This is a genomic window from Anaeromassilibacillus sp. An172 (genome assembly GCF_002160515.1).
GTDB classification, from domain to species: Bacteria; Bacillota; Clostridia; order Oscillospirales; family Acutalibacteraceae; genus Limousia; species Limousia pullorum.
Genome location: NZ_NFKS01000028.1, coordinates 1 through 42,155, shown reverse-complemented (window position 1 = coordinate 42,155; position 42,155 = coordinate 1). Strand labels below are relative to the sequence as shown.

General features: G+C 34.5%; 46 protein-coding genes and 1 pseudogene. 24 read left to right on the top strand and 23 right to left on the bottom strand.

Annotated features, from left to right (window positions below; translation table 11 throughout):
• Nucleotides 1–471: 471 nt before the first annotated feature.
• The 20 genes from B5F08_RS11495 to B5F08_RS13570 form a co-directional block, all read right to left on the bottom strand.
• Complete coding sequence (locus B5F08_RS11495) at nucleotides 472–1,656, bottom strand: nucleotide sugar dehydrogenase (RefSeq protein ID WP_087379563.1); 1,185 nt, start codon at nucleotides 1,654–1,656, stop codon at nucleotides 472–474.
• Nucleotides 1,657–1,793: 137 nt separating this feature from the next.
• Nucleotides 1,794–2,861, bottom strand: a complete 1,068-nt coding sequence (locus tag B5F08_RS11490; RefSeq protein WP_087379560.1) for an NAD-dependent epimerase/dehydratase family protein — start codon at nucleotides 2,859–2,861, stop codon at nucleotides 1,794–1,796.
• Between the two features lie 25 nt (nucleotides 2,862–2,886).
• On the bottom strand, nucleotides 2,887–4,056 hold the full coding sequence (gene wecB, locus B5F08_RS11485; protein WP_087379557.1) for a non-hydrolyzing UDP-N-acetylglucosamine 2-epimerase: 1,170 nt from the start codon (nucleotides 4,054–4,056) through the stop codon (nucleotides 2,887–2,889).
• Between the two features lie 13 nt (nucleotides 4,057–4,069).
• Nucleotides 4,070–4,579: a PglD-related sugar-binding protein gene (locus B5F08_RS11480; RefSeq protein WP_087379554.1), complete on the bottom strand. Its 510-nt coding sequence runs from the start codon at nucleotides 4,577–4,579 to the stop codon at nucleotides 4,070–4,072.
• Between the two features lie 3 nt (nucleotides 4,580–4,582).
• Complete coding sequence (locus B5F08_RS11475; protein WP_087379551.1) at nucleotides 4,583–5,776, bottom strand: capsular polysaccharide biosynthesis protein CapF; 1,194 nt, start codon at nucleotides 5,774–5,776, stop codon at nucleotides 4,583–4,585.
• A 1-nt stretch (nucleotide 5,777) separates the two neighbouring features.
• Complete coding sequence (locus B5F08_RS11470) at nucleotides 5,778–6,824, bottom strand: polysaccharide biosynthesis protein (RefSeq protein WP_087379549.1); 1,047 nt, start codon at nucleotides 6,822–6,824, stop codon at nucleotides 5,778–5,780.
• Nucleotides 6,825–7,011: 187 nt separating this feature from the next.
• Nucleotides 7,012–7,974 (bottom strand): hypothetical protein, encoded by a 963-nt coding sequence (locus B5F08_RS11465; RefSeq protein WP_087379546.1) that lies wholly within the window; start codon nucleotides 7,972–7,974, stop codon nucleotides 7,012–7,014.
• Between the two features lie 132 nt (nucleotides 7,975–8,106).
• The gene (locus B5F08_RS11460) at nucleotides 8,107–9,636 is read right to left on the bottom strand and encodes a lipopolysaccharide biosynthesis protein (RefSeq protein ID WP_087379543.1); all 1,530 of its coding nucleotides are present in this window, start codon (nucleotides 9,634–9,636) and stop codon (nucleotides 8,107–8,109) included.
• Nucleotides 9,637–9,648: 12 nt separating this feature from the next.
• Nucleotides 9,649–10,635: a glycosyltransferase gene (locus B5F08_RS11455; protein WP_087379539.1), complete on the bottom strand. Its 987-nt coding sequence runs from the start codon at nucleotides 10,633–10,635 to the stop codon at nucleotides 9,649–9,651.
• A complete protein-coding gene (locus B5F08_RS11450; protein ID WP_204245200.1) occupies nucleotides 10,628–11,611 on the bottom strand; it encodes a glycosyltransferase family 2 protein in 984 nt (327 codons plus the stop codon). Before B5F08_RS11450 ends, B5F08_RS11455 begins: the two co-directional genes overlap by 8 nt.
• Entirely contained in the window at nucleotides 11,611–12,534 is a 924-nt protein-coding gene (locus tag B5F08_RS11445) for a hypothetical protein (RefSeq protein WP_087379533.1), read from the bottom strand. Before B5F08_RS11445 ends, B5F08_RS11450 begins: the two co-directional genes overlap by 1 nt.
• Nucleotides 12,535–12,541: 7 nt before the next feature.
• Nucleotides 12,542–13,795 (bottom strand): glycosyltransferase family 4 protein, encoded by a 1,254-nt coding sequence (locus B5F08_RS11440; RefSeq protein WP_087379530.1) that lies wholly within the window; start codon nucleotides 13,793–13,795, stop codon nucleotides 12,542–12,544.
• The gene (locus B5F08_RS11435) at nucleotides 13,795–14,961 is read right to left on the bottom strand and encodes a glycosyltransferase (protein ID WP_087379527.1); all 1,167 of its coding nucleotides are present in this window, start codon (nucleotides 14,959–14,961) and stop codon (nucleotides 13,795–13,797) included. The genes B5F08_RS11440 and B5F08_RS11435 overlap by 1 nt, the downstream gene beginning before the upstream one ends.
• A gap of 13 nt (nucleotides 14,962–14,974) precedes the next feature.
• Nucleotides 14,975–16,186: an O-antigen ligase family protein gene (locus B5F08_RS11430; protein ID WP_087379524.1), complete on the bottom strand. Its 1,212-nt coding sequence runs from the start codon at nucleotides 16,184–16,186 to the stop codon at nucleotides 14,975–14,977.
• A gap of 21 nt (nucleotides 16,187–16,207) precedes the next feature.
• Complete coding sequence (locus tag B5F08_RS11425) at nucleotides 16,208–17,149, bottom strand: glycosyltransferase family 2 protein (RefSeq protein WP_087379521.1); 942 nt, start codon at nucleotides 17,147–17,149, stop codon at nucleotides 16,208–16,210.
• Nucleotides 17,150–17,247: 98 nt separating this feature from the next.
• The gene (locus B5F08_RS11420) at nucleotides 17,248–18,357 is read right to left on the bottom strand and encodes a glycosyltransferase family 4 protein (RefSeq protein WP_087379518.1); all 1,110 of its coding nucleotides are present in this window, start codon (nucleotides 18,355–18,357) and stop codon (nucleotides 17,248–17,250) included.
• Nucleotides 18,358–18,391: 34 nt separating this feature from the next.
• Nucleotides 18,392–19,561 carry a glycosyltransferase gene (locus B5F08_RS11415; RefSeq protein ID WP_087379515.1) on the bottom strand — a complete coding sequence of 390 codons (1,170 nt, stop codon included), beginning with the start codon at nucleotides 19,559–19,561 and terminating at the stop codon, nucleotides 18,392–18,394.
• Nucleotides 19,562–19,570: 9 nt separating this feature from the next.
• Nucleotides 19,571–20,752: a glycosyltransferase family 4 protein gene (locus tag B5F08_RS11410; protein WP_087379512.1), complete on the bottom strand. Its 1,182-nt coding sequence runs from the start codon at nucleotides 20,750–20,752 to the stop codon at nucleotides 19,571–19,573.
• Nucleotides 20,749–21,408: a sugar transferase gene (locus B5F08_RS11405; RefSeq protein ID WP_087379509.1), complete on the bottom strand. Its 660-nt coding sequence runs from the start codon at nucleotides 21,406–21,408 to the stop codon at nucleotides 20,749–20,751. The genes B5F08_RS11410 and B5F08_RS11405 overlap by 4 nt, the downstream gene beginning before the upstream one ends.
• The gene (locus tag B5F08_RS13570) at nucleotides 21,398–23,365 is read right to left on the bottom strand and encodes a nucleoside-diphosphate sugar epimerase/dehydratase (RefSeq protein WP_242968446.1); all 1,968 of its coding nucleotides are present in this window, start codon (nucleotides 23,363–23,365) and stop codon (nucleotides 21,398–21,400) included. Before B5F08_RS13570 ends, B5F08_RS11405 begins: the two co-directional genes overlap by 11 nt.
• Before the next feature lie 514 nt (nucleotides 23,366–23,879).
• Here B5F08_RS13570 and B5F08_RS11390 point away from each other — a divergent pair.
• The 12 genes from B5F08_RS11390 to B5F08_RS11330 all read left to right on the top strand — a co-directional run bounded on the left by B5F08_RS11390 (nucleotide 23,880) and on the right by B5F08_RS11330 (nucleotide 32,883).
• Complete coding sequence (locus tag B5F08_RS11390) at nucleotides 23,880–24,074, top strand: SHOCT domain-containing protein (RefSeq protein ID WP_087379503.1); 195 nt, start codon at nucleotides 23,880–23,882, stop codon at nucleotides 24,072–24,074.
• Nucleotides 24,047–25,315: a recombinase family protein gene (locus tag B5F08_RS11385; protein ID WP_087379500.1), complete on the top strand. Its 1,269-nt coding sequence runs from the start codon at nucleotides 24,047–24,049 to the stop codon at nucleotides 25,313–25,315. Before B5F08_RS11390 ends, B5F08_RS11385 begins: the two co-directional genes overlap by 28 nt.
• Nucleotides 25,316–25,953: 638 nt before the next feature.
• Nucleotides 25,954–26,340, top strand: coding sequence for a sigma factor-like helix-turn-helix DNA-binding protein (locus tag B5F08_RS11380; RefSeq protein WP_087379498.1), 387 nt, complete (start codon nucleotides 25,954–25,956; stop codon nucleotides 26,338–26,340).
• Nucleotides 26,341–26,602: 262 nt separating this feature from the next.
• Nucleotides 26,603–28,039, top strand: a complete 1,437-nt coding sequence (locus tag B5F08_RS11370; protein ID WP_087379491.1) for a DEAD/DEAH box helicase — start codon at nucleotides 26,603–26,605, stop codon at nucleotides 28,037–28,039.
• Nucleotides 28,040–28,063: 24 nt separating this feature from the next.
• The gene (locus B5F08_RS11365) at nucleotides 28,064–28,477 is read left to right on the top strand and encodes a gp33 family protein (protein WP_087379488.1); all 414 of its coding nucleotides are present in this window, start codon (nucleotides 28,064–28,066) and stop codon (nucleotides 28,475–28,477) included.
• A 17-nt stretch (nucleotides 28,478–28,494) separates the two neighbouring features.
• A complete protein-coding gene (locus B5F08_RS11360; RefSeq protein ID WP_087379485.1) occupies nucleotides 28,495–29,235 on the top strand; it encodes a hypothetical protein in 741 nt (246 codons plus the stop codon).
• Between the two features lie 84 nt (nucleotides 29,236–29,319).
• The gene (locus tag B5F08_RS11355; protein WP_087379482.1) at nucleotides 29,320–30,381 is read left to right on the top strand and encodes a DNA polymerase; all 1,062 of its coding nucleotides are present in this window, start codon (nucleotides 29,320–29,322) and stop codon (nucleotides 30,379–30,381) included.
• A complete protein-coding gene (locus B5F08_RS11350; RefSeq protein ID WP_087379479.1) occupies nucleotides 30,382–30,804 on the top strand; it encodes a DUF7768 domain-containing protein in 423 nt (140 codons plus the stop codon).
• Nucleotides 30,805–30,808: 4 nt separating this feature from the next.
• Nucleotides 30,809–31,411, top strand: a complete 603-nt coding sequence (locus B5F08_RS11345) for a DNA-primase RepB domain-containing protein (protein WP_143256403.1) — start codon at nucleotides 30,809–30,811, stop codon at nucleotides 31,409–31,411.
• A 282-nt stretch (nucleotides 31,412–31,693) separates the two neighbouring features.
• On the top strand, nucleotides 31,694–31,996 hold the full coding sequence (locus tag B5F08_RS11340) for a VRR-NUC domain-containing protein (protein ID WP_442856077.1): 303 nt from the start codon (nucleotides 31,694–31,696) through the stop codon (nucleotides 31,994–31,996).
• The gene (locus tag B5F08_RS11335) at nucleotides 31,986–32,414 is read left to right on the top strand and encodes a hypothetical protein (RefSeq protein ID WP_087379476.1); all 429 of its coding nucleotides are present in this window, start codon (nucleotides 31,986–31,988) and stop codon (nucleotides 32,412–32,414) included. The genes B5F08_RS11340 and B5F08_RS11335 overlap by 11 nt, the downstream gene beginning before the upstream one ends.
• 100 nt (nucleotides 32,415–32,514) lie before the next feature.
• Nucleotides 32,515–32,883, top strand: coding sequence for an HNH endonuclease (locus B5F08_RS11330; RefSeq protein WP_087379473.1), 369 nt, complete (start codon nucleotides 32,515–32,517; stop codon nucleotides 32,881–32,883).
• A 124-nt stretch (nucleotides 32,884–33,007) separates the two neighbouring features.
• Here B5F08_RS11330 and B5F08_RS11325 read toward each other — a convergent pair whose 3' ends face one another.
• Both B5F08_RS11325 and B5F08_RS11315 read right to left on the bottom strand, forming a co-directional pair.
• Nucleotides 33,008–33,436, bottom strand: coding sequence for an N-acetyltransferase (locus B5F08_RS11325; RefSeq protein ID WP_087379470.1), 429 nt, complete (start codon nucleotides 33,434–33,436; stop codon nucleotides 33,008–33,010).
• 246 nt (nucleotides 33,437–33,682) lie between these two features.
• Nucleotides 33,683–33,886, bottom strand: coding sequence for an Arc family DNA-binding protein (locus B5F08_RS11315; protein WP_087379467.1), 204 nt, complete (start codon nucleotides 33,884–33,886; stop codon nucleotides 33,683–33,685).
• 106 nt (nucleotides 33,887–33,992) lie between these two features.
• Between B5F08_RS11315 and B5F08_RS11310 the strand changes: the two genes are divergently transcribed.
• The 10 genes and pseudogenes from B5F08_RS11310 to B5F08_RS11270 all read left to right on the top strand — a co-directional run bounded on the left by B5F08_RS11310 (nucleotide 33,993) and on the right by B5F08_RS11270 (nucleotide 40,209).
• A complete protein-coding gene (locus B5F08_RS11310) occupies nucleotides 33,993–34,331 on the top strand; it encodes a DUF2493 domain-containing protein (RefSeq protein WP_087379464.1) in 339 nt (112 codons plus the stop codon).
• 83 nt (nucleotides 34,332–34,414) lie between these two features.
• Nucleotides 34,415–34,654: a hypothetical protein gene (locus B5F08_RS11305; RefSeq protein WP_087379461.1), complete on the top strand. Its 240-nt coding sequence runs from the start codon at nucleotides 34,415–34,417 to the stop codon at nucleotides 34,652–34,654.
• A gap of 158 nt (nucleotides 34,655–34,812) precedes the next feature.
• The gene (locus B5F08_RS11300; protein ID WP_087379458.1) at nucleotides 34,813–35,760 is read left to right on the top strand and encodes an amidoligase family protein; all 948 of its coding nucleotides are present in this window, start codon (nucleotides 34,813–34,815) and stop codon (nucleotides 35,758–35,760) included.
• 72 nt (nucleotides 35,761–35,832) lie between these two features.
• On the top strand, nucleotides 35,833–36,294 hold the full coding sequence (locus B5F08_RS11295; protein WP_087379566.1) for a gamma-glutamylcyclotransferase family protein: 462 nt from the start codon (nucleotides 35,833–35,835) through the stop codon (nucleotides 36,292–36,294).
• Nucleotides 36,291–36,449 carry a hypothetical protein gene (locus tag B5F08_RS13420; RefSeq protein ID WP_204245199.1) on the top strand — a complete coding sequence of 53 codons (159 nt, stop codon included), beginning with the start codon at nucleotides 36,291–36,293 and terminating at the stop codon, nucleotides 36,447–36,449. Before B5F08_RS11295 ends, B5F08_RS13420 begins: the two co-directional genes overlap by 4 nt.
• A gap of 98 nt (nucleotides 36,450–36,547) precedes the next feature.
• On the top strand, nucleotides 36,548–36,943 hold the full coding sequence (locus B5F08_RS11290) for a hypothetical protein (protein ID WP_087379456.1): 396 nt from the start codon (nucleotides 36,548–36,550) through the stop codon (nucleotides 36,941–36,943).
• A gap of 123 nt (nucleotides 36,944–37,066) precedes the next feature.
• On the top strand, nucleotides 37,067–37,267 hold the full coding sequence (locus B5F08_RS11285; protein WP_087379453.1) for a helix-turn-helix transcriptional regulator: 201 nt from the start codon (nucleotides 37,067–37,069) through the stop codon (nucleotides 37,265–37,267).
• 16 nt (nucleotides 37,268–37,283) lie between these two features.
• Nucleotides 37,284–37,721 (top strand): hypothetical protein, encoded by a 438-nt coding sequence (locus B5F08_RS11280; protein ID WP_087379450.1) that lies wholly within the window; start codon nucleotides 37,284–37,286, stop codon nucleotides 37,719–37,721.
• Nucleotides 37,722–37,741: 20 nt separating this feature from the next.
• Nucleotides 37,742–38,503 (top strand): CPBP family intramembrane glutamic endopeptidase, encoded by a 762-nt coding sequence (locus B5F08_RS11275; protein WP_087379447.1) that lies wholly within the window; start codon nucleotides 37,742–37,744, stop codon nucleotides 38,501–38,503.
• Nucleotides 38,504–38,606: 103 nt separating this feature from the next.
• Nucleotides 38,607–40,209 (top strand): annotated as a pseudogene (locus tag B5F08_RS11270) (terminase large subunit).
• Between the two features lie 40 nt (nucleotides 40,210–40,249).
• Here the strand turns inward: B5F08_RS11270 and B5F08_RS11265 are convergent.
• Entirely contained in the window at nucleotides 40,250–40,816 is a 567-nt protein-coding gene (locus B5F08_RS11265; RefSeq protein ID WP_087379444.1) for a flavin reductase family protein, read from the bottom strand.
• Between the two features lie 125 nt (nucleotides 40,817–40,941).
• Between B5F08_RS11265 and B5F08_RS11260 the strand changes: the two genes are divergently transcribed.
• Nucleotides 40,942–41,274 carry a winged helix-turn-helix transcriptional regulator gene (locus B5F08_RS11260; RefSeq protein ID WP_087379441.1) on the top strand — a complete coding sequence of 111 codons (333 nt, stop codon included), beginning with the start codon at nucleotides 40,942–40,944 and terminating at the stop codon, nucleotides 41,272–41,274.
• A 100-nt stretch (nucleotides 41,275–41,374) separates the two neighbouring features.
• Nucleotides 41,375–42,155, top strand: a 781-nt coding sequence (locus tag B5F08_RS11255; protein WP_087379438.1) for a phage portal protein, incomplete at its 3' end; no start/stop codon positions are given.

Genomic DNA, 42,155 nt, shown 5'->3' with positions numbered 1-42,155 from the left:
CCTTATCATTTGGCCATCTCCCTTCAAGTATTCGACACACTTAAAGGATAGCCGATTTTAAGGCGTGGGTCAATTTCTTCCCGACTAAATTATACTCCGGCGAGTACACAAGCAGTATTTTTCACCATATAAATTCATTATTTTACCACAATTTGCACCAAACACGCCGATTTACACCAGATTAGTATAAATCGTTACAGCGAGTATAAAACTTTTATTGGTATAACCATATTTTATGACTCTAATCAGAAAAACTTCATTATTTTGTCTAAATAAATCGTTACGCGTAAGTATCAATTTTTGGCTTTATTACTGGATTTTCGGACAACAAAAATGCACCCAATGCATAATACTGTCAGAATTATGCATTGGGTGCAGATTTGGCAAAGACTCCATATATTGATACTTTGCACCATTGATATTTAATTGTTAACTTGAGTATTGATTTGTTCCCTTTAATTTATCATTAAATTAATCTCTAAAATATAAATCTCTTGTATAGACTTTATCCAAAACATCTTTTATATCATCATTATATCTATTGGCAATTATTACATCTGATATATTTTTAAATTCATCAAGGTTTCGTATGACTTTGCTATTATAAAAAGAATCTTCTTTCATGGTTGGTTCATAAATTACAATTTCTATGCCCTTTGCCTTTATTCTTTTCATAACTCCTTGTATTGAACTTTGTCTAAAATTGTCTGATCCAGATTTCATTGTTAGTCTGTATACTCCTACAACTTTCGGATTTTTTGCAATAATTTGATCTGCGATAAAATCTTTTCTAGTAGAATTAGCTGCTACAATCGCTGAAATAATATTTTGAGGGACGTTGTTATAGTTTGCTAATAATTGCTTTGTATCTTTAGGCAAACAATAGCCACCATATCCAAACGACGGATTATTATAGTGATTACCTATTCTTGGATCGAGACCAACACCTTCTATAATTGATTTTGTATTAAGGCCTCTAACTGCAGCATAAGTATCTAACTCATTAAAAAAACTCACGCGCAAAGCAAGATAAGTATTAGCAAAAAGTTTTACTGCTTCAGCTTCAGTTGGATTCATAAATAGAACAGGTATTTCTTCTTTTATCGCTCCTTCCTCCAATAGATTAGCAAATATTTCAGCTTCTTTATGCAATCTCACATTTTTAACCGGAACACCAACAATTATTCTGCTGGGATATAAATTGTCATACAGTGCTCGTCCCTCTCTCAGAAATTCAGGACTAAATAAAATATTATCACAACTAAATTTTTCTCTAACACTCTCAGTATAACCCACTGGCACTGTAGATTTAATAATCATAATCGCATTCGGATTAACTGAAATTACTTGCTCAATTACGCTTTCAACACTAGAAGTATCAAAATAATTTTTTTTAGGATCATAATTTGTAGGTGTTGAAATTATTACAAAATCTGCATCACAATAAGCACTATCTCCATCTGTTGTTGCTAAAAGGTTTAATGTTTTCGATGAAAGATATTCTTCAATCTCTTTATCAACAATCGGAGATTTTTTATTGTTAATAAGTTCGACTTTTTCAGGATTAATATCTACAGCCGTCACAGAATTATTCTGTGACAATAATACTGCCATAGAAAGTCCTACATAACCAGTACCTGCTACTGCTATTTTCATATTATACATTCTCCTTTAATTTGTAAGATTAAATAATATATTCTTCCTTCCCTATCATCTATATTTCTTAATATAAGACTTTAATTATAGATGTGTTTGAACCATAGTAATATGAATCCAATCATATATAATTCTAATTAGATATTATAAAAATCTTTATACCACTCTGCAAAGTTTCGCAGTCCTTGGCGAAGACTTGTATTTGGTTTAAAACCAAAATCTCTCTCTAAAGCCGTAGTATCTGCATACGTAATCGCTACATCCCCTGGTTGCATTGGAACAAGTTTTTTATGAGACCCAAAATCATAATCAGTTGGTAGCACACCTGCTCTGACTAATTCTTCTTGCAATATAGTTACAAAGTCTAACAAGTTTTCAGGTTTATTATTTCCGATATTATACAAAGCATATGGGGGAATCGGCAATCCATCTTCACCATTTTCTTTTTTAGGTGGAGATTGGATAACCATCATAATTCCCTTTACAATATCGTCAATATAAGTAAAATCCCTTTTACAGTTGCCATAATTAAATATTTCAACCGTTTCACCTTTTATCAATTTATTTGTAAATCCAAAATAAGCCATATCTGGACGTCCTGCTGGTCCATAAACTGTAAAAAAGCGAAGACCTGTTGACGGAATATTATAAAGCTTACTATATGCATGAGCCATCAGTTCATTAGATTTTTTAGTAGCAGCATAAAGAGAAACTGGATTATCTACTTTATCTTCTGTAGAATAAGGTATCTTTTTGTTAGAACCATAAACCGATGAGGACGAAGCATATACTAAATGCGATATTGGATATTTACGACATGCTTCTAAAATATTGTAAAAACCAATTATATTTGATTCTATATAAGCATCTGGATTTGTAATTGAATAACGAACACCGGCTTGTGCCGCAAGGTTAACTACAATATCAAAATGATATTCACTAAATATCGCATCAATTTTATCCTTATTACATATACTTTCATTAATAAATTTCCAAGAAGATATTGGCTTAGTTTTTGCTAATTCTTCGATTTTTTCTAATCTGTAATTTTTAATCGAAACATCATAATAATCATTAACATTATCTATTCCTACAATATTTATAACTTCACATGTACGTAACAATTCTAAAGCTAAGTTTGCCCCAATAAAACCCGCAGAACCTGTAATCAAAACAGTTTTACCTGTTATATTATAATCCTTCATATCTATCCTCTTTTATAAATAGAAATCAAAATTTTCTCCAAACCATTTTATTAACTACACCTGTATATGACTGAATAATTTTAACTACCTTTGTAGATACATTTTCTTCAATATAATCGGGAACAGGGATTCCATAGTCACCACTTCTATTCAATTCAACTGCTGTATCAACAGCTTGCAGTAAACTGTCTCCGTCTATACCAGCAAGAACAAAGCAACCTTTATCCAATGCTTCTGGTCTTTCAGTAGATGTTCTTATACATACCGCAGGAAATGGATAGCCTACGCTTGTAAAGAAACTTGACTCTTCCGGCAATGTTCCTGAATCAGATACAACTGCAAACGCATTCATCTGCAAGCAATTATAATCATGGAAACCAAGAGGTTCATGCTGTATAACTCTCTTATCAAGTTTAAAACCTGTAGACTCTATTCTCTTCTTTGATCTTGGATGACAAGAATAGAGAATAGGCATATCATACTTTTCAGCCATCTTATTTATCGCATTAAAGAGTGAAAGGAAGTTCTTCTCTGTATCAATATTTTCCTCTCTATGAGCTGAAAGAAGAATATACTTTCCTTTTTTCAATCCCAACTTTTCATGAACATTTGAGGCTTTAATTTTTTCCAAATTATTGTGAAGTACCTCTGCCATAGGTGAACCTGTAACATATGTTCTTTCCTTAGGCAATCCACAATCAGCTAGATATCTTCTGGCGTGTTCAGAATATGCCAAATTAACATCAGAAATTATATCTACTATTCTTCTGTTCGTTTCTTCAGGCAAACACTCATCTTTACAACGATTTCCGGCTTCCATATGAAATATAGGAATATGAAGTCTCTTTGCACCAATGACAGAAAGACAACTGTTAGTATCACCTAAAACAAGAACGGCGTCAGGTTTTATTTCCACCATAAGTTCATAAGACTTAGCAATAATATTGCCCATTGTCTCACCTAAATCTTTTCCCACTGCATTCATATAATACTCGGGATCATCAAGCTCAAGGTCATGGAAAAATACACCGTTAAGATTATAATCATAATTTTGACCTGTATGCGCAAGTATAGTATCAAAATAAACTCTGCATTTCTTGATCACCGCAGCAAGTCTTATTATTTCAGGTCTTGTTCCAACAATAATAAGTAACTTTAATTTACCGTTATTTTTAAAACTAACCTTGTTCTCCATTCGTACTCCTCCATTAAAGCGGATATTCTCTAAGTTTTATAACTTCACCTGCATCAAGCTTCATACATTTAGGCACTCTATTTTCAGCCTTCACAATTGCTCCAGGTCCAATATGTACTCCTTTTTCCACAACACAACCATGATCTACAATCGCTCCACAGTTTATTATACAAGCTCTTTCAATTTTTGTATCTGTGTTAATTATTGCATTAGGAAAAACTACACAACCATCAGCAATTTCTGCTTTAGGGCTTATATATGCTGTAGGATGAATTATTTTAGCGAGTTTTACTTCGTTATTTAAAAATTCTTCTTCCCAATTAAGTCTTGCTTCATTATTTCCAAATGCAGGATACACAACTGTATTATCATCTATAAAAAGCTTATATTCTGAACATTTACCTGATGCAAGTTCTGAATTATCATCAAGAAATATAATTTCACTAAAAAGTCCAGTCTGTTCTGCCACATCTGCCACGGTTTGTCCGTGACCACCCGCTCCAAGAATTACAAGTCTTTTCAATCTTTACACCTTCTCAAAAAAAGTATCAGGACGATTCGGATCAAACTGCTCGTTTGCCCACATAACTGTTACAAGATTTTCAGTATCAGAAAGATTTATTATATTATGAGTATATCCAGGAAGCATATGAATAGCTTCAATTTTATCTCCGCTAACTTCAAACTCTATTATTTCATCTGAGCCAATTTTTCTTTCCTGAATAAGACCATGACCCGCAACTACAATAAAAAACTCCCATTTTGAATTATGCCAATGCTGTCCTTTTGTTATTCCGGGTTTTGAGATATTAACTGAAAACTGCCCACACTCAGTAGTTTTCAATAGCTCAGTGAAACTTCCTCTATCATCAATGTTCATCTTTAAAGGAAATGAAGTTTTTTCTTTAGGCAAATACGAAAGAAATGTTGAATAAAGCTTCTTGGCAAAAGAATTATCTGGTATCTTAGGCATTATCAATGTTTGTGGCTGACTTTTAAAGGATTCTAACAAGTCAACAATTTCGCCTAAAGTAACTTTGTGAGTTTTTGGAACAGCGCAATATCTTCCATCATCTTTAAGAACAGTTTCTATTCCATTAAATTCGCAATGATGTTCTTTTCCTTCAATTGCATCAAACATTTCTTCTATCAAGTCGTCTATATACAGCAACTCAAGTTGAATATTTCTGTCGTTTACTTGAATAGGCAAGTCGTTGGCTATATTATTGCAAAAAGTGGCAACAGCAGAATTATAGTTAGGTCTACACCACTTTCCGAAAAGGTTAGGAAAACGATAAACAAAAACTTTTGCACCTGTTTCCTTTGCATAATCAAAAAATAATTCTTCTCCTACTTTTTTGCTTCTGCCATAATCACTATCATATCTTCCAATAAGCGTTGCCTGAATAGAGCTGGAAAGTACAACAGGACAGGTATTATTATATTTTTTTAATATATCAATAAGTGTTGATGCAAAACCAAAGTTTCCCTTCATAAACTCTTCGTTGTTTTGTGGACGATTAACTCCTGCCAAATTAAATATAAAATCTGCATTTTGGCAATATTCATCCAAAAGGGAAATATCAGTGTCTACGTCAAATTCATATATATTATCAATAGAAAAACTTCTTGTCCTGTTTTTTCCGTTTTTTATATTGTATAAATTAGCTACAAGGTTCTTACCGACAAAACCTTTCGCACCTGTAATTAGAATATTCATCTTATCTACCCATCTTTTCCAGCTCGTCTCTTATATACTGTAAGGAGAGAAGCTTTTCTTTTACTTCTTCTACTGAGAGCAGTTCTGTATTATTAGAATTAAACTCAGTAAGTGTATTTCTTTCTGCATCACCATCGGTAAAGTACTTATCATAATTCAATCCTCTATTATCAGCCGGTACACGATAAAAATTGCCCATATCGATAGCTTTTGCACACTCTTCATTGGTAAGCAAGGTTTCATACATTTTCTCACCGTGTCTTATACCAATGATTTTAATATCCTCTTTGTTTCCGCCAAACAGTTCACACACAGCTTCAGCTTGTGTTTTGATAGTACAAGCAGGAGCTTTTTGAACCATAATATCTCCGCTTTCGCCATTCTCAAAAGCAAAAAGTACAAGTTCAACCGCTTCTTCAAGAGACATAATAAATCTTGTCATAGTTGGATCAGTAATAGTAATCGGGTTTCCGTTTTTAATCTGTTCAATCCACAAAGGAATAACAGAACCACGGCTACACATAACATTACCATAACGAGTGCAGCAAATCTTTGTTTTTTCAGGTGAAACTGTTCTTGATTTTGCAACAGCAACCCTTTCTTCAAGAGCCTTTGTTATACCCATAGCATTTACAGGATAAGCAGCCTTGTCTGTTGAAAGGCATATTACCGATTTAACACCAGCTTCTATAGCAGCAGTAAGAACATTTTCAGTTCCTATAACATTTGTCTTAACTGCTTCCATAGGAAAGAATTCGCAAGATGGAACCTGTTTAAGGGCAGCTGCATGAAAAATATAATCAACACCTACCATAGCATTTCTAACAGATTGAATATCGCGAACATCACCAATAAAAAATTTAATCTTATCAGCAACTTCAGGCATCTTAGCTTGATACTCGTGACGCATATCATCTTGTTTTTTTTCATCTCGAGAAAAAACTCTTATTTCTTTGATATCTGTATTCATAAAACGATTTAAAACAGCATTACCAAAAGATCCTGTTCCTCCAGTAATTAATAATATTTTATTTTTAAAAACACTCATTATATATCTTCCTCCAACTTTTTATAATAATGTAAGCAAAATGATATTATTTATATACAACTGCTTGTTTGTACAAAATCACATCAACTCGAACCACATTAAATTACAGATTATACACTGAATAAATTCCAATATATGAAAGAGCATATAATATGAAATAAATAATTTTTGACTATATTATATCAATTTAATATCGTTTATTATCAAACTTTTTTATTATTTTTTGCAATAGTCTATTAAATGAAAACGATTTTTTATATTTAGGAAACGAAAGAAGTTTAAAAATAATATTTTCATTGGGAAAAGTACCTTTTTTCATATAATAGTCATACAAATATAGTAATCCAAATTGCTTTTCATCAGGCAAATGTATTAAAGATACTGCATCAAATTTATAGTTAGTTGATACATAATAAAAACTTCCAGTCCAATATACATCAATATATGGACTTGCATCTCCTACTTTTTCTGGATATTTTGCATAATAAATTGATGAATACAATTCATCACCAATGTTTTTGTCTATGTTCTCTATATTACTTCTTAAAAAAGAATATATAACATCGCACTCATTAATAAATAATGATAATTGTTTTTTGTTTCCTGCAATAAAACCACCTCCTGTTTTTATAATTTTTTTATTATTATTTAAAGTTTCTCCATAAATTTGTCTGTAAATATCACTATACAAACATCTTGTGTTATGATTATAACGAAATTTACTAGCAAACATCAATATTTTGTCATCTAATTCCAACCACATATCACTAATTGAACTGATACAGATTTCATCACTGTCTAACTCTAAATACAAATCATAATTTAGTTCATTTAGTACATATTCTAATGCTTTAATCTTAAAGAAAGCTAGTGACCATTTAAAATCTGATGGCATTGTATAATTTTCAAAAGTTGTATTAAAAATCAAAATATTATTTTGTCTATAAATTTTTTTAAAGTTTTCTGGTATTTCAAAATTTGTAACGACTGCAGTTTGTACATCAGCATTGTATCTTTGAATTGATACTAATAATACTAGCGCATTTTTCAAATAAATTATTATGCCATTTTCATTATCAGTATTTATATTTGCAGACATAGAATACTTACTTTTATATGCTAATGGAACAAATACTAATTTTTTACTCATTTGCTATTCTTACCTTTCTCAGAAAAAGTGATCTCTTCTGTACTTTAAAAATCTCATATTTAATGATCATTAATTTTTTCTCAAAAATAAATACCTATAAAAAATTAATAAAATATTAATATAAAAATCCTTTTATCCTTTATGTTTTTTTGAAAATTTATTTAAAATTTGTTTTAACAGCGAAATTATGTACTGAAAAGCCTCTGATTTCCTATAAATAATACAATTAAATATATTTGGTACTACAAAGCATACTATCATTTTAATTATAAAGCTAAACAAATCATTTTCAATTAATATAATTCTTGTAATTCCATAAGATAATCCACACAAAAAAATTGTTTGCAATAAAAGACGAGTTGACAATAAATAATATTCTTTACATTTCGTACCAATAAAATAAATTAAAAATAGTCTAGTTTTTAAAATCCATTGAATTAATTGCGAAAATACAGTGCCCATAAAAATACCGCTTAAACCATAAAAATAAGCACAAATAACTGATATCAACAAATTAGATACTGCACCAATTATTGAAATATTTCTATCTTCCTTAAAATATCCAACTCCCCCCAATGAATACCAAATTGGAGTTTTAATTAATTGTATATAAAAGGAAGCAATACACCAACCAACAACGCTTATATCAAGTAAATAGGATTCTCCAATCCACAATTCAATAAAAGGATTAAGAAGATTAAATAGACAAACACTACAAAAAGAAACTGCAAAATAAAAAATAACTGTTAATCGCTTCATTACTGTATATGCATATTCTTTTGATTCTGAAGCAATCATATTTCCAATACTCGCTTGTGTTGCCGTGATAAATTGTGTAAGAAAAGCTTGTACATAACCAATTAACATAGCGTAATTAGAATATAAACCTACTACTTTCAAACTAATCATAGCTGAAATTAAAATATTATCTGTTGAACTCACAATTACTGTAGAAACTTTTCCAGCAAAAATATTTTTGACATCACTCATTATTTTTTTTCTGACTAAAGGTTCAATCTGCGTTTTCTCTTTTAAATAAGGATATTTTTTTGAAACTAAGCTTGCCTTTATAAATCCAGCAAACACATTTACTACTATACCTACTGTTACATAAATGATATAGTCACGAAATATAATTAATACAATTATATTAGCTATCGTATTAATAAACCTAAATATTGTATCGATATTTGTTAAAATATAATTTTTCTGGTCCGCAATAGCAAGTGTATATTTATAAGAAAAAAAATATGAAGAAACTGTATTAGCAATAGATAGAATATAAATAATTCTAATATATGACAATGTAAATTCAGATTCTTTTATAATGAAACCTAAAAATGGAAGAATACTTAATCCTAAAATCAATACAAAAATAGCAACAATTCGATAAGCAACTTTATAAAAATTCATAATACCTACTATTTTATAGGTATCTTTTTCTGCTATCGGCTTATAAAGATGAAATGCAATCGCTGATGAAAATCCTAATTCGCTTAAAGATAATAAGTTTAAAATATTACTAAACAAGCTAGATATACCTAAATAATCTGAACTCAAAAAATAAATGAAAATTGTTCGTCCTACAAATCCTAAAAAAATATTTGAAATCTGATACACTGTTCCCCAGATTCCATTTTTTAACACATTTTGAGATCTCAAATTAATCCTCCTTTAAGCAATTAAAATGAACGTATTTATATTCTTAATAAACAATTCAGCAAATTTTATGATATTCTGTGTTTTAATATAATTAATACATACTAAAAAAAAGTATTTTTTTAGTTTTCTTTTAAACGCTTTTCTATCTAAATAATTAGTTTTCTTATTATTTTTCACTAGCTTTTTAATCCATTTTGCAAATGCATCAAAGTCATTTACCATTGCTATCATATTTCCGTTACAAAGATTTTGGTGCATTTCTACTTCCTTTTCTGTTGGATTAACACCAAGACGACAAAGTTGATTTATTCGTATTTTTTTTTCTGCACAAATCTGTTTATCTCTGCTACTCTGTGATGCTTGCTTTGAATGCGTTCTATACTTTAATAAAACTTTATCTATGCAATATAAACGATCATAATAAGTACAATCAACCCAAAGACCATAATCTTGTGCTTTTTCATACCTTTCATCATAAGATAAATTATTCTTTTTTAAAAAATCTGTACGAAACATGACTGTGGGATGAGCTAAACCAACATTTTTAAAAAATAATTCTACTTGCTGTTCTTCACGTGTATCGGCCAAGACATAGTGCGAATACCTGGATTCATTACCAAAAACCTCTGTATCTGTACCCAAAACATTTATTTTGTCATCTTCGCACATTAAATTTACTTGCGTTTCAATACGAAGAGGCATGCAAATATCATCGTCATCCATTCGTGCAATAAACTCTCCATGACAATACTTCAATCCTTGATTTAGGCACTTTGTAAGACCTTTATTCTCAGTATTATTAACGAATACTATTCTATTATCATTAAAAGATTTGATAAAATCTTCCAATCCATCTATAGTTGAGCCATCGTTAACAAAAATTATCTCTAAAAACTTATAACTTTGATCTAAAACGCTTTGTATTGATTCTCTTAAAAAATTTAAATTAGGGTTATAAGAACACATCAGCACTGAAACCAAAGGTTTTCTGTTATTCAATTTTATATCTCCTTTTCATAATATCAAAAGCAAATTTTTTACCAAGAATTTTTGAAATAAAATAAATTGCTTTCATCTTCTTGTTTTTAACATATTTCATATAGTTCATTATCGTTATATCTCCAAAATCGACTCCACCATTATCTCGATACTGTTTTAGTCCACAAAAATATAACTGCATATAGTACAAAATTCCATTCGACTTTGCTATATTCGATAAACTACTTTTTTCAATTAAATTACAATTTATTTTTGCTGTATCCATATATCCTTTGCCTCGTTTCTTCAACCAATCCTTGCTTTTAATTGAAGTTAAGGAACCACTCCTTCTACGAACATCATATATATATATGGGCAAGAATAAAATTTCTCTACAATTATTCATTACCAATGGCAACCATCTATCATCTTCATTTGTAACATTTAAAGGCCATAAAATATTATTATTAACCAAAAAATCTCTTCTAAATATCTTATTCACACCACTTGTAAGTGCAAAAAAATATTTATTTTCTAAGATAAACTCAAAACTGTTACTGTTCTGTTTCTTTTTATGTTCTATTTTACCAAATTCCATTTTTTTATCAAAAATATCAGTATAATACACAGAACCTGCAACAACAACATCTATTTTTCGCTTATATAGTTCTTGATATAATCTTCCATATACATCCTTATCATGTATTCTATCATCCGGATCTACAAAATGAACATATTTTCCTAAGGCACAGTATAATCCTTTATTTCTCGCCGCTGATACACCTTGGTTCTCTTGATAAATAATCTTTATTCGTTGATCTATAAATGCATAAGAATCGCAAATCTCTTTCGATTTATCTGTAGAGCCATCAATCACACATATAATCTCAATATCATCGAATGTTTGAGAAATGAGTGAGTTTAAACACTCACCTACATATTGTTCAACATTATATACTGGTATAACTATTGAAAAAAAAGGGTTGTTATTTAACATCATTTCCTCCAACTTACCCAAAGATTACTAAGATATCTTTTTATTAAACCCACTCTATCATATTTAAAAAAATTAATGAAATTCAAACGAATTCTCTCATCTACTTCAACATTTTGTAAATTTATTTCTTTATACTGATTATTAAGGTCCACATAAAAATCATCTTCAGCAGTACAATTTGTTCTGCTATGCGTTCCACTACCATCATGTCCAATATTTTTAACAAGTGAGTATATAGGAACAATATTGTACATATTATTAGTAAACATTGCATAATCAAACCTAATCGCCCATGAATTAATTCGTTGGTTCATTTGATCATCTAACATTGAAGAACGGTCACTCCCCCAATAATTAAACTTTTTTCTCTGTATAAAGTCAAATCGAAATTTAGCATAATCTTTTACATTCCAATCGATTTTTTGCCAGCGATTTTTCCAAGTCCCCCATGCATAACTACTACATCGCTGTGTTTTTATTATTTCATATTTATATTCCATAGGAATCTTAATTGGCGGAGTATATCCACCTATTGACCAAATTGAATTATTTGATTTATAAAAATCTAAAGCTTCATTCATGTATTTTAAAAATAAAATATCTGGAATTGAATCATCTTCTAATACAATAACTTTATCACTTTTCTCAAAAATATTCGTCACTCCACTAATTACAGCTTTAGATAATCCACGGTTTTTATTCGAACAATAAATATTTACCTCATTAAAATATCCTATTTTAAATCTTTCCGCAACACCCAAAACTTCTTTTTGTTTTGTCAACGCATCCTCATTCTTTGGACCATCGATAAACACAAACAAATCGCTATGTATTGCTTCTGGATTTTTCGCAAGAGCTTCCAATACTTTTATTAAATGCTCAGGACGATTATATGCAAATACTATTATTGGTGCTAAATCCATATTTATTTCACTCTCCAATTTTTGTTATACTAACAATATCTTCATACATTCTTTTTATGGCGTCAAAATTTTGCATTCTATCAAATACTTTCATTCCTGACATTCTCGCATTACTTGCTAGTCTTATTGTTTCTTCATTATTTTCAAATATTTTTCTTATGTAATATGCAAGCATATAAGCTGCATTCGGCTGATACAAATATCCATTTTGTTTATGGACAATAAAATCTGTTATTCCGCCAACATATGAAGAAATTATAGGACATCCTAATAACATTGCTTCACCAACCGAGTTCGAAGAATTCTCAATCATAGACGGTGAAACAAAAACATTACATTTCAAATATCTATTACACATTTCTTCCGCAGATAATTGGCCACATCCAATAACTCTATTTTCTAAATTCATTTTACTAATCTTTTTCTTTAAATACACCGTATAGAGATCTATTTTCCAATTTGGTCCTTCTGGATTTAAACGAGTTCCTGTTGTATATATTTTTATATCTGGATAATCTTTGAGCAACAATCCGACTGCATCTAGAAGCACTCCAAATCCTTTGATTGTATAGTAACTCTGGGATACAAATAATGTATGCTTTTCACATTCATCATATTTCCATTGTTTTTGATAAAATATATCTCTAAGGAATTCGTTACATTTATAATATCTTCTTTTAGGGTTAATTAAATATGTACACGAACAGTCCCATTCTGTTCGCCCTGAAATGTTATTCACAAGACGCAACGCTTTAATTTCATTCATACCACGAATTTCCATCTTTTTCTTCTGCATATAAACATTATCAAAACGAATAAAATCACGTAATGTAAAACCATATCTTACCCACCAAGGAATGCAATCCATATAGTGTTCTGCAATTTTTGAACACAAACCTTGTATAATAACTACAATATGTTCAAGCATACCTTTATTTTTAGCGGCAGTTACTACTTCAAGAGAGTATGGATATTCCGTCCCACACAAATGTATTACTTCTGGCTTATATTGAGTCATAATAGACTCATATATCAACTGTGATTGTCTATCCACTCGATAAATTCCTCTTTTTCTAGGAACACCAATATATGTAACTCCTGATATTAATGTTTGTTCTATTGTTTTAGAGACACAACTATAACATACTAATATTTGATATGATTTAATACCCTGAATTTTATCAATTAACGCTTCTACCCAGCTAGCACATTGAAATAAATTTTTATTTACTTGTCCACTACATACTAACATAATTTTCATTATATAATTTCCTTTTCAATCCACTCAATAATTTTTTTCCCTTGAATAATATTTGTTTTATTTTTCATCACAAAATTTTGTGCCATTTTTCCTTTTTTTTCAAGTTCATCTACAGAGAGTCCCAAAACATTTTTTATACTATTCAGATAACTTACATATTGGTCATCTTCAATACAATAAGTGTAATTAAAATACTCTTCTGGAATTCCCGCTAATTTAGTAGTTAATAATGGTGTCCCAGACGCCATGCACTCTATTACTTTAGAAGGAAACGAATATTTTGCATATCCAACACTAGTAAATCTCGGATTAATCAAAACAGTTGCTTCCATTTGTAGTTTTACAATTTCTTCATTGGTGATTTGACCCCCAAAAAAAATATTTTTATATTTTGAAGTTATTTCAATAATATATTCCTTTAACTCACCATCTCCATAGATGCAAAGTAAAGCATCTGGAATATTTGCATCTATAAACGCTTTAATAAATAATTCCAGTCCAATAGATTTAGTCAATGAACCTGCAAACATACATATTTTTTTTTCAGATTTTCTCATTTGATAATATTGCTCTGCTATTCTGTAGTCACAAGAACCTTCAATTACTATAGACGGTTTTTTTTGATCATTGATAAGATCATCTATGTATTTTGTAAGAATAATATATCCATCATATTTTTCTAATAAATAATTTAATAATTTTTCTTTCTTTGTTCCTGGTATAAGAAATTGTGCCAAATCTGTCACTATACCAACACTTTTTACTCTCATGATTTTGGATACAATATATGTAAGCATAGAGCAAGAAATTGAGTACGAATCACAAATCAAAACAACTTTTTTCTTTTTGTATATCAATCTACTCAAATTAAAAAATAATCCAAGTGTATTGGAAATAGTTCTAATAAATTTAATATTAATTTGGGGAATAATATAATAATTAACTTTATTCTCAATAATATGCACCCCTCTATGAAACTTCTTTTTATTTTTTATACTAATAGGAGGAACACATACTGCAGTAGTTTTTTTATCATTCCCTAACCCCTGAATTAATAGATTATTAAATTTTTGTGCTTGCTGTCCACTACATATTTCTCCAGAAATAAACTTCTCGTTATAATATTTTTCAGGACAAGCTGAACTTACATAAAAAATTTCCACCATAAACCCCTTCTAACTAACTTTTTGCATCTTCAATGACACTCAACATTCCTATTGGAACTAAAAAAATTAAAGCTAATGCAGTATCAATAGGATTTACAATCTCTAGAACAATACAAACAATCATTGTAATAAAGATATATGAATTTATTTTTATGTATTTAAATCTTTTGTAAAATTTTTCGTAAATTGATTTAAAATATATAATAAGAGCCATAATTCCAACTAAACCATATCTTGCCATCATATCAAGAATAATAGAATGCCCGCTTATTTTTGCATCGTCCATTATAAAACCTCCTATGATAGGATGTCTCAAAAATGTTTCCCATGCTTTTGTATAATAATCTACTCTCAATTGCGCATCACTCGTATTTTCTACTCCTATAAGTGAATCAGCAAAATAAGTTAGTCTATTTTGAACAATTCCACCAAAACTATCGCCAACAGAATATAACATATCCGCTATAGGAAACCTTATAAACCATATCACTATAACCATGAGCAAAATCACCAAATACATTGTTTTTCGATTTTCTATTTTGCCAATAATAATACTCGCAATAAGTGCAATCGTGCCTATAATCAGAGCAGTAGTATATGCAGAAGATATTATATAAATATAAATTCCTATAAGCAAAAAAAGTGATAATAGTTTTGAACCCTTTCTATTTCTCAATTCGAAAACTAAAAACGGAATCAAGGCTACACATAAATATACTATTGAAAAACCTCCAAGATTTTTCATATTCATAGTTATAGCATAACTATCAGATGAGTCTCCTATAGTCGCCATAATTCTTGAAGCATAAGGATCAGTTTGTAGAACATTAATAGATGTAATTACCGTAATTAGAAGAAATATTTTTGCACAATTATACACTATTTTTCTATATGGTTTATTATCAGGCATAGTATAATATAATCCACCAAAAACAAGTAATGTCTTTCTTAATAGACGATATATAACTAAAATAATACTAGTTCCAGATAAAAGATCTTCAAATGTTGAAATTAAGGGAATCAATAATAGCGCATATGTGTACTTATTTTTTAATACATCTATATTATACCCAACAAACATAAAATTCAAAAACATAGTCAACAAAATAATCAAATACGTATTGAGTGTTTGGTCAACTATAGGTAGAAGAAGTGTTGACAAATACAGCAACATGGCCATATCTATTCCCCTTAATTTTAATGAATACCCACGTTGCATACTCATTAAATTTCCCCTTTCTTTTTATTAAATAGGATAATCAATAAATCCGTTCTGAAGTTTTTTTCGATTCTTTATAGCATATAAAATCGCTTGTAATAAATCCAGTGGTCTTTCACAAGATATTATTCTTATTATTAATTTACAAAAATCACACCAGAGCATCGAACATCTAGACAATACTCCCATATGATGTTTATAACTTAAATACCAACGATTAATAACATACATAAATGTACTTTTTCTATTTGGTATTCTATACTCTTGGCTAACTAAATGTTTCACGTGTATTTGAGGTGTCAAAATACATCTTTTGTTTTCATTAAGCGAACATTTATAATACATATATGTAAAATCCAAATCCTCCGCATAAGCATAACCAGAAAAATTTTCATCCCAAGTAAGCTTGTATTTGTTTATTATAGATTTTTTAACCACAAAGAAAAAACCCATAGCCCAAACAGTCTCAATCGGGTGATCAATTTTCCCATTTGGAAATCTACCAAGTACCGATAAGGTAATATGACCAATATTCCTATTTTTAATTGATTTAGTCCCAATGAAATAACCTATCCTTGAGGTACTTTCAGACATATTATCATCTATCCCTGCAATCATAGCTAATGAATCGTCTCTCATTAACTTATAAACATTGTTTATCGTATCACTATATATATCAACATCGTCATCAGAATAAATTATAATTTCTTCTGATGCTTTATGAAAGGCAGTATTTCTAGCTTTTGTTGATGATGCTTGTTCTTGATAAACATATATCATATCTGCAACATCTTTATAACCATTCATTATTGCTATATTTTCTTTGATTATTCTATTATCATTACTTTGATCCACAACTATTATCTGTTTTGGTATATACTTTCCACCCATATATCCTGCAATAGTTTTTTTTAGTGATTGCGGCCTATTCATTGTAGGTATTAATACAGATACCGGTAATGTTTTCATATTTATCTCCTATTATGATATTTAAAAAATATAATCAATCTTACATATAATTTAAACAATATACTGAAAACATAAATACAACCTTGGTGATTATGTTTTTATTTAATATTTAGAATTCTTAAATGTTCCTGTGTTACTTTTTCAATAGTATATGACTGTATTTTTTTTAGATTATTATTTGACATATAAATTAATAATTCTTTATCTAACAGAATTTCAAGAATTCTATTTTCTAATTCATCATCATCACCAACTGGCACGATGTAACCATTTTCTCCATTTTTTATCAATTCAAGCCCTGCAACACATTTATCTGTTGTAATAATTGGTAGCCCATTTGCCATGGCCTCATTAATCACAAGACCCCAAACGTCATATATTGTCATTAAAACAAATAAATCTGATGCCCTATAGTATAGTTTTAACTCATTCTTATTCTTGAAATCAATAAAATGGACATTTGTTGCTTTCAATTTTTCTCTCATATTAATAAATTCTTCAGTAGGGCTATCTCCAATTATATAGAAACCATATTCTTTTGGTAATCTAGATGCAACTTTCATAACCACATCATAACCTTTACCATAACCATTTAAGTATGAAAATCTACCTACTGAAAGAATAATTTTTTCTTCACTCATCCCCAATTTACGGCGAAGATCTGTTTTTTCACTCTCAGAAATATGTTCTGAAATAATATCTTTCTTTAATAGAGATGTAAAAGGATATCTATGCAATTGTTCCCTTCGTGCCCCATATGCTAAATAATAATTATCGTGCTCATTACCAGTACTAAAATAACCATTTGCGCCAGAAATAATGTGTTTTTTAAGTTTTTCTTTAAATCCTTTCCCATTTTTTGCAATACCGCCATCGCTTTCTAACCAATAAGCTATATGATGTCTCTTCATATATTCAATAGCCAGTATTCCTGTTGGAGAACTAAAGGTAGAGCATATAATATGGTCAAAAGATTTATCCTTAACATATTTTATTACACTTGGACAAAATGCTGAATCTACTGAAACTGACTTCCCTTTTAAAAAAATTCCTATAAAATTTTTAAATACATATTTTTCCCATGAATCGTTTCTTTCTTCAGACGCCTTTTTTTCAAATAATACAGTCAAATTACAATATTTGCCTAATTCATTAAAAAAACTCACTCTATATGGTGACGGAATATTTGTAATAAATAGTACTTTCAAACTTATCATCTCACATTGTTAACACAATAATTTTCTAATTTTTTTGCTTATAATATAATTCAATATATTTCCTTAACATATCATTTCTATCAGATATAGATGTATTTAAAGAAAGTTGTTTTTGTAATAAATTCACTACATCTAATATATCACCTTTATCAACTACATTTTGATTAGGAACAGATTCTATGCTACCGCCTGTTCTATACGTAATACAAGGTGTACCACATGCCTGAGCCTCTAGATTAGTTGTAGGATAATTATCTTCATACGTCATATTAACAAAATAATCAGAAGCCGAGTATATTTCAGCAAGCTCTTTAGTATCATTTGTCTTTGAAATTAATAGCACTCCATTTGGCGCATTCTTGATTTCATCTTTACTTATGCCAACTAAAACAATTACATAGTTTAAATCTAGTCTATTTCTTAGTTTAAAAAAATCATCGATTCCCTTTTTTTTACTCCAAGTACTCGCTACTCCCAAAACAACTTTTTTATCTTCAATGCTTTTATTTCTTTTAAAGTCACTTACTGTCGGCTTAAAAATATTCAAATCAATACCGTTATTTATAACTTTAATTGGATAGGATTTTAAAAAACTTTCTTCTACTAAACCTCTCAACCATTTTGATGGAACAACAACTGTTAAATTTTTTATATCTGAAAAAATTTTTTTCTTCTTTTCCCAGTTTTTATTTGAGGAATCCATAAAATAACTAGAAGGGTATTCTGTTTTTTGTTTACAATTTCCGCATCCATCTTTCCATCTATTGCAACCAATAAAGTCAAAATGAGCACAATGACCAGTGAATGGCCAACAATCATGAAGTGTCCAGACTATTTTTTTATTACTACTTTTTAAATATCTGAATAACATTTCTATATTAATATAATAACCATGTAAATTATGTAGGTGTATAACATCAGGATCATATTCTTGCATCCACTTAATAAATTTTCTCGTAGCACTTTTACTACAAAAACCAGAACAATCAAACATTCGCGCTTTTATGGCATGTAATCTAACATCTATTTCATTTCCTATTCTTACCGCATACTTTTTAAATTGCTCTGGAACATTTTCACGCCCATAAGCAATTTTAACAATATGACCCTGTTTCTCTAATTCAACGGCTAGATCAGTACATATTCTTCCCGTACTTCGAATACCACAAACAGAATTAATCATTAATATTTTCATTATTTTCTCCTAACAATTAATATACTGGGATAGATGTTCAAAAAACTTTTCTTTTGAAAAAGTATTCATATAGTATTCTCTATTTTTCGCCCCTATTTGACAAGCTAAATTCGATTTATATAGCTTTAAAATATTACTTGCCAACTCAGATGAATCTTCTGCTTTTCCACAAAATCCATTTTGAACTTTATTTAAAAGTAATGATGTTTCACCATTGATTGCTCCAACTATAGGTTTTCCTGCTGCCATATATGTCTGTACTTTTCCCGGTAATGTTAATGATAAAACATCATCATTTATTAATGTTACAATCATAGCATCAGACATATTATAATATTTTGTCATCTCTTCAATAGGTTTTCTGCCATAAAAAATCACATTATCTAGATTATTGTTCTCAGCTTTCTCTTTAATTCTATTCAATTCTATTCCATCACCTACTATATGAATAAATATATTATGATGATTTTTAAGAATTATAGCAGCATCAATAATAGTTTCAACACTTTGTGCAACACCAATATTTCCGGCAAAAAGCAAGTTAAATTCATTATCATTTTGCCTTTTAGGCTTTAAATTTAAAAACTGAGACTCAGAATATTGAGGTAAATATTTAATTTTACTTTTATCCATTCTAAAAGAATTATTCAAATGATCAATAAACATTTTTGATGAAACCAAAATCTCATCAGATGAATTATAAATTTTTGCTGAAACCACTTTAAAGAATTTATAAATTATAGATTTACTCGATATTCCTCCAACTCTGAGACTATCTGGCCATAAATCCAAACAATAAAGTATAAGCTTTTTATTAAACTTTTTTTTGTATAAAATCCCCGCCTCTGCCATCATAATAGGAGATAGCTGATTCACAAAAACAAGATCATATTCATCTTTAAGTGTTCTAATATATTCTTTGGAAGCTCTTGCATAACTAAAATAATTTCTTAAGCGATTGATACTTCCTGTTTTTCTTGGTGCACTCATACATCTATGTATTTTCACGCCATTAAGAGTTTCATCCATCTTCTTTCCATTTTCATAACCTCTATATACTTCACCCATAGGATAATTTGGAGTACCTGTCACCACTGTAACTTCATGTCCCATAGATACAAGCGTTTCACAAATATCTGTAATTCTAAATGGTTCAGGATAATAATATTGACAAATAACAAGTATTTTCATTTTTTAACTCTTTCCTTTTTCAGTTCTCCAGTTCCGCCTTCAACAACGCCGTCATGTTTAACTACTGAAATTATTGTACCGAAAAAGCACTTCACATCAAGTATAAAACTAATATTCTTTACGTACTCGCCGTCTATTCTTGCTTTTTCTTCTATTTCTAATTCGTCTCTTCCGTTAATCTGTGCCAAACCTGTAAGTCCTGGTCTTACATCATTAGCTCCATATTTATCTCTTTCTTCTATGAGGTCATACTGGTTCCAAAGCGCCGGTCTTGGCCCTATTACACTCATCTTACCAGTCAATATACAAAACATCTGCGGCAATTCATCAAGTGATGTTTTTCTTAAAAACTTTCCTATTTTTGTTATAAACTGATCAGGGTTTTTCAAAAGATGTGTAGGTGCATCTTTTGGTGTATCAGTTCTCATTGTTCTAAATTTTAGAATATTAAAATGTGTCTTATGTATTCCAACTCGTTTTTGTTTAAAAAGAACAGGTCCTTTTGAATCAAGTTTAATACACAACGCTATTATTAACATAGGGATTGCAAGAACAATAATTCCAAAAAAAGACATGATGATATCAATCAAACGCTTAATAAATTTTTTATACACTTCTACACTGCACACCCTTCCATTTAATTTTTTAATCAGCATTTACCGTCTTCATTTCCTCAGTTTCTGCAGCCTTGCGGTTTACCTCTTCTGGGGATTTGAATGTTGGGACTGCTTTTTTCATAGCTTGTTTTACTGTTTCGTCGTTATTGGTATGAACGGCAGTTCTGAGTATATCAAGCTTCTTTGAGATTTCTTCCATTGCAAGTGGTTTATCTCTTTCTATGAAGATCAGGCTATTTTCTGTTTTATCGAGATCTTCATTTTTTATCAAAAGCTCTTCATACAGCTTCTCACCAGGTCTCAAGCCTGTTTCTATGATATTTATATCCTTATATGGTTCAAAACCTGAAAGTCTTATCATATTCTCGGCAAGCTCCAATATTTTTACCGGCTTACCCATATCAAGTACGAAAAGCTCGCCGTTTTTTGCCATAGCTCCGGAAATAAGCACCAGCTGTGCAGCTTCCGGAATTGTCATAAAGTATCTTATGATTCTCTTATCGGTCAAAGTTACCGGACCGCCGTTTGCAATCTGTCTTTTAAACAACGGTATAACAGAACCGTTAGAACCCAAAACATTTCCAAATCTTGTAGCTGAGAAGTTTGTTTTACTCTTTCTGCTCTGCACAATCATTTCGCACATACGTTTTGTTGCACCCATTACGTTTGTTGGGTTAACAGCCTTATCTGTGGAAATCATTGTAAACTTTTCAACGCCATACTTCTCGGAAACTTCAACTATATTCAATGTTCCGAAAACGTTATTCTTAACTGATTCACAGCAGTTGTGCTCCATAAGCGGTACATGCTTATGAGCAGCAGCGTGAAGTACAATCTGTGGGCGATAAGTATCGAAAACTTTTTCAAGCTGTTCCCTATCGCAGATTGAAATGATTTCAACACACAGATCAAGAGAAGCACCATATGCCATTTTAAGTTCCTGCTGAATGTCATATGCTCCGTTTTCATAAACATCGAGAATTATGAGCTTCTTTGGTCCCATCTTTGCTATCTGACGTGACAACTCGCTACCTATTGAACCGCCGCCGCCGGAAATCAAGATAACCTTATCTTTATAATAATTTCTTGTCTGCTCGTTGATGAAATCAACCTGATTTCTGAACAAGAGTTCTTCTATTGAGAATTCTCTCATATGGCGTTTACCGCCTGTCTTGTTTACAGACTTAGCAGTTGGGTAGTCGTAAACCTTGAGCTTATATCCGCTTGACTTATATTTTTCGTAAAGCTCACGCTTCTTCTCAGAATCGATCTCAGGAACTGCAAATATTATTTCCTGAATCGGAAATTCTGAAAGAGAATTTATTGTTGCATCATCCTCTGACAAAACCGGAAGTCCGTTGATATTTCTACCGACCTTCATCTGGTCTATGTCTATAAAGCATTTAGGCTCGTATGCTGCGTTTGGATTATTCATAAGCTCATCTGCCAGCATAACACCTACACGTCCTGCACCTACAATGGCTATATTTATTCTTCTGCGCTTATGCAAGTCATCTTTTTCATCTTCACGCAATCCTGTTAATGATGATGTAGATTTTCTTACAAAGCTTCTCAAATTTGATTCGTCCGCAGAATGTTCGTAAAGAAGCTTATACACAAATCTAAAAGTGATTGAAGCAAGCAAGTTCATTGCTATAGCTGTCATAAACACTATGGCGCTGACTTTTTCAAATGGGAAAAACAACTGAATAAAAGCATAAGCTATCGCGCCTATAAAATCGCAAAATACAAGCATCAAATAGGATTTAGTACCTGCATATCGCCAAATCTGCTTATATGTTCCACCGATAAACCTTGAAACAAACACAGCTAAAATAGCCACGACCGCTTGAATTATTACATTCCACCAAGACAACGCAATCAACTTATATGATACAAAAAACAGAGAAACACACAAAACAAGTATCATCAAAATAAAGTCATATGCTACTAACTGCCATCTAATTCCGTTCTTCAAATCGTCTCTTTTTTTCAAAACCCTTTGCTCCTATCCCTTAATTTATTACAACAATTTTTAGATAGTTCCAAATCAATTGTAAAAAATCGTTTATTATCTTGTATAGCCATAAACATAGGAAAATACAGTATTATTTCCGGTTAAGACACAATACTACATTTATCTTTCTATGTTATTTTATTACTTATAAGTATTGTTGTCAATGGAAGAAAAAATTTTTATATATATGTTTTATATCATGCTATAAACCAAATAAAATTTAGCGAAAATCATCAAAAAAGAAGATTGTATGCGATGATTGTATTTTATTGTTGTAATTTATTTTCACATTATGTAAAATCAATTCAAATTCTATGTTAAAAATATGTAAAAATATAAAAATAAATATATATTTAAATCTTTTTTTCTTTTTACTGCCATGACTTTCCTTAATATACAAAAATTTGATAAAAAAACGTTCTGAAAATTCCATATTTTCTTGACTTTTCTCCTTTTTAGAGCAATAGATACAATGTGAAAAGGAGGCTCTAATATGGATGATAAATATTACGCTAACGAAACAGATTTTCGATTTGCAGAATGTGTATTTTACCACATGGCAGAAGACAAAATTATTACTTTCGATGAATACGAAAAGCTTCGTGACAGGCTTTTGGATATCTACACTTCTCCTGTCAGTGAGTTGGAAAGAGGTTTATCATGGAAAACAAGAAAATCACTAAAATAATCAAAGAACCATTATCAAATGAGATTGAAAAAAAATTGTTAAAAAACAAAAAAGCTGCGGCCTATGCCAGGGTATCCAGCAGTTCGGCCGAACAGAGGACAAGCCTTGACACACAGGTAAAATACTATAAAGCACTAATCAGCAAAAAAGAAAATTGGGATTTTATAGAAATTTACTATGATTACGGTATATCTGGATTATCCTGCAAAAAGCGCGACGGTTTTAACAGAATGGTTGACGATGCCCTTGCCGGAAAGATAGATTTGGTAATCACTAAATCCCTTTCCAGATTTGCAAGGAATACTGTTGACACACTTTTAGTTCTTAGAAAGCTTACAGCTGCCGGAGTTGCGGTATATTTTGAAAAGGAAAACATAAACACCCTTGATTCTGACGGTGAATTTATGATTACTCTTTTAAGCAGTCTTGCACAGGAGGAGAGCCGCTCTATGTCGCGCAATATCACTTGGGGACACAGAAAAAGGTTTTCAGACGGAAAATACTCCGTGGCCTACTCCCACTTTCTGGGATACGACAGAGGAAAAGACGGAACTCCTGTTGTAAATCCTGAGGAAGCCAAAATCGTGAGACTTATTTACAGGCTTTATTTTTTAGGTGCCAACTTTGGCGGAATATGCGATTATTTAAACAAATGCAATATATTAACCCCCTGCGGAAATGACAGTTGGGATATATCCACTGTAAAGCGTATTCTTACAAATGAAAAATACAAGGGCGACGCACTGTTACAGAAGACTTATAAAGCACATTTTCTGGATAAACGTGCAAAAAAGAATAACGGAGCAGTTCCACAACACTATGTAAGTAATGGACACGAAGCTATAATTCCTCCTGAAATATTCGACCTTTTACAGGAAGAGATTGAGATGAGAAAAAATCTTTTGCCTGGCTGTAAAAGCAAAATCACCCTTAATAACAAAGTGATTTGCGGTCTGTGCGGAAGCTCGTATATGAGAAGTAAAAACTTTTGGCGTTGCCGAAATCTATATGACAGACAAAAGCACTGCCCCAACATAAAAAACGATTATCTTGAAAAGTCCTGCGCCGCTGTTTTGAAAAAAGAGTTCAGTCAGCGTGTAAGTGTTATTGAAACCTGCGGCGCTCTATTGTCAGAAATAAGGCCGGAAATGGCCAAAAGAGAGTGTATAAACAAATTTTCGATTACGTTAAAAATACAGACTCACTTTATTATGACGATTGGCTATGGAGAACTGCAATAAAAAATATAACTGTGACAGAAAATAAGGATTTAATATTTACTTTTACAGATAGTCATAAAATTGTTCTAAATAATCAGATATATCGCTGAACATTTTTTCGATTTTTTTCAAAAAAGTATTTACAAATGCGAAAAAACATTCTATAATTATATTATAAACATTTGTTCGCGACATTCACGACAATAATATCAATTAGGAATTGCTTTGATTTTTAGAGCTTTTCTCCTGTTGATTTTATAATATATAAAGGAAAGAGGTTTTTTGCATGAAACAAAAAATGAAGTGTCCGCTCTGTAACAAGCGTGCCTTTGACATTTCTTCTTTGCCAAAGGAAGAATTGAAAATTGAACTGAAATGACTCACTGTCACAACCTTGTGGTTGTCCCATGCAATGCCCAGTCGGCGTTGCCGGAACGAAAGAACGAAATACGTTCAAAAGTCTCATAACAATTAAATCACATAAGAACATAAGAACATAAAAAAATAAAACATACCGAGCAACGGAGCCGAGTGTGAGCTACCAAATGGCCGGATGATTTACGAAACGCAAGTTTTGTAGTCATCCGGCTTTTTGTGTTTCGCAAACGACTCTGTTTTTATTTTTGGCGGTTCATCTTGGCTCCTGAAAGGAGCTAAGCATGAAGATAGAATACAAATTTATAGATGAAGTTGTAACCATTGATATTGAAGAATACTGGGGAGAAATTATTTTAGACCTGGACAGACTTGAATACAACGTAAACCACAAGGAAACTCGCAGACATACCTCTCTGGACAGCTACTTATACGAGGGAAAGGATTTTGCCTGTGAGGATAAGGAGCTTTACAAGCTTTTTGAAGAGGATCAGGAGAAAAAACTGCATATTGCTATCTCAAAACTGAAACCAAAGCAACAGGAACTTATCAAATCCGTGTTCTTTAAAAATATCAGCCTTACCGACTATGCAAAAAATGAGGGCGTCACTGTTTCCGCTGTTTCTCAGAGATTGAGCACTGCTTTAAAAAAATTAAAAAAAATTTTCTGAATCCTTAAAAAAGCCTTTTCCAGTGGCTATATAGTGAAGGACTTAAAAATCCCCTTCAGAAAGGATTGAATATATGAAACACAGCTTAAATATAAGCCTTTCAAAATCACAAAAAGGCAATAATGTTCTGCGATGCAAAAATGTCCTTATAAGAGAAAAGCTTTTAACTCTTATATTAGGCAGATTGCAAGGGGTAACAATTATCGTTCCCGGGAACACAGTCAACAAAATTGCCATATCAGAAAACAACGGTGGTGATTAAATGGATGAAAACTTTTCTTTGATTATGCCCATAAAGGTAAAACCCTATGAACATCAATTCAACGCTTTCAAGTTTGCCTGTGAAAAATTCGGATTGCTTCCCGGAAGCTCCCGAAGCAGAGGAGTTGCACTGCTTATGGAGATGGGAACCGGAAAAACTCTCACAAGCATAGGAATTGCGGGAGCATTGTATTTGTCCGGAAAGATAAAGAAAGTTCTGGTTGTATCGCCATTATCAATAGTGTGTGTTTGGGAACAGGAGTTTCAAAGGTTTGCAGACTTCCCCTACACCGTAACTGTTCTTAAAGGAACTAAAGAGGATAAGATAAAAGCTTTGAATGATATAGACAGCAATGCACTTCAGGTGGTTATCGTAAATTATGAAAGCGCATGGCGAATTGAAAAAGAGCTTTTAAGCTTTAATCCAGACCTTATTATTGCCGATGAGGGCCACAAGCTCAAGGAAGCGAGAACTTCCCAGTCAAAAGCCATGCATCATCTCGGTAACAAAGCCGGTTATAAGCTTCTGCTTACCGGCACTGTTATAACAAACCGTGAGCTTGATGTCTTTTCCCAATACAAATTTTTAGACCCTAACATATTCGGCGACAGCTTCTACGCTTTCAGGAACAAATATTTTGACATGGTGGGTTACGGCAATCATATACCGAGATTTAAAAATTCTATGACAAATGATTTTCTTATGAAAATGCACTCGGAAGCATTCAGAGTTACAAAGGATGAATGTCTCGACCTTCCGAAAATAACCGAGGAGGTTCGCTATGTGGAGCTTGAGCCTATTGCAATGAAATTATACAAAAATATCGAAAAGGACAGCTATACCCAGATTTCTCAGTCTGAAGTTTCCGCTGTGAATATTCTCACTAAGCTTTTAAGGCTCTCTCAGGTTACCGGAGGACATCTCACCGATGACGAAGGCAAAATATTTATGGTGAGTAAGGCAAAGCTCGACGCCCTTTCAGATATTATCGAAAGAGCAAAAAGCGAGGACAAAAAAATAATTGTTATGGCAAGGTTTGTCACCGAGCTTAATGACATAGAAAAACTGCTTCAAAGAAAAAACATAAAATATTCCGCTGTTCGTGGCGGTACAAAAAACCGCTGTGAGGAAATCAGGCGTTTTCAGGAAGATAAGGACTGTTCTGTATTTTTAGGTCAGATTGCCGCAGCAGGTCTTGGAATCACACTCACTGCCGCATCAACAATGGTTTTCTACTCTCTTGACTACAGCATGAGCAATTTTGAGCAGGCAAAGGCGAGAATCCACAGGGTATCTCAAAAGGAGAACTGTCACTATATTTACCTTATTGCCAAAAACACAGTGGATAAGAAAATCCTCTATTCCCTGCGCCACAAGGTTGACCTTGCCAAAACATTGGTTGACGACTACCGAAAGGGAATCAACCCATTTCAATAACTTTCAGTAAAGGAAACATTACATATGGAAAATAAAATGCTTACACTTGCAGACAATCTCAAATCACTTCGTGATGAAAAGAAACAGCTTGAGGACAAGCTTAAAAATATCAACTCACAAATAGATGAAACGGACTACAGACTTGCCATAGCTATGGCTGAATCTGAAACACAAAACTTCACCCACAGCGGAACTATGTTCTGTCTTACCACAAAAATGAGGGTTTCACCCCTTGTCGAACAAAAGAGCTATCTGTTTGAAGAGCTCAAAAATAAAGGATATGGCGATTTAATTTATGAAACCGTAAATTCAAACTCACTTTCTGCCTTTGTAAAGGAACAGATGGCGGAAAACAACGACACTCTCCCCAACTGGCTTATAGGCTTGGTGAGAGTATTTGAAAAAACTACAGTTACCGTAAGAAAAACATCAAAGTAAAGAAAGGAAAAAAGACTATGAATAACACGAATGAAATAAGCAAAACAAACAACAGCGGATTTCTTGCAGTAAAGGACTTTAATCTCAACAACATGGTTTCTCAGGAAATGGAAGGTCTTAATGTTTCCTTTGAAAGAATAAAAATCCCCTCCGGAGGAACAACAATGTTTGAAATTCCAGGCGACAACCCCGACGAACCAGAAAATGTTAAGGAGTTTTCCGCCGTTATTCTCTATCATCACCCCTTGTACTCCTATTATAAGGACAAATACACAGGCGGCAGCAATCCTCCCGATTGCAGCAGTACCGACGGTATGTTCGGTAACGGTGTTCCGGGAGGCAAATGCTCGGAATGTCCCTACAATCAGTTCGGCTCGGGAGAAAACGGCTCAAAAGCATGTAAAAACAGACGCAGACTTTATATTCTCCGTGAGGGAGAAATATTTCCTATGATTTTATCGCTTCCCACAAGCTCTCTTAATGATTTTAGCCGCTATCTTATGCGACAGCTTTCAAAGGGCAACAAGTCAAACATGATTGTAACACGTTTTTCCCTGAAAAAAGCCGTAAACAACAGCGGAATTTCCTATTCACAGGCACAATTCTCTCTTGAGCGCAAGCTTACCCCTGAGGAATATACATTTATATCAGCCATGAGCGAGCAGGTAAAGGAATTTAAAAACAATGTAAGCTATGAAGCAGAGGACAACCTATCAATCACAGTTGACCCGGAAACCGGCGAGGTTATTGGAACATAAACCTATAAAAATGTGCGGGGAGCTTTCTCTCCGCACAATACCGCTTTTTTATAAAATCTTTAATTTTAGGAGGTATTCGAACATATGCACTCAAACTATAAAAACGTCACTGACCTGTCTACAGTATATAAATACATTAAAAATTCCGAAATAGTCGCCTTTGACTATGAAACTGCACCCGATGAAGAGTACCGACAGGAGGAAAAAGCCGCTCTTGACCCTCACAAGGCGCATATTGTGGGCTGTTCTTTTTCCGTTTTACAGGGTACAGGAATATATGTTCCCATAGCCCACAAAACCGGACAAAACGCAGATAAAGATGAGTTTTTTGTGTTTTTAAGGGATTTTCTCACCGATGAAGGAATTATAAAGGTTGCGCACAATCTAAGTTTCGAATCTCAAATGTCATATGCCATGGGAATTGTTATAAAACCTCCGGTATATGACACAATGTCAGCCGCCCAGATGACTTTAAAAAATTCCTATGAGTTTAGAGGATTACGTGAGTGCGGCCTGAAAAAGCTGGCAAATGAAATATGTTCGGAACCTCTTCCCTCTTTTGACACTGTCACAAAGGAACGCAGAACCATAGCCAAAAATGTAAACTTCGGAACCTTTTACGGGCTTTTCCCTAAAGGACTGCAAAAGACTTTAAAATTTAAAGCCGGCATCGAAAAAACTGAACAGGAATGCAGAGATATTATAGAAAATTTAAAAAGCGGCTACAGAGGTCTTTCCACATGGCAGGCAAACACAATAGCGGAAGCCTACCGCACCACATACAGTGAAACATATCTGGGCAGGCGCAGATATCTTCCCGGCATAAGAAGCGATAATTTCAGCGTGAAGTCCTTTGCCCAGCGTTGTGCTTTAAACACACCGATACAGGGAACCGCCGCGGATATTTTGAAATTATCAGTAGGACGAATACTAATGGGACTTGATAAGCGACCGTGGCTAAAACCCATTTTACAGATACATGACGAACTTACCTTTATAGTTCCCGAGGACAAGCTCAAAGAAGCTGTGATATTTATAAAAGGATGTATGGAAGCAAAGCCATTTGAAGAATTTAATCTCCCCCTTATAGCCGAAGCCTCGGCAGGTAAAACTTTTGGAACTATGGAAGAATTGGAGGATATATAGATGTACAGAAATCAGGAAGGCTATGCAGACCCAACTGCAGGAAACGCCATAGAAAACGTATTAAAGGAACAAGAAAAAAATAAATTTATGGGGAAAAATCAGGAAATCCTGTCAAGACCCAAGATATACATAATTTCAAACCACAGCGGAAGCAAAACAGAAAATATTTCCATGGCAATTAAGTGCTGTCAATACGCTATAGCTAAAGGAAAAATTCCTGTTGCCCCTCACCTGCTCTACCCACGAATATTAAACGACGGAGATCCGGAGGAAAGAAAACTCGGTATCATATTCGGTGTTTCTCTTATGGATTTCTGCAATGAGGTGTGGTTTTTCGGGAATAATCTTTCCTCTTCCGCAAAGACACAGCTTCAGGAAGCCAAATTAAGAGGAAAACCAATAAGATATTTTGAATGGAGGTGATTTTATGGATGTAGCGCCACAGGATATTTTAATGTCTTTGTTTAATCCCGAGGACACTGTATGCTTTAGAATCTTTGACGACAAAAAGCGAGGTATCTTTAAAGGAGCAAAGCTTAAAATTCAGGCCGGAAAGTTTTCCTCCATAGAGAACACCTTAAAACAGCACAACAAGGAAAGCCGAGGTATTTTCTTTGTTGTGAACTTCGGCGGAGATTACGACGAAAACATAACAAGGATTAACGCCCAGTTCGTAGAGATGGACGATATGTCATTTGAAGAACAGCAAAAAGCCGTAGACAGCTTTCTCCTGCCTCCCTCATTGGTTATAAAGACACGAAAATCACTTCATGTAAACTGGTTTATGAAAAATGCAACTGTAGAGAAATTTCGTTCGATTCAGCAGCAGCTTATAAAGCACTTTCACGGCGACCCGGTCTGTGTAAATGAGAGCCGTGTAATGCGTTTGCCCGGATTTTATCACTGTAAACAGGAGCCTGTTATGGTTACCTGTATCTCATTTCATCCTGAAAGAAAATACACACAGGAGCAGTTGTCACAGGTTTTGCCCCCGGTTGAGGAAAAGCCTATTGCGAGGAATGTGGCTTAAAGCCCTATTCACATCGAATGTTTGTTCAGCAGCTTATAAACAGCAACGACCACATAGAACGCAATGTGGACAAGCTGGGAAAACGAAGAATTTTGACGGGTATTAAGCTTGACGACAGACCGCAATAACTGCCAAAACGCAAAAGACACTTTGACAGAAAAAATCCTATTTCTTTATATATTACTTTCTATATACACTTTTTAAATTTTAACTTTTGTTTTTGTAAAAATACATTTTTATCTGTAAAAGTGTAAATTAAAAGCTTTTATCAGGAGGTTTTTAATGATGAATGAATCTGACATAACAAAAAGCATTTTAAAATATCTTAAAACTCTCCCCCGCTGTTTTTTCTGGAAAGAACACGGCGGGATTTACGGAACTTCCGGTATTCCTGACATTATAGTCTGTATTGACGGCAGGTTTATCGCTTTGGAAGTTAAAACGCAAAAGGGTAAAACCACACCCTTACAGAATGTCGCAATAAGAAAAATCCGCAACAGCGGAGGTTTTGCCTTCGTGGTTCGTTCTGTGGAAGAGGCAAAAAACGCAATAGACAGCTCAACGGGAGGTAAAAATGACAGCTAAAGAATATTTATCACAAGCCAGATTTCTTGACAGTCAAATAAATTCCAAAATACAGCAGGTTTCCGCCCTCAACGACCTTGCAGTGAGCGCAACTTCCGTACTAACCGGTATGCCCCACAGTCCCAATAAAGCCACATCAAAAATGGCGGGTGCTGTTGAAAAAATAATAGATTTACAGGAGGAAATTAACCAGGACATAGACAAACTTGTAGATCTTAAAAAAGAGATTTCCGCAACCATTAAATCCGTACCAAGTGCCGAATTACAGACACTTTTAGAAAAGCGTTATCTATGCTTTCAGACCTGGGAAAAAATAGCAGTGGATATGGGATACAGTATTCAGCACATTTACAGGATGAACGATACCGCTTTGAAAGAAATCACACTGGTTCTGCAACATGAGAGTAAATGTGATTGAATGAGAGTACATACACATGCTATTATTATAATGGAAAAATGAAGAAAGCCTTGTAGGAGAAATCCTGCGAGGCTTTTTTGTATCCTAAGGAGGTGACACAGTGCCCAGAAAACCAAAACGTCCCTGCCGCATGAACGGCTGTCCCAATCTTGCCGAGGACGGCGAGCTTTACTGCCATATACACAAAGGAACAGACATGCATGAGTACAACCATTATCGCCGTGACCTGGAAGCAAATAAACGCTACGGCAGAGCATGGAAACGAATACGTGACAGATACATAAGTGAACATCCGCTGTGCGAGGATTGCCTGAGCCGTGGCATATACCGGCCGGCTGAGGAAGTTCATCACAAGTTACCCCTTGCTGACGGAGGAACACACGAGAAAAATAATCTTGTTTCTCTCTGCCGTTCCTGTCACATGAAAGCACACGGCGTTCTCGGAACACGAACTCCCCACAACCGCTAAAGGAAGGGGTATAATAATCTCTACAACTTTTTCTATCGGTCAGCGGCCTGGGGTCTTGTGTTCAAAAAAGTCAAATTCAAAAGGGTAATTAAAAGCCGCCACATTGCTGTGACGGTTAAGTAATTTATTTATTCCATTCCATAATAAACTCTTTTTCATTGGTAATGTCATCCACATTCTCTGAGACAATTTGAAATTGCTCACGCTTATAAAAACGCACCGCTTTAGTGTTCTTTTGATAGACGCTTAAACTTATGTTCGATTTGACGTTTTTTACGTAGTTTAATAACTTTTTTCCTATTCCCTTTGACTGTTTATCTTCCTTAACGAAAATACCTGCGATATAATTATCCGTCAATCCGATAAAGCCATCAATGAAACCTGCGGTGTCATCCTCATGTACATATATTTCTGCGTCAGGCAAAATTTCTTTTACTATCTCATAGTTATTTTCCCAGTATTCCTTTGGAATAAAGTCATGCGCTTTAATATTCGTATCAAGCCATATCTGCATAACGGCTGACAAATCATTTTTCTTAAATTGTCTTATCATAAAATATCTCCATGAATATAGATTTTCTAACTTAATTATACATCTTTATTTTCAAATTAACAACGAGGACGGTGAGAAAGTGCCTACTAAATCCAACAACACCGGCGGACGGGGCGGTGCAAGACCTGGAGCCGGCCGCAAGAAAAAATCTCTTGCAGAAAAAATTGAAAATGGTAATACTGGCGGAAAGAAGCTAAAAATCCTTGATATTCCGGACGTGAGCGGTGTTGAAATGCCAAAGCCTCATTATTTCTTTCTTGTCGGCTTTACATTGTCTGCCGGATTTAAAGAACCGTCTATTTCTCCGTGTTCCTGTTCATAAGCTTTTATGTTTTCTCTAATCAATACAAGTATATGACTGTTTACGGAACGTCCTTCATAATCTGCCACGAAGCCCAGCTTTTCCAGCATTTCTTCCTCTATACGTATTGATACACTTTTTATAGCCATACAACTGCCTCCATATAGATATATTATATGTTTATTTTATAGCTATCATGTGTTATAATATGTTTTTAGATATACTGTATATCTATTATTTTTTAGGAGTGATTACATGAAAGTCGCAGTTGTTGGTTCAAGAAATCTTTATGTCAATGATTTAGGAAAATATCTCCCCGAAAATGTTACTGAAATAATTTCCGGCGGCGCTAAAGGCGTTGATACTTACGCAAGGGAATACGCTATGTACAATAACATAAAGCTTACTGAGTTTTTGCCGGAGTACAGCAAATACGGACGCTCCGCTCCCCTCAAGCGAAACATAACCATAATCGAAAACGCAGATTTGGTTCTTGCCTTTTGGGACGGAAGCTCCCGAGGAACAAAGTATGTTATAGATCAATGCAGAAAGCGAAATATTCCCATAAAAGTTTTTAAACCCATTTGTCCATAACGGAGAATTTTCCGTCTGCCCTTGATTTTTGCCTTTCTTAGAGTGATATATGTTACTACCAATCAGGAAAGGTGGTATTTAAAATGGAAAAAGCCATTGATGATTTTATTGTTTCCAGAATAAATTATCACGGCAGCAACGAAAGCGATTACCTTAAAGAAGCCTATCTAAGCTTTAGTGATGCGGTTCAAAAGCTCAGGGATACGCTGACACCGGAACAGGAAATTTTTTTCAGAAAATGTGAAAACGCATACGGTGTTCTTGACGGAGAAACAATCCATTTTTATTATCAGGCGTGTTTTCAGACGCAATATGTTTTTTAAAAAGCTGGCTCAGATAAAAATAAACGTGTGTCTGTAATGTCAAAAATACACAAATACAGACACACAACATCGTGTACTATATTATCGGTAAAACACTGGATATAGTACGCTTTTAGAGTTAATATGTGTGTACCAAAAGAAAGACGGAGGACACAGAAATGAACGAAAAGCTTATGAACCAGGTTAACGAAATGAAAAAACAGACCATCGGCGTTGAAATAGAGATGAACAACATCACAAGAGAAAAAGCCGCAAAGATTGCCGCCGAATTCTTCAACACAAACAGATACAAGGACACAGCAAGAAGAAACGGTTACCAGACATTTTCAGCCTGGGACAGACAAGGCAGAGAATGGAAGTTCCAAAAGGATGTAAGCATTGCAGGTCCTAACGATGAAAAATGCGAGCTTGTGACACCTATTCTCAACTATGAGGACATAGAAACACTGCAGGAGCTTGTAAGACTTCTTCGCAGAGCCGGAGCAAAAAGCGACGCCACAAGAGGCTGCGGAGTTCACATTCACATTGGAGCAAAGGGACACACGCCGAAAACTCTGAGAAACCTTGCAAACATTATGGCAAGCCATGAAAGCCTGCTGGCGGAAGCATTGCAAATTGACAAAGGCAGAATGAACCGCTACTGCAAAATGGTAAACCCTGAATTTTTGCAGGAAATAAACTTTCAAAAACCTAATACTATGGCTGAGCTTGCAGACATTTGGTACGGAAGCCACGGAGCAAACTTACGCAGGGATCACCACTACAACGACAGCCGCTACCATATGCTTAACCTCCACGCAACCTTTACAAAGGGAACAGTTGAATTCAGACTTTTCCAATTCGACGCACCGGAAAACGGCAGACAAAACGGACTTCACTCAGGACAGCTTAAAAGCTACATTCAGCTTTGCCTGGCATTGAGCCAAATGGCAAAAACAGTGAGAACTGCAAGTCCAAAGCCACAGCAAAATGAAAATCCAAAGTACGCAATGAGAACATGGCTTTTAAGACTTGGATTTATCGGTGAGGAATTTGCCACTGCCAGAGATATTCTCACAAGAAAGCTTTCCGGAGATTCAGCCTTCAGAAACGGCAGAGTTGCCTAAACACAATAAAAATCACCCAGACCGCTTCGGCGGTCTTAAGGTGGTGATAAAATTTTGAAAGGACTGAATATTATGGAAAAACGTTACTACGGAGCATACGGAAGCAATCTCAATATCAGACAGATGAAAATGCGCTGTCCACAGGCGAGAATTGTCGGAACATCGGTACTTGAGGACAATCAGCTTTTGTTCAAAGGCAGTAAAACCGGTCATTATTTAACAGTTGAGCCTAAAGAAAACTGCAAGGTTCCAATCGCTGTTTGGGAAGTGACACAGGCTGACGAGCTTTCCCTGGATAGATACGAGGGCTTCCCTATCTTTTACTATAAAAAAGAAATTGTACTTCCGGTCAAGGGAATAAAAACCGGAAAGGTGCGAAATATAAAGGTTTTCCTTTATATTATGCACGAGGACAGACCCATTGGAAAGCCATCATCCTTGTATCTTAGAACCTGCCTTGAGGGTTACAGAGACTTCAGATTTGACAATAAACCACTGATAAACGCTTACTTAAACTGCGGAGGTAACATATGAAAAATGAAAGCCACGAAACAAACATTTGCCCCTGCTGTGGAAAGGCATACACAGCCCGCCCCGCCCTTTCGAGAAAAAACGGTAAAACACTTATTTGTCCGGACTGCGGTATAAAAGAAGCGCTATCAGGTCTTGGAATAAGTTTAGAGGAATAGGAAAAGATTTTGGAAGTGATTCACAGGAACAGTTATTGAAACAACACTGCTGCTATGATATTATTTTATAAGAAATATCTGACTGAAAGGGTGATTGTTTGCTGTTTCATAAATTTAAGACTCAGGAAGAACGCAGAAAATTCGGCGGTTCGGATTTTATAGAGTTTCAATATTGTCTATTACCTCAAAACACGACCACCGAACAAATATTTACAACAGGTGCAATACAGCACTGGAAAAACGATTCTCTGTATATTTACGGAGATGATTTAGAAATATTTTTCACTCATTACTGGGAAATCATTACCGACGGCCTTTATGCAAATCTAAACCAAGGCTCCATTGACCCGGTCGGTATCAATTTTTATACTCAAGAACAGATAAATCACTTTATACAGCTAATAGAAATAAAAAAGCCGTTAGAATATCAAACCTTGCTCGACTGGTTAAATAACGGGAAACATTATATAGGTTTCTATATTTTAGGAGAATAACAAATATTAAGAAAGCGTCTGGAGGCAGGCACTTTCTTGTAAAATGCAAAGTTTACTTGACGACAAATGCAAAGTTTGCTATACTTAAAATGCAAAGTTTACTTGTCATAAAGGTGGGATTTTTTGAAAACAAAAATAAAAGAACTGAGAAAAGAACGAAAATTATCCCAAGAAGAACTGGCGTTAGCTGTCGGTACCACAAGACAAACCATTACATCTATAGAAACCGGAAAATATATCGCTTCCCTGCCTCTTGCATATAAGATAGCCCATTATTTTGGTCTGACAATAGAAGAAGTTTTTGATTTGTCTGAATATTCTTAATGAAAGGATTTTTAAAATGGAAAAGTACAAAAAGACTCTAACTAAAAGAATTTATGCGTTAACCTTGGTTGTACTTATTGCTGTTGCTTTGGGAGTATTTGACGCATTCTTTGCCACTGCCGAAATAAAATCCAGCGTGATTTTCAGCTTTCAATGCGGTCTGACATCTGCCTGTGGGCTGATTGCACTTGCTTTTATTGCCCGCTATAAAAGAGCCTTGTCAGATGAAAAAAACATTAAACTGCTTTTCAACAAAGAAAACGACGAGCGAATGAAAGCAATCAAATACAAAGCGGGAATACCCATGCTTTTGGTAACCTCTGTTTTAATGATTATATCGGCTGTTATCATTGGATATTTTAATGTTACCGCTTTTTATACCCTGATTGCCGCTTCCCTTTGTCAGTTGGTTTTATCCTGTATAGTTAAATTCGTGTACATAAAGCGAAGCTGATTGGAAAGGAGCATTTATCTATGAACAAAAAGCTTTTAAAGGACTATCTTGTAATCACTTTTGCAATAACCGTTTTGTTTTGGGGAGGAGCGGCTGTTTTGAGTCAGCTTTTAAATATGACCGTCTATGACCTTCCCATAAGAGTTATGCATTTTATCGGAGGTTTTTCTCCTACAATCGCTTCCTATATTTCTCTTAAAAGAAACGGACATGTGAGCAGCTTTTTTCATTGGCTTAAAAAGGTTTTCGACTTCAAACACTCGCTTTTATCCTACGGGCTTGTTTTGCTTTTTGTCCTGATTTATTATCTGCTGGGTTGCGCCATAAACGGGTTCTCTATTGGTTCTCCTGTTTACATGCTTATTGTAATTATCCCTCTTATGCTTTTCAGCGGCGGAAACGAGGAAGCAGGCTGGCGAATGATTTTACAGCCGGAGCTTGAAAAAAGCTTTAACTTCAACATTGCCACTATAATCACCGCAGTAATATGGTGGATATGGCACTTGCCGATTTTTTTCATAAACGGAACAGCCAACTCAAATATGAATTATTTTCTGTTCGGTATAATGTGCCTGACGCTTTCCTATGCTTTGGCAACCATAAGAAAGATTTCAAAAGGAACATTCCCCTGTATACTGACACACTGTTTAATAAACGGTGTGTCTGGTGTGATTATTTTTCAGTTCAGCGCTTTAAGCTGTGTGGTGACCTTGATTGTCACTATAATAGTTTCATTGGCTATACTTGCATTGGAGGAATCAGGCTCAAAATCCAAATATTAAACATCTCATACATTGATAAAATACCAAAAACAAACTTAAATTAAAACGTACAGCGTCTGGAAACAGGCGCTTTTTTCGTATCTATTCTTAGGAGGTGACATTTATCAGAAAGCTTAAAAAGTACAAGCCCACTTCATTTATGGCTGAGGGATCCCGGTATAACAAGAACTTAGCCGATTATGCCGTTGGGTTTATTCAGTGTCTTTGCCACACAAAAGGTACTTGGGCGAGAACTCCCTTTGAACTTATCGACTGGCAGGAACAGATTATCCGTGACATTTTTGGAATTGTCAAAAAGAACGGATACCGGCAGTTTAACACGGCTTACATAGAAATTCCAAAAAAGCAGGGAAAATCTGAGCTTGCGGCGGCTGTGGCGTTGCTTCTCACCTGTGGAGACGGTGAGGAGCGTGCCGAGGTGTACGGCTGTGCCGCCGACCGTCAACAGGCTTCCATTGTCTTTAATGTGGCGGCGGACATGGTGAGGATGTGTCCGGCTCTTTCCAAAAGGGTTAAAATTTTGGATTCTCAGAAAAAGCTTATCTATCAACCCACCGGAAGCATATATCAGGTCTTATCCGCTGATGTGGGAAACAAACACGGCTTTAACACCCACGGTGTGGTTTTTGACGAGCTTCACACACAGCCAAACAGAAAGCTTTTCGATGTTATGACAAAAGGTTCAGGCGATGCCCGAATGCAGCCTTTATACTTTCTAATAACAACAGCCGGCAATGATACAAAGTCAATTTGCTACGAGATACACCAAAAAGCCAAAGATATTATTGACGGAAGAAAGATTGACCATACCTTTTACCCTGTTATTTACGGAGCTGAGGAAAGCGACGACTGGACGGACCCTAAGGTGTGGAAAAAAGCTAACCCCTCTCTCGGAATAACCGTTTCAATAGACAAGGTAAAGGACGCCTGCGAATCTGCAAAGCAAAACCCCGGTGAGGAAAACTCCTTCCGTCAGCTAAGGCTAAATCAATGGGTAAAACAGTCTGTTCGCTGGATGCCTATGGAACGCTGGGACAGGTGTGCTTTTTCTGTTTCAGAAGAGGATTTAGAGGGGCGTGTGTGCTACGGCGGCCTTGACCTTTCATCGTCCACCGATATAACGGCCTTTGTTCTGGTTTTTCCTCCTGAATACGAGGGCGATAAATACGTGATTCTCCCCTACTTTTGGATACCCGAGGAAAACATGGATCTGCGTGTCCGCCGTGACCATGTTCCCTATGACCTATGGGAGCGGCAGGGATTTTTGCAGACCACCGAGGGAAATGTGGTACATTACGGTTACATCGAAAAGTTCATTGAGCGGTTGGGAGAACGGTTCAATATTAAAGAAATCGCCTTTGACCGCTGGGGGTGCTGTTCAGATGGTGCAGAACCTTGAGGGCATGGGATTTACTGTTGTTCCATTCGGTCAGGGATTTAAGGATATGTCGCCGCCTACCAAAGAGCTTATGAAATTAGTGTTAGAAGAAAAGATTGCCCATGGAGGACAACCGGTTCTTCGCTGGATGATGGATAACATTTTCATAAGAACAGACCCGGCGGGAAATATAAAACCCGACAAGGAAAAATCTTCGGAGAAAATTGACGGAGCCGTTGCGACCATTATGGCTTTGGACAGAGCAATAAGATGCGGCAATCAAAACACAGCCAGTGTTTACGACAGCCGTGGACTTTTATTCATTTAAAAAGGGTCACGCTAAAACGCAACCCTTTCGATAAAGCTTTTTACTTTTTCAGCTTCAAACCGTCTTTGAAGGCTTCCCCTACTCTCTCGGTAACTTTATAATAGCCGTGGGTATATGGGTCAAATGCAATGGCATTTACCAGTGACATATTGAGCTTATCACCATCCATAACGCTTTCATCCGCTGTGACTTTCAAAACCTTTCCTATTACGCCGCAGCCGTATTCATCACCCTGATATTCAATGAATTTACATTCAAGACACAAAGGGAATTCATTGATTACCGGAGCATCTACAACCTCGGACTTTGACGCTGTCATTCCGCTTTTTGCAAACTTATCGGCTACTCTGTTGCCGGATTCAACACCGAAATAGTCCGCTTCCACAACGTGAGAGGCATCGGCGATACTCACTGTAAAACCGCCTCTGGCCTTGATATTCTTTACTGTCTTGTGTGATTCGGACAAATTCAACGCAACAATATCACGGGCCTGCATAGTTCCCCATGCGGCGTTCATAACATTCACGCTGCCGTCCTCGTTGTATGTGGCTATCATCAATACCGGCATCGGGAAAATTCCCTCAGTAATGTTAAGCTGTTTTCTCATTTTACTTACCTCTCTTTTCTTTTTAATTGACACAATCATCGTGTTCAATTATAATTATAGCAAGTAATGATAAAAATACAAGTACTGTCATTAAAGACAGTTGCTATACAAAAGGAAAGTGTAAAATGATAAAGAACTATATCGAAAACGCAAATTTTGAGGATACAGGGTTTAGCTATACAATGTCCATTATCTCCGGTAAGCACAAGATGGTAATTCTCTACTGTCTTATGGAATTTGAGGTAGTGCGCTTCAACGAGCTTAAACGCTATCTTAAAACAATCTCCGACAAAACCTTGAGCAGTAATCTAAAAGAGCTGGAAAAAGACCAGCTTATTGTGCGCAATGAATACCCTCAAATCCCGCCAAAGGTTGAATACTCACTCAGCGAGAGAGGTCGCTCTTTGATGAAAATTCTTGACCAGCTCTGTGTTTGGGGCGAAGAAAACAGAATATAAATATCAATTTTAAATACAACTCAAGTCTTCCATAAGCGGAAAATATTTAACTTCGCTTGCGGGAGATTTTTTTATTCCATTTTTAGAGAGGATGTAAATTATGAGCATATTTTCAGGCTTATTTAATTCCCGTGACAAGCCAAAAAATCAAACTGCCGGAAGCAGATATACATTCTATATGGGCGGTTCTTCATCGGGTAAAGCTGTTACAGAGCGTTCTGCAATGCAGATGACGGCTGTTTATTCCTGCGTCAGAATTTTATCGGAAGCAGTGGCAGGTCTTCCGCTTCACTTTTACCGATACACCGATGACGGCGGCAAAGAAAAAGCCATAGACCACCCGCTTTACAGTCTGCTCCATGATGAGCCAAATCCTGAGATGACATCTTTTGTATTTCGAGAAACCTTAATGACTCATCTTCTGCTCTGGGGCAACGCTTATGCGCAGATAATCCGAAACGGCAAGAATGAAATTATTGCATTGTATCCTCTTATGCCAAACAAAATGGATGTAAGCAGGGATAAAAGCGGACAGCTCTACTATACATACGTCACTCAACCGGAAGAAGCCCACACCATGAAAGGAACAGTTATCTACCTCACTCCCTCAGAGGTTCTGCACATTCCCGGTCTTGGGTTCGACGGGCTTGTGGGGTATTCCCCTATCGCTATGGCGAAAAACGCTATCGGCATGGCCATAGCCTGTGAGGAATATGGAGCTAAGTTTTTTGCAAACGGAGCCGCTCCCGGTGGTGTGTTGGAACATCCCGGCACTATCAAAGACCCACAGAGAGTACGTGAAAGCTGGCAGTCCACTTTTGGCGGAAGCGGCAACAGCAATAAGGTAGCTGTTCTGGAGGAAGGAATGAAATACACACCAA

Coding starts and splice junctions, on each gene's coding strand:
- B5F08_RS11495 (WP_087379563.1), bottom strand. CDS start 1,656: ATGAAAATAGCAGTAGCAGGTACTGGTTATGTAGGACTTTCTATGGCA.
- B5F08_RS11490 (WP_087379560.1), bottom strand. CDS start 2,861: ATGAAGGATTATAATATAACAGGTAAAACTGTTTTGATTACAGGTTCT.
- wecB (WP_087379557.1), bottom strand. CDS start 4,056: ATGGAGAACAAGGTTAGTTTTAAAAATAACGGTAAATTAAAGTTACTT.
- B5F08_RS11475 (WP_087379551.1), bottom strand. CDS start 5,776: ATGAATATTCTAATTACAGGTGCGAAAGGTTTTGTCGGTAAGAACCTT.
- B5F08_RS11470 (WP_087379549.1), bottom strand. CDS start 6,824: ATGAGTGTTTTTAAAAATAAAATATTATTAATTACTGGAGGAACAGGA.
- B5F08_RS11465 (WP_087379546.1), bottom strand. CDS start 7,974: ATGAGTAAAAAATTAGTATTTGTTCCATTAGCATATAAAAGTAAGTAT.
- B5F08_RS11450 (WP_204245200.1), bottom strand. CDS start 11,611: ATGTTAAATAACAACCCTTTTTTTTCAATAGTTATACCAGTATATAAT.
- B5F08_RS11445 (WP_087379533.1), bottom strand. CDS start 12,534: ATGGATTTAGCACCAATAATAGTATTTGCATATAATCGTCCTGAGCAT.
- B5F08_RS11440 (WP_087379530.1), bottom strand. CDS start 13,795: ATGAAAATTATGTTAGTATGTAGTGGACAAGTAAATAAAAATTTATTT.
- B5F08_RS11435 (WP_087379527.1), bottom strand. CDS start 14,961: ATGGTGGAAATTTTTTATGTAAGTTCAGCTTGTCCTGAAAAATATTAT.
- B5F08_RS11430 (WP_087379524.1), bottom strand. CDS start 16,186: ATGAGTATGCAACGTGGGTATTCATTAAAATTAAGGGGAATAGATATG.
- B5F08_RS11425 (WP_087379521.1), bottom strand. CDS start 17,149: ATGAAAACATTACCGGTATCTGTATTAATACCTACAATGAATAGGCCG.
- B5F08_RS11415 (WP_087379515.1), bottom strand. CDS start 19,561: ATGAAAATATTAATGATTAATTCTGTTTGTGGTATTCGAAGTACGGGA.
- B5F08_RS11410 (WP_087379512.1), bottom strand. CDS start 20,752: ATGAAAATACTTGTTATTTGTCAATATTATTATCCTGAACCATTTAGA.
- B5F08_RS11405 (WP_087379509.1), bottom strand. CDS start 21,408: ATGCTGATTAAAAAATTAAATGGAAGGGTGTGCAGTGTAGAAGTGTAT.
- B5F08_RS11390 (WP_087379503.1), top strand. CDS start 23,880: ATGGATGATAAATATTACGCTAACGAAACAGATTTTCGATTTGCAGAA.
- B5F08_RS11385 (WP_087379500.1), top strand. CDS start 24,047: ATGGAAAACAAGAAAATCACTAAAATAATCAAAGAACCATTATCAAAT.
- B5F08_RS11380 (WP_087379498.1), top strand. CDS start 25,954: ATGAAGATAGAATACAAATTTATAGATGAAGTTGTAACCATTGATATT.
- B5F08_RS11370 (WP_087379491.1), top strand. CDS start 26,603: ATGGATGAAAACTTTTCTTTGATTATGCCCATAAAGGTAAAACCCTAT.
- B5F08_RS11365 (WP_087379488.1), top strand. CDS start 28,064: ATGGAAAATAAAATGCTTACACTTGCAGACAATCTCAAATCACTTCGT.
- B5F08_RS11360 (WP_087379485.1), top strand. CDS start 28,495: ATGAATAACACGAATGAAATAAGCAAAACAAACAACAGCGGATTTCTT.
- B5F08_RS11355 (WP_087379482.1), top strand. CDS start 29,320: ATGCACTCAAACTATAAAAACGTCACTGACCTGTCTACAGTATATAAA.
- B5F08_RS11350 (WP_087379479.1), top strand. CDS start 30,382: ATGTACAGAAATCAGGAAGGCTATGCAGACCCAACTGCAGGAAACGCC.
- B5F08_RS11345 (WP_143256403.1), top strand. CDS start 30,809: ATGGATGTAGCGCCACAGGATATTTTAATGTCTTTGTTTAATCCCGAG.
- B5F08_RS11340 (WP_442856077.1), top strand. CDS start 31,694: ATGATGAATGAATCTGACATAACAAAAAGCATTTTAAAATATCTTAAA.
- B5F08_RS11335 (WP_087379476.1), top strand. CDS start 31,986: ATGACAGCTAAAGAATATTTATCACAAGCCAGATTTCTTGACAGTCAA.
- B5F08_RS11325 (WP_087379470.1), bottom strand. CDS start 33,436: ATGATAAGACAATTTAAGAAAAATGATTTGTCAGCCGTTATGCAGATA.
- B5F08_RS11315 (WP_087379467.1), bottom strand. CDS start 33,886: ATGGCTATAAAAAGTGTATCAATACGTATAGAGGAAGAAATGCTGGAA.
- B5F08_RS11310 (WP_087379464.1), top strand. CDS start 33,993: ATGAAAGTCGCAGTTGTTGGTTCAAGAAATCTTTATGTCAATGATTTA.
- B5F08_RS11305 (WP_087379461.1), top strand. CDS start 34,415: ATGGAAAAAGCCATTGATGATTTTATTGTTTCCAGAATAAATTATCAC.
- B5F08_RS11300 (WP_087379458.1), top strand. CDS start 34,813: ATGAACGAAAAGCTTATGAACCAGGTTAACGAAATGAAAAAACAGACC.
- B5F08_RS11295 (WP_087379566.1), top strand. CDS start 35,833: ATGGAAAAACGTTACTACGGAGCATACGGAAGCAATCTCAATATCAGA.
- B5F08_RS13420 (WP_204245199.1), top strand. CDS start 36,291: ATGAAAAATGAAAGCCACGAAACAAACATTTGCCCCTGCTGTGGAAAG.
- B5F08_RS11280 (WP_087379450.1), top strand. CDS start 37,284: ATGGAAAAGTACAAAAAGACTCTAACTAAAAGAATTTATGCGTTAACC.
- B5F08_RS11275 (WP_087379447.1), top strand. CDS start 37,742: ATGAACAAAAAGCTTTTAAAGGACTATCTTGTAATCACTTTTGCAATA.
- B5F08_RS11265 (WP_087379444.1), bottom strand. CDS start 40,816: ATGAGAAAACAGCTTAACATTACTGAGGGAATTTTCCCGATGCCGGTA.
- B5F08_RS11260 (WP_087379441.1), top strand. CDS start 40,942: ATGATAAAGAACTATATCGAAAACGCAAATTTTGAGGATACAGGGTTT.